Below are 57,671 nucleotides of genomic sequence, written 5' to 3'. Positions count from 1 at the left end.
TGTAAACGTGGTCAATCTTATGGCTATACAATTTCTGGCGGATTTGCAGAATATGCAGTTGTACAAGAAGAAAATATTCACCTTCTTCCTGACAATATGAGCCTAGAGCTAGGCGCACTTGTTGAACCTACAGCAGTCGCGGTTCACGCAGTTCGTCAAAGTCAATTAAAGCTTGGCGATACAGCTGCTATTTTTGGTGCGGGTCCTATTGGTTTATTGGTCTTGCAGGCTGTGAAGGCTGCGGGAGCAAGTGAAATTTTTGTCGTAGAGGTTTCCGATGAACGACGCCAAAAAGCACTTGAATTAGGTGCAACGTATGTCATTAATCCAATTGATACGGATGCAGTAGCGTTTATACGTGAAAAAACAACTGGTGGGGTAGATGTTGCGTATGATGCAGCAGGTGTGCAAGCAACATTTACAAGCGGTGTTAGTGCTGTTCATCCAGGTGGCGAATTTAAAATCGTCAGCGTTTGGGAAAGACCTGTAGAATTTAACCCTAATGCGGTGGTTTCTCCAGAGGTAAAAATCAGTGGCTCGTTTGCCTATGTGAATATTTTCCCTGAAGTGATTCGATTACTTGCTCGTGGTGTAATTGATGGACAAGCTGTTATCACAAGCCAGATTGCAATAGAGGATATCGTGGAAAAAGGTTTTGAAGCTTTAACAAAGGATCGTAGCCAATGTAAAATTCTTGTGAATATGAGCATGTAATTGTCTGAAATCATAGCCGAACTTGAGGTTTGGCTATGATTTTTTTGGCTACCTTAATAATATAATACCAATTGGAATACATTTGTTTGTCATAAAACTGCCTTTAGGACTTCATTCATATTTCACTTTTTACTTATATAATTAATCTGCTATAAATAGAGAGATTGGAGATTAAATATGAAAAATTTGCTTTATTCTAGGTTTTGGCGACTTCATTTTTTCGCAGCACTTTTTATTACGCCTTTATTGCTGTCTCTCACATTAAGTGGGATTGGTTATTTGTTTTTTACAGATGTAGAAAATCGATTATATGACGATTATTTCTTTGGTGAGAGCCATAAGGAAGAGGTCTTAACAATTGATGATGCCGTGGAAAAAGCGGAGTCGGCATTTGCAGGATACTCTACTACGAAAGTGATTATGTTGGAGGAGCCATATAATACGCGTTTAACTTTATCAAATGGCACTAAACAAAAGTACGTATTTTTAGATGATCACAATCAAATGGTTGGTAGTCAGGACGCCGATTATACATTTTCAAATATTATGAGAAATACGCATAGCTCCCTCTTTATTGGTGGTACCTTTGTAAACTATTTAGTAGAGCTAGCAGCTTGTTGGACGATCTTTTTATTACTGTCAGGTCTTTATATGACATTCAAAGGAAATCTCCTAAAGAAGGGCAAGTCGGAGAATAAGAGGCAAAAAAGTAAGAGATTGCATGCACTTGTTGGGACAATCATTACCATTCCAATGGTGATGTTCATTTCGACTGGGCTATTATGGTCTGCTTTTCAAGGTTCCATGCTTGCAGATATAGTGTCAGAAAATCCTACTTTTGGGTATCCATTACTCCAACAAAAGCCACCAACATCTGATGTCTCTGAAATACCATGGGCCACTCGTCAATTAGAGGCACCGACATCAGAAGGAGAACATGCCCAACATCATGGCGGTGGAGCTGTCCGTTATACGAACGATAGCCAAATGACGATTGCTCAGCTTGAAAAAGAAATCAATTCGATGAACATTGCTAAGCCTTACTCTATAATTTATCCGTCAAACGGTGAGGGCGTCTATACAGTGGCGAAGGCTAGTAATTCTGGTGTAACAGGGCTAGATGTAAAACCTACAGCGGAAGCCACAATGTATTTTGATCAGTATAGTGGCAAGTTTATCGATCAAGTAAATTATGACGATTATGGCCCATTAGCTAAATTCTTTACATGGGGAATACCATTACATGAGGGGCATTTATTCGGCTGGCCGAATAAGCTTTTAAACTTAGTGGTTTGTCTAGCCTTTTTAGCCGTAATCGTGTGGGGCATTCGCACTTGGATTTTACGTAGAAAAAAAGGGGAGCTGTCTGCACCACCGCAAATTTCTCATAAAATATCCATGCCATTCATCATTTTCCTTGTCATATTAGGGATTATGATGCCGCTATTTGGTGCGTCATTAATCGCTGTGGTAGTAATTGAATTTATCCTTTTAGGTTGGCAAACAAAGAAGAAGCTAAGAGCACAAGAAACTAAATAAAGCAAAGATGATACGGCACAGCGGGTTTGTGCCGTATCTTTTTTTGTTTATTTCATTTATAGGAACGCAATACTATACTGAAGCGGCAAAAATGTTTATAGATTTTTCAGCATGATTTTATAAAGTTTTAAGATTTGTATGGTACATTGCTAGTAGTTTCAGCTTATGGGGGGTATGTAGATGTCAATAAAAACAAGGTTTTTGCTATCTTATGTGGGTGTCATCATCATTGCCATCACACTATTACTAGCAGCGGTTTTTCTTTTTTCCTTTGCCATTACAGGTGATGTCAAAGCGATTGAGCATTTTTATAAAAAATCTTATGTCCAAAAGCCTTTGACGACAGTAGAGGAAAATGCGTTTCTAGATTTAAAATTACTAGCTAAAAAAAGTCCCCAGCAGCTTTTAGATCTCGAACAGCTTGAACAAATCAATGCGCCTTCGATAGAGATTGTGGTACGAAAAGATCATCAAATCGTGTATTCAACACAAAAAGAGCATAAACAATTATTGCTTCAAAGCTTACCTAGCTTTGAAGCGACCAATATTAATTCTCGTGACACCATCATGATAAATCGAGCCTTTTATACGTATGTTAAATTTGATTTTTATTTTCCAGATCAAACAGAGGGCAGTATTTTCGTATTGAGAGAGGTTAGTTCCCATGCAGAGGTAACGAGGGAACTGCTACCGATTCTTTTAGGTATTTTATTTGTCCTGTTTATGATGATCATTGGCTTTTTAAATTATTTAGTATCAAGAAGTATTATTAAACCGATTTCGGCATTAAAGGAAGGGGCAGAACGAATTAAATCGGGCGACTTGGATTTTGAAATTGCAACCCACTCGAAGGATGAAATTGGTCAGCTGAATCGGTCATTCGAGGAAATGAGAGTCAAATTAAAAGAATCCATCCAGCTTCAGCTTCAATATGAGGAAAATCGAAAGGAGCTCATCTCCAATATCTCCCATGATTTAAAAACGCCGATGACTTCCATTATCGGCTATGTGGAGGGCATTAAAGATGGTGTGGCAAATACAGAGGAAAAGATGGATAAATATTTAACAACTATCTATACAAAGGCAAAGGATATGGATGTATTAATTGATGAGCTATTCTTATTTTCTAAATTGGATTTAAAAAAGATTCCCTTCCAATTGGAAAGCATCAATCTCCACCAATATATGCATGATTATGTAGAGGATGCAAGCTTTGATTTTATTGCACGAGATATTCATTTACAATATCTATCAGCAGGCTCGCCGCTTTTGGCAATGGTGGACCGAGATAAATTAAGACGTGTCCTGACGAACCTTTTAAGTAATAGCGAAAAATATATGGATAAGCCATATAAGCAAATCATTATTTCCTTGCATGAGCGAGCAGAGGATGCGATTATTCAGGTAACAGATAATGGTGCAGGCATTGATCCTGTCGCATTGCCCTATATTTTTGATCGATTTTACCGTGCGGAGCCTTCACGTAATTCGCAAACAGGAGGCAGTGGCTTAGGGTTAGCCATTGCCAAACAAATCGTTGTTGAAATGGGTGGCGATATTTGGGCAAAGAGTGAATTAGCAAAGGGGACAAGCATATTCATTTCATTGAAAAAGGCTGAGGAGAAGGTGAATCATCATGAAAAAAATTCTGCTAATTGAAGACGAAGTGAGCATAGCTGAGCTTCAACGAGATTATTTAGAGATTAATGGCTTTACAGTAGATATCCAACATCATGGAGAGGATGGGCTACAGCAGGCACTTAAAGGTAATTATGATTTAATCATTTTGGATATTATGCTACCAGGGATAAGTGGCTTTGACATTTGTAAACAGATTCGAGCGGTACACAATATTCCCATTTTATTTGTTTCAGCTAAAAAGGAGGATATTGATAAAATTCGTGGTCTTGGACTAGGGGCGGATGATTATATTACAAAACCATTTAGTCCGAGTGAATTAGTGGCAAGGGTCAAGGCCCATTTGTCGAGATATGAGCGTCTGGCGACCCATCAACAAACAAATCATATGATGTCCATTCATGGTATTACAATCGATACTTCGGCTAGAAAGGTGTTTGTTAATGGTGAGGAGATTGCCTTTACAACGAAGGAATTTGATTTACTTGTCTTTTTTGTTAGACACCCCAATCAAGTATTAAGTAAGGAACAGCTATATGAGCGAAACTGGGGCTATGAATCAGCTGCAGACGTTTCGACTGTCACTGTTCATATACGAAAGCTACGTGAAAAAATTGAACGAGAGCCAGCGCATCCCAAGTTTTTGGAAACAGTATGGGGTGCAGGCTATCGCTTCAATGTTTAAGTAAAACTACCTCGTCCTTGTGGCGGGGTAGTTTTTTTAGACTTTTTTAAGAATTCGTTAATGGGCAATTTAGCATTACCGCTTACACTGAGGAGGGAAAGGCGGTGTATTAAAATTGAAAAAAAGGCAGGCAGTTATCATTGCATTAACATTTTTACTTCAAGGGTGTGCCTCAATTGATACAGAAACAATACAGCATGATAAAGGTGGGAGTGAAGTGGTGGGAACAGAATGGGCGAGTGAGTTGCTCAAGGCAGCTGAAAGGGGAGATATCGATGGGCTTCAACATGCTTTGAAACAAAAAGGGGACATCAATGTACAAGATTCAAATAATCGAACAGCTTTGATGATAGCTACCTATAATCAGGATATTGAGGCAGTTAAATTATTAATAGATGCAGGAGCAGATGTTAATATTCAGGATAATCAGCAAAATTCGCCATTTCTCTATGCAGGTGCGGAGGGCTATCTGACTATTTTAAAGATGACCATTCAAGCTGGTGCTGATCCGACTATTTTAAATCGATATGGGGGAACAGCACTCATACCAGCAGCAGAGCATGGTCATGTGGAGGTCATCGAGGAGCTATTGAGCAATACCGATATTGACGTCAATCATGTGAATCATTTAGGCTGGACAGCCCTAATGGAGGCGATTGTCTTAAATAACGGCAATCCAACACAGCAAACCGTAATACAACGACTAATTGAACATGGTGCTGATGTAAATATTCCCGATCAAAATAACGTGACACCTCTGCAACATGCAAAACAACGAGGATTTAAAGCAATCGAACAAATTCTACTTGCAGCAGGCGCAAAGTAACCCAAACTGTAGAGACGGCTCTCTACAGTTTTCTTAGTGTTGAAAAACAAAACAGTCAATTGAAAGGTAGAAATGGATTTCCGTTGCAGGCTACTTGCTTTCCTGTGGGCGAGCGCCGAATCGCTTCCTCCGCTACCGCTCCGTTTAGAGTTTCGCCTGTCTTGCTATCCCACGGGAGTCAAGCAGCCTTCCACTTCAACCCACTAACTTATTAGCAAAGATTTTCAAATAAAGTGAAGGTGTTCACTACTCTTTATGAAGTGTTGTCATGCTTCACTTCTCCACATTGAAAATAAGAACTTATCCCCTCTAAGAATACAGTTAATGGACGATTTGTTACTATAAAAAAGTAAAGACACTTTGCAGAATGGTTGATTGGAGTGGAGCCAGCGTCACTCCTAGGGGATTTAGCGTCAAGAGGAGACCCTGGAGCGAACGTAAGTGAGTGAAGCGGCTCATCGGACGCCCCCTGGAAAGGACGCTGGCGTAACGGAAATCAACCCCTCGACTTGCAAAGTTGCTTTTTCTGGCGTTGACATCATCTTTTTTCAACAACATGCAAACTGTAGAGACAGCTCTCTACAGTTTTTTGTTCTTAAATTATTTTTCCTATTTTTTAATTCTTTTTTAATAGTTTATTTATTAGCAGTTTAGATTTGGACTTTATGATAAATTTTGTAAACCAAATTACACCATAAAGGAGAGTTCAACAAATGAAATTAAGAAAACGTATTGTCCCAGCAGCATTGGCTTTATCCGTAGTATCAGCAGGTCTAGTAACCATAGGCGAGCCATTAAATGCAGATGCGGCAAGCAATAAAGCAGTAGTAGCGGAAAACGAGCAAGTAGCTAAAATTACAAACATCAAGCCATTAAATACAATGACACTACAAATTACATTTAATCAGCCATTAGCAGCAGCTGATGTAGACCTAAATCATTTAGATGCTATAAAAAAACATTTTACGTTTAATGGAGATTTAGAGATTGTCAATGTGCCACGCTTAATGACAGGCTCTAAGAGTACATATATTGTACCAACAACATTCCAAGAAGATGATTTTATCTATACATTGAGCTATAAAGAGCAACGCAATAAAGTTTTTGAGGGCACAGATGAAAAGGTATATGTACGCAATGTGGAGCAAGTCACAAATGATACATTTACATTGGAATCCTTTCAGGAGGATGGCGTAGTAGATTATGCTAATATTATTGAAGCCTATCGCGCAGGCCGTGGAGATTTAGCATTTAGCTTAGATGGTCATAATCGAGATGCTAGCGGCAAACGCTTTGATGTTATTTCTTCCTTACGTGATCGCTATGTGACGGTGAGAACAAGTGAGGGAGAAGAGTTTGTTGCTAATTATGTACCATTTACACAAGCAGCTGATGGCAGACAGGCTCCTCAATTTAGACTCCCTGCTGGCAAGGTTTTAAAACCAGGTGTGACTTACCGTGTGTACGCAMAATGGGCGGAAATAGAKGTAAGGAGCTTTGTAGCGAAAGAAATCGCGCCAATCACTCTGCAAACAGCAAAAGCAATGGAKGAAAAATCCTTTGAATTACAATTAAGAAACGATCCGCAATCTGATTTACTTGCTGGCCGAAGTGTAGCGTTAAAAGGCAGTGATGGGAGTACATTGCAAGCACAATATCGTTATTCATCACGTAAAGGTACTGTGGGCATTTTTGATCTAACGAATGGTGGTACGTTGAAAGCAAATGTCAGCTATACTGTAATCCCATTAAACAACTGGTCTATAGCAACAGATTTAGTTATAAAAGGCAAATAAACGTTCTTTTGCTTAATAAAATAATGAATCTGTCATTTGAAGCTTAATAAATGGAACGTATTTTATTCTAACATTGTAAAAATCTCGTTWCAGCTGTGGSGAGATTTTTTTTATAGCCAGCCTTTTTCACCTGCTACCTGAGCGGCTTGCTGTCTAGATTCAACTTGTAGCTTTTGAATAGAGGTAGATAAATAATTGCGAATCGTGCCCTTCGTTAAAAATAACTGCTTACTGATTTCGTTTGTGGTCAAGCCTTTTTTGACTAGCTGAAGCACCGCAATTTCTCGTTCATTTAAAGGGTTTTGCTCCTTCATAAATAAGGAGGCGGCTAAATCCTTGCTGACCACCTTTTCTCCTTGCATGATTTTTCGAATAGTAGCAATTAAATAATCGATGGGTTCATCTTTCAATAGATAGCCGTGTACCTCGCAATCCATTGCCTTCTGCAAATAACCAGGGCGTGCAAAGGTTGTTACAATCATTACCTTGCAAGGGAGGTTGGCTTGTTTAATTTTTTCAGCAAGCTCAAGCCCTGATAGATGGGGCATTTCAATATCGACTAGGCAAATATCTGGTGGCTCCTGCTGGATCAATTCCCATGCTTGTTGTCCATCTGCCACCTCAGCTATGACCTCAATATCAGGCTCAAACGCTAGTAGCGAAGTTAGGGCACCACGTAACATTTGTTGGTCTTCTGCTAGTAATACACGTATCATCTTAGAGGCTCCTTTCCATCTTGAATTGGTAGAGTGAGGGTGACGCTGGTGCCTACTGGTGTGTCACTTTCAATCAGGGCAAAGCCTTGCAGCATATGCATTCTTTCTTTTATGGAGTGTATGCCATTCCCACGTCCTTGTGACTGTAAACCGATGCCATCGTCTTTCATCACAAGTGTATAGTGTCCAGCACAACATTGAATGGCGAAATGACATTTTTTTGCCTGACTATGCTTGAGAATATTCGTAGTTGTCTCTCGTACACATAGAGCAAGCATCGTTTCCTCCACACTAGAAAGTACGATTTGAGGACATTGATTGTCAAGGGTTGTCGTAATATTCGCGCTTTGTAAAAGCTGTTGGCAATGAATAAGCTCCGTTTGCAAAGAAATAAAATTCATATCAGACACAAGCTCACGTACTTGTTTTAAGGCGGTACGGGTAGTGGCTAATATGTCATGTAGCTCAGGCTTCACGCTTGAAGGATCTCGGTCAATCAGTTTGGTCGTAAGTTCGGTTTTTACTTTAATCATTGTGAGCGTATGGCCAATTGTATCATGAAGGTCTCTAGCGATCCGTTGTCGTTCCTCTTGCTGAACAAGCTGTGTATTTACGTCTGCCAGCTCAGCTTGCAGATTTTTCGACTTTTCCACAAAATAAATGAGAATCGGGAGCACCAGTTGAAACATCATAATCGGTACTAGTACCTGTGATTCCTTTGGTAAAAGGGAATCTGTTGTCATGTACAAAACCGTCAAAAACATGACAGCGATGGCTACAATCCCACAGGCAATATGCCATTTTGATTTTGCACGTCCTAGTAAGTCGGCAAAGGTAAAGCCAAAAATAAGCATAAAAGGATCGACAATTATGCTAAGTAAGGTGATAAGGACAAAGGCTACTAGAGATGCAGTAAGTAGCCTCCAATCTCGATGCCATAAAGCAATGTAGAAGGCTATTAGGTATAAAAGGAGCACTGTTATTTTCATAGCTAAGGGAAGGGAATGAGACCCTAATACTAATGCGAATAGGAAAATGACAGAAGCTGCATCAATGATTAAATAATGCTTAATTTGTTCTCTAGGATATATTTTTATTACTAGCACCATCCTTTGTTGCTGATTACTGTGTCATCGCTTGAAGGGCTTTTTTACGAATCCATTCCATAGGGCCCATTTGAAATTTCTGTAACCAAGCGAACGCTATAACAAGTTGTAAGATTGATAGAGATAGCCAAATACCAATGACAGTGAAGCTATTGACTTGCCCACCTAAGCCAAGCCCCCAGCCATAAAAAATAATCGACGCAAGCACGTTTTGGAGGACATAGCAGCTTAAAGACATTTTACCAACATGAGCAAAGCGCTGCCAAAGCCAGTCTAGCCTCTTATATTCTACCAGTTTACCTAAAATTCCAATATAGCCAATGGATAGAAGAGGGGCACAAAGATAGCGAACAGGTAAATCAAAAAGCCCACCAGGAATAAAAATAAGCAGATTGATAGGAAAGCCAACGAATACACCGATATTAAAGAGCTTTTGTCGAGTTTGACGTCCTTTGTCTGTTGGTGAAAATACCTCATTACGCATGAACTTCACGCCAAGTAAAAATAAAAAGACATTCATCGGGATAATAAATATAGCTTCTGAGCGATAAAATAAAAAATTTGTGAGACGATGCTGCACCTGCGCAAACCATGTGCCATGTTCATAGAGCTCAGAAACGGATGCCATACCATTTAATGAAACACCAGCTCCTTGTAAGGTACTGATAAAAATAAGTAGAATCATTAGAATGTGAAAGCCACCAAAAAAATAAAAGGCTCCTGTCATGACCTTATCACCCAAACGTACAATAAAAGCGACGATGAATGCTGTGACAGCATAGCTCATTAAAATATCATACTCCATCACAAGCGTGTAGTGCAGTAGCCCCTCTAACCCTAAGAAGACGATAGTCCACAAGTACACTCCTGGCCAGACTGTACCTCTCCGTAAGGCTTGCTGATATTTTAATTGCAGGCCTACTCCAAACATAATTGTTAACAACCCAAGCAGCTTGCCATTAACGAAAAATAATACGACCATACGTAAAAAATCATTGAAGGACCACCAACCAGAATAATCACTTGTTGTTATATACGATAAATCACCAAGATAAGCAAAAATCCAAATATTTGTGCCAAGCGTTCCTAAGACGGCAAAGCCTCTTAACATATCGATAAAGGGAAGTCTTTGTTGTGTTTGCATAAGTTCGATCACTCTTTCTTTGTTTTCTTACCTTAAGGATAAGAAAATTTCAAGAGAAAACCTATTCACACCAGTCAAAGAATCTTGATGACAGGTGTCATAAAGTATGCTGTGCCAGCACAAAAACCAGCAACGCTTTTGCTGCCGGCTCATTATTTTGTACAGGTATAGATGCGATAGTCTAAAATGTCTTCGTATTTTTCATTCATGGCAATATGCTGATCCATGATTTTATAGAATTCGGATTCCATATCTGTGGAAACTTGAAATTCAGGCTTGGATGAGATGGATTTGTTTTTTTGTATATGGATATCATAAAAACCAGCCTGTTGCAGTAGTCTTACCCAATCCTTTTTCCTGAGGAGAGACTGAAAGCCGTAAAATTGTTGGAGGTCGTCTGCAAGTTCGGTACGAAGTGTTTGAGGAATGGTAAATTCGATAGCAATGAAGCGGCCACCTTTTTTCAATAAACGATAAATTTCCTGAAAAGCCTGCTGCAAATTAACAAAGGCCAGAACCGACTCAGCTAGAATCAAGTCAAATGTCTCGTTCGCTAACGAGGTTTGTTCAATAGAGCCTTGCAGAAGTTTAACAGGTAGACGCGCTTTATGCATTCGCTGACGAGCCTTTTCTATCATGATGGGCTGAATATCGAGACCTGTGACGTTTGCTTGATAGGAAGATGCTAAATAAGCAGCCGTTTGCCCTGTACCACATCCCACATCTAAAATATGTGTGTTTTGCTCGATATTCTCCGCTTGCAAAACAGCCTTTGATAGATTAATGCCCCCAGGATGTGCGCCTCCGACCCCGAACTTAGCTAAAAAGGTAAGATAATGAGAGTCTTGTATAGTACCACCTTCTTTTCTCTTATAGTATGACAGGGAAACTAGTATGGTTCCCTTATTATTTTTAACCTCTTCTTCAAAAGTCTAATTCGCTATAAAAATTTTTACATATACTAGTTAGAAGCTTTCAGATAGGGGGTGTATAAATGCCATATTTTCAGCCGAATGCTAGAAGAGGTCCATATCCGCCAAACAATAGGCAATATTTTGGCCCACCTTTTCGAGGTAGGATGGTGCAACCATACTATTCTCCCAATCAACAACAGCAAGGTCCTAGATTAGGAAATTTACCAGATCATTTAAATACAATTATGGGGCATGCTGGGACGATTACAAATGGAGTAAATATGTTGAGACAGATGGGAGCGTTATTAAGTTTATTTAGATAAAAACTAGAAACCCTCTTAAGATCAGGCTCTTAAGAGGGTTATATTTAGGTTTAATGGGCTGGTGCAAATTGCTTTTCAATAATAGAGCGATTTTTCTCTTTAAATAGCTCATTATGAGAGGACACCATGCCATGACGATAGGCAGTTGGTTCTAAATACGTTTTAATAGAATTGACTGCATTGGCGGCATCTTGGAATGTGCCAAGTAGCAAATTAATTTTTCCATCAAATGATAAAATATCACCTGCTGCAAAAATACCTGGCTGTGCTGTTTCACCTGTTGCCTTTCCTTCAACATAATAATCATCCTTTTTCGGAATGGCAATGGCCTCATCAAATGCAAGAGACGCCTCACGATTATAGCCATGACTGACGATTACCTCATCGATTTGACGCGTATAACTTTGCTTCGTGATCGTATTCTCACATGTGACTAATTGAATAGCCGTTTTATCAATATTTGCGGAAAGCTTTGTAATCGTTGTATTACACTCAATGCGCACACCTGCATCCAGTGCTTCCTGTACAGTGGCTTCATGTGCTGATAGATTCTCTTTGCGGTAAACAACCGTTACGCTTTTCGCAATCGGACTTAATTCAACAGCCCAATCGATGGCTGCATTACCACCGCCTGAGATCATGATATCCTTATCGACAAAACGTTTATACGATTGCACAGTGTAATGTAGATTGGACATTTCATATTTTTCAGCGCCCTCAAGTGTTATCTTTTGAGGGCTAATAATGCCGCCACCTACAGCTAACAGTACCGTTTTAGAATAATGCTTTTCACCTGCTGCTGTATGAATGACAAAAATATCATTGTGACGTTCAATTAAATCTACTTTTGTACCTGTCAAAATTGTAGGATCAAATGTTTTGGCTTGCTCGATTAATTGTTTAACAAATTGTTCACCCAAAACGGGAGGATGTCCCCCAATATCCCATATCAGCTTTTCAGGATAAAGTAATACTTTACCGCCAAGCTGTGGTTGACTTTCTAATAATTTTGTTTTTAAACCCCGTAAACCACTATAAAAGGCACTATATAAGCCAGCTGGGCCACCGCCAATAATTGTCACATCATACACATGCTGCATTTTTATTGCCACATCCTTAACAAATAGTAAAAAAGTAATTGACAAAATCTTATCAGGTAACTAGACTAATTCTAGTGATAATGATTATCATTTTTAGCTTTGAATATCATAGCATGGAAAGAAGTAAAAAGAAAGTGAGGGTCCGATTTGCGTTTAGAAGTTGAATCGATTCGTGTTGGTTATGAGAATAAAACGATTGTGCATGACTTATCGCTGCAAATTCCTGATGGCAAAATCACCACAATCATTGGTTCAAATGGTTGTGGAAAATCAACCTTGTTAAAAGCTATCACACGGATTTTAAAGCATGAGAGTGGACAGGTCATATTAGATGGTCAAAATATTTCCAAGATGAAAACAAAAGAATTAGCAAAAGAACTGGCAATCTTACCACAGAGTCCAGAAAGTGCACATGGTTTAACAGTGGAAGAGCTTGTATCCTACGGTCGATTTCCTTATCAAAAGGGCTTCGGGAATTTATCACAAAAAGATAAAGAAGTTATTGGCTGGGCTTTACAGGTAACCAAAACAGAAGAATTCCGTTTACAATCTGTAGATGCTTTATCTGGTGGACAACGTCAGCGCGTATGGATTGCGATGGCCTTGGCCCAAGAAACCGACATTATCTTTTTAGATGAACCGACAACTTATTTAGATATGGCTCATCAGCTAGAAGTTTTAGAGCTACTTTACAGGCTGAATGAAGAACAGGGGCGCACGATTGTCATGGTCCTCCATGATTTAAATCAAGCGGCACGTTTTTCAGATTATATTGTAGCGCTTTCACAAGGTGAGCTTGTAAAATTCGGAACGGCTGAAGAAGTGATGGTTCCAGAAGTATTGAAAAAAGTATTTAATATAGATGCAGTTATTGGCAAAGATCCACGAACGAACAAACCAATGTGCATTACATATGACTTATTACAAACCATTTAAAAGGAGAATAACAATGAAAAAGTGGCTATTACCAATGTTTATGATGCTTGTGCTAGTACTTGCAGCATGTGGCAGTAAGGAAGAAAAAACAGAGAAGGCTGATGAAGGCTCAAAAGAGGAAGCTTCAACAGAAACAATCACATATCAATCAGAGTCAGGTCCTGTAGAAGTACCAGCAAATCCGAAACGTGTTGTTGTACTATCTTCTTTTGTAGGAAGCTTATTACAGCTTGATGTAAATGTTGTTGGTGTGGATGCATGGGCAGCAAAAAATCCCAACTTCGAAGATGCGATTAAAGATGCTGTTGTAGTTGAAAATACAGATATTGAAAAAATTCTTGAGCTAGAACCAGATTTAATTATTGGCTTAAATGGTATTGAAAATGCTGATAAATTAGCAGAAATCGCGCCAACTGTATTATTTACGTATGGAAAAGTAGACTATTTACAGCAGTTCATCGAAATCGGTAAAGTGGTGAATAAAGAAAAAGAAGCAACTGCTTGGGTAGAAGATTTTAAAACACGTGCAGCAGAAGCTGGTAAAAAGATTAAAGAAAAAATCGGTGAAGATGCGACTGTAACAGTAGCAGAGAACTTTAATAAACAGTTCTATATTTATGGCGATAACTGGGGTCGTGGAACAGAGATTTTATATCAAGAAATGGGCTTGAAAATGCCTGAGAAAGTAAAAGAAACAGCGTTAGAGCCTGGCTACTATGCTATTTCTCAAGAAGTTTTAGGGGAATATGCAGGTGACTATGTGATCTTCAGTATGTTCCAAGATCAAGATAATTCCTTTACAGATGCAGCATGGTTTAAAGATTTAGAAGCAGTGAAAAATGGTCATTTATTTGAAGTGAATGCAAATGCCTTTTATTTCAATGACCCTATCACATTAGAACATCAACTGAAGTTCTTTGAAGAGAAATTTTTACAATAATTAGTAGAGAGTAGCGAAGGCGAATGACAAAGTTTCGAAAGCTTCCATTTTGGCTTCAGGTATTGCTTGCATTGCTTGTATTAATTGGTACTGCCAGTATCTCGCTGTGCTTAGGGGCAGCGAATACAAGCATTCAAGATGTCTTTCAAGCAATTGTCGGACAAAGTGGAGGTAAACATTACACGATTTTACGTGAAATTCGATTTCCTCGTATCATTGCAGCTATTTTTGTTGGGAGTGCCCTCGCAGTCGCTGGGGCGATTATGCAAGGTGTTACACGGAACCCATTAGCTGATCCAGGGCTGCTTGGTTTAACGGCAGGGGCAAATGCTGCCCTTGCTTTAACAATGGCATTTATCCCTAAATTCTCGTATTATACGTTAATTTTAGCCTGCTTTGTTGGGGCGGGAATCGGTATGATGTTAGTTTATGGGATTGGTGCTTCTACTAAAAAAGGCTTTTCCCCTTTAAAGCTTGTTTTAGCTGGTGCGGCTGTCACAGCATTATTACAGGCAATCGCTGAAGGGACGGGCATTTTATTTCAAATTTCCAAAGATGTTTCGATGTGGACAAGTGGCGGTTTCATTGGCACAACATGGCAGGCATTATTGATCGTACCCGTTATTATTATTGGCTTACTGCTTTCATTTGCTTTTAGTCGTCAATTAACGATTTTAAGCTTAAATGAAGAAGTAGCAGTGGGTGTCGGACAAAATACTACGCTCGTAAAGGGTGTAATGATGTTCGTTGTGGTTATTCTGGCTGGCTCTGCTGTGGCCCTAGTCGGAAATCTAGCTTTCGTTGGCTTAATGGTACCGCATATTGTCCGCGCGTTTGTTGGGACAGACTATCGTTTTGTCTTACCGATGAGTGCCATTGTTGGTGGCTGGTTTATGGTGTTGGCTGATTTCGCAGGGCGCATGATTAACGCACCTTATGAAACGCCAGTTGTCGCTATTATTTCGATTTTAGGTCTTCCATTCTTCCTATTATTAGTGCGGAAGGGAGGACGTCAATTTGTTTAAAGAAGGTCGCAAAAAACAGCGTAAATGGTTACTCATATGGCTTGTGGTAACCTTGTTCATATTTATTTTAGGGATTTCATTAGGTGCTGCTTCGGTTTCTATTGACCGAATTCTTCCAACCTTACTGGGCGATGGTAGTTTTAAAGAGTCCTTTGTACTCTTTTCAGTCCGTTTACCTAGAATGTTTGTGCTAGCGGCTGCGGGTATGGCATTAGCACTGGCAGGGGCCGTATTACAGGGCGTAACCCGCAATGATTTAGCAGACCCAGGAATTATAGGTATCAGTGCTGGCGCAGGTGTTGGGATTACTGTCTTTTATTTGCTAGTAGATGGCGACCTTCCTCACTTTGCCTATATTTTACCGATTGTCGGCTTTTGTAGTGCCTTAGTGACAGCACTGGGTATTTACTTTTTCTCTTATCAGCGTAATAAGGGTGTCCATCCCGTACAATTTATTTTAGTAGGGGTAGGCGTAGCATCAGCCTTATCAGGGGTCATGATGGTATTAATATCCTCGGCTGAGCGGAGCGATGTACAATTTATTGCACAATGGCTAGCCGGAAATGTATGGGGCACAGATTGGCCATTTTTCTGGGCGCTAATGCCTTGGCTTGTACTGGGCATCCCTTACATTTTCTATAAAGCCAACGTTTTAAATGTCTTGGCCATGACGGAGCAAACAGCAGTCGGACTTGGTATGAACATTGGGCGAGAACGTTTCCGATTATTAATTGTTGCGGTTGCACTAGCGGCTGCCGCGGTATCCGTAACAGGGGGAGTAGCCTTCATCGGTTTGATGGCTCCCCCTATTGCAAAACAGCTCGTTGGTCCACGCTACCAATTCTTTTTACCACTGACGCTATTCATTGGCGCAAGCTTGCTAATGCTTGCTGATACCATTGGACGTGTTGCTATTGCAAGTGCAACGGTTCCTGCTGGGATTGTTGTTGCATTTATTGGCGCACCTTATTTTCTATATTTATTACGGAAGAATGTCTAGAAAAGTACTAATTAAAATTGAATGATGCTCGAAAGAAAAGTCTTTTGTTCTAGCGAAAATAGGGGGATTTTTATTTTAGGCATTTTATATGGTAAGTTTTTAGGAACCTCATTCATTGAGGTTCTTTTTTTATATAATCATGGCAGGAGGTGATTAGATGATTTTATTAGAACGTCAAACATCAGAGACGCAAAAGATGCTAGAGGCACTTGTACAAAGACTTCCTATATCCCATAGTAAATACACATTATATTGTGAGCATTTAAGGCGCCTACAAGCAGGATTCGCTGGTGAACAGTTCGTTGATGCAAAATGGCTTGAACTTGATTTACCATTCCCCCACTATTTTCTTCATGACTTTCAAACAATGAATGACTTCGGTTCTACCCATCAAATGGACACCGTCTTTCTCTGTCCTCACTTTGTACTCATCCTAGAAATCAAAAATATTACAGGCAAACTTTCATACGATGCTTCGTTCGCTCAATTAACACGTACGATCGCAGATGATACGGTCGAAGGCATGACGGATCCATTTCTTCAGCTGGAACGGCATGTAGTATGGATGAAGAAGCTATTACAGAAGGAACGCATCGATTTACCAGTTTTGCATGCGGTGGTATTGGCAACGAAAAATGGTATTTTGACAAAGGGATTTGACGGGCTGCCTATCTTTCATGTGGCAGGGTTACGATTTTATTTACAAAAATGGATGGAGCGGCATCAACCTAGAGTAAGAGTAGACCTTTTGCGATTCGCCAACCTTTTATTATCCCTGCAAACTAAGTTGAAAAAAGAGGTAGAGGTACCGTTCAAGGAAATAGTGAAAGGTGTGCTATGTCCACAGTGTGGCTCGGGGCAACGTTTAAAATATCACTATAAGAAATGGATTTGCCCTCGTTGTGGATTGGTGGATCGAGATGCTTTGATACGATCATTGGAAGAGTATCGATTACTAGTCGGGCAGCAGGTAACCAATCGAAGCTTCCGCGAATTCTTTGGCATTGACTCTCCCGATTTAGCGTACAAGTTGATGCAACAACTCCCTTTGAAAGCGGAGGGTGTCAAAAAGCATCGGAAATATTGGATTAAGGAATAGCGAACTAAGCGTTACAATTCAAGCGGTCTGAATTGTAGCTTTTAGTGCTGTAGAGAGAAAGGGCGCTTGAAGTAGGTGGATAGAATGCTGAAAGTGACGGATAAGATAGAGAAAGTAGCGGATAGGCCGCGAGAAGTGATGGATAGAACAGAGAAAGTGGAGGATACGCTTCGTGTAAGTGGATAGAGTGCTGAAAGTGACGGATAGAACAAGGAAAGTAGCGGATAGAACGCGCAAAGTGATGGATAGAACAGAGAAAGTGGAGGATACGCTTCGTGTAAGTGGATAGAATGCTGAAAGTGACGGATAGAACAAGGAAAGTAGCGGATAGAACGCGCAAAGTGATGGATAGAGCAGAGAAAGTGGAGGTTACGCTTCATGTAGGTGGATAGAAAGCTGAAAGTGATGGATAGAACAAGGAAAGTAGCGGATAGAACGCGCAAAGTGATGGATAGAACAGAGAAAGTGGAGGATACGCCTCGTTTAAGTGGATAGAGCAGGATACCACTCACTCCCAAGAGCGATGTTTCGCTTATTTCCTACTAGACAAATAGAGTTTTTAGGTATATAGTTAGCTAGGCTAACTAATATAAAAGGAAGTGATAGTGTGACAATTGAACAGGAATTTTTTAATCAGTACCGCTTAATGTATCGGCCGTTTATTAATCAGCTGAATGTGCAGCTTGAACCCTATCAGTTATATAGCTCACAGTGGGCAGTGCTTCGTTTCTTGAATGATAAGGGTCCACATTCATTTGTAGATATCGCGAATTTCATGTCTATAGAGAAGCCAAGTGTCACGAAGCTTGTACATAAACTTGTGGAGCTAGGCTATGTGGAAACGATGACGGGCAAGGATAAGCGTGAAAAGCTGGTACACCTATCAAAGCATGGGGAAGAGCTTGTGCTGGAAATAAAGTCGCATCTAAATCCATTTTTTGAGCAGGCTTTGGCAGGCGTGCCAAAACAAGATATTGACATTGCGACACAGGTTTTAGCAAGAATTTGTATGAATATTAATCAATAGGAGAGAGCAACGTGGAAGCAACCAGAAAGAAACTATGGACAAAAGATTTTTTAATTGTCTCACTTATTAATTTTACCATTACGTTAATCTTTTATTTATTAATGGTTACGATAGCAGCATATGCGGTGGAGCATTTTAATGCCTCTACAAGTACAGCGGGGCTTGTATCGAGTATTTTTATTATCGGGACACTATTAGGTCGTCTTGGGACAGGGCGTATTATTGGAGACTGGGGTAGCAAAAAAACATTATTTTGTGGACTATTATTATTTATGTTATCAACAATGTCTTATTTTATAGCAGGCAATTTACCGCTGCTGATGATCAATCGTTTAGTACAGGGGATTGCACTAGGGATTGCCAGTACAGCAACAGGTACCATTATTGCACAAATTTTACCAGCTGAGCGTCGTGGAGAAGGGATTGGTTATTATAGCTTAAGCGCTATTCTAGCCACAGCCATTGGCCCATTTATTGGAATATTATTAACACAGCTATTTGCAGATTATCGTATGATTTTTGCAGTAGATTCTGTGTTAGCGATTATTTGTTTCTTTATGTATTACATTGTGACCGTGCCAGATGCACCGAAAAAAGCAAAGGATACAGCTGTAAAGGCTGGGTTTAAAGTGACGAACTTTATTGAAATGCGTGCAGTACCGATTGCCTTTGTGGCACTTGTGATTGGCTTTGCTTATTCAGGTGTGATGTCGTTTATGACGTTTTATGCAAAGGAGTTAGATTTAGTATCAGCAGGTAGCTACTTCTTTATTATCTATGCTATTGTCATTTTGGCTACACGTCCATTTACAGGGAAATTGCTTGATACAAGAGGGGCAAATATCATTATCTATCCATGCTTAGTGTTGTTTGCAATAGGCATGTATGCCTTTAGCTCAGCAACAACTACGATTGCCTTTTTAATCGCTGCCGCTTGTATCGGGATTGGCTATGGAAACTTCAACTCGGTGGCACAGGCAATTGCCATCAAAGTAACACCAAATGAGCGTTTAGGACTTGCGACATCTACGTATTTTATTTTTTATGATTTAGGCTTAGGTGTCGGGCCTTATTTCTTAGGCTTATTTGTACCATCTATGGGCTACAGCTCGATTTTCTTCTCGATGGTCTTTGTTATTTTAGTGTCGATTGTGCTTTATTACCTTTTACATGGAAAACATGAAAATTTGAAACAAGCAAAAATTTTGTAGATTAGAATCATTATATTGTAGAAAAAACGTCTTTTTTCTAGTTGTTCGTAAAGAATAACTGAAAAATGACGTTTTTTTCTATTTACAAAAATAGTTGTTGCAATAGATGATGATAATCATTATCATCACAATATAAAACAAATTCGGAAGTAGGTACGAAGTATGAAAAACAAATCATTTTTGTCGGTATTAGTAGCAGGAGGCATTTTAATGGCTGGCTGTGGCAATACAGAAGAAGTAAAAAAAGAAGATAAGCCAGCAACAGAACAGGCGGAGCAAGCTACAAAAGAGGTGGATTTATCTTCTGAATTATCAGCCTATCAACAATTTGCGTTAGAGCAAATGGATCAATTTTTACTAGATACAGAGAAATTTGTGAACCTATTCAAAGCAGGCGATATTGAAGGGGCAAAGGCAGCGTATGCACCAGCACGTATGTATTTTGAACGCTCTGAGCCAATTGCGGAAAGCTTCGGTGATCTTGACCCTCGCATCGATGGACGTTTAGCAGATATTCAAGAAGAAGGTAAGGGTGAGGAAGAATGGTCAGGCTACCATAAGCTTGAGTATGCGCTTTGGGAAGAAAATACAACAAAAGGTTATGAGGCTGTAGCAGATCAGCTTCTTGCAGATGCGAAGGAATTGCATGCGCTTGTGCAAACAGTGGAAGTGACACCTGACTTAATGATTACAGGTGCAGTAGATTTATTAAATGAAGTATCAACATCTAAAATTACAGGTGAGGAAGAAATTTACTCTCATACAGACCTTTATGATTTTAAAGCAAATATTGAAGGCGCAGAAAAAATCTTTGAGATTTTACGCTCAAAATTAGAAGCAAAAGATTCTACATTAGTGGCAACACTTGATGAAAAATTCAAAGCAGTAGACGATTTATTAGCACAGCATACAACGGCTGATGGTGGCTATATATCTTACGAAGAATTAACGGAGGAAAACACAAAAGCACTGGCAGCAGCGGTGAATCAGCTTGGAGAACCATTAAGTCAAATGGGTATCATTTTGGAGTGAACATAAACAATGACAACGTCAAACGAGGAAAAATTTATAAATAAAAAAATTTCTAGACGTGATATGTTAAAGCTAACAGGTATCGTTGTGGCAGGTGTGGGCATCAGTGCCTCTGGCTTGGGGGGTGTAAGGAAAGCAATGGGCTATGATGTCTTTGAGCCAGTAGCAGATAGCACGACGGCTAGCAATAAGGTCAATTTCTATGGAAAGCATCAGTCAGGTATTGTGACACCTGTACAGACGAATATTTATTTTGCTTCTTTAGATGTATTAGTGACATCAAAGAAGGAACTACAAGCGTTGTTCCAGCAATGGACACCCCTTGTTGTGCGTTTAATGAATGGTGAAGTCATGGTCGATGTATCGACAAATACAAGAGTGCCAACTGGAGATACCGGAGAGGCAGAGGGCTTAGATGCATCTAATCTATCCATTACCATTGGTGTCGGGCCTTCATTATTCGATAAACTGGGCATCCAGCATTTAAAACCAGCGGAGCTAAAGGATTTACCACATTTCCCCAAAGATCAGCTACAGAAAGAATACACAGGTGGTGATTTGTGTATTCAGGCTTGTGCAGATGATCCGCAGGTAGCCTTCCATGCTGTTCGTAATCTAGTACGAGCTGCTTCAGGTAAAGTAGAAATAACATGGTCACAGGCGGGCTTTAACTCGTTTCCAGCTAGTGGAGGGACACCACGAAACCTCTTCGCCTTTAAGGACGGTACTGTAAATCCAGCCATTACGGATGAAAAAGACTTAAATGAGGTCGTGTGGGTGGATAAAGGCTGGTTAAAGGGTGGCTCTTATTTAATTGCGCGTAAAGTTCAAATGCATCTTGAAACTTGGGATCGTACATCATTGAAAGATCAAGAGGCAACATTTGGCCGTTACCGCGACAGTGGGGCACCTTTTGACAAAACAAAGGAATTTGATGATTTTKATGTAGAGGCAAAGGATGATAAGGGCAATTATATTATGCCTGATACATCACATGTCCATTTGGCGCGGAAATCAGGTGCGCGTATTTTGCGACGCTCTTATTCTTATGCGTCAGGCGTGATGTCGAATACAGGGACCCATGATGCGGGGCTAATCTTTATTTCTTTTCAAAAAGACCCAGCCCAATTTACAACCATCCAAAATAGCTTAGGGCGTATGGATAAAATGAATGAGTACATTACCCATCGAGGCAGTGCCGTGTTTGCTTGCTTCCCTGGTGTACAAAAGGGGAGTTATTTAGGTGAAGCACTTTTTAACGCGCTGTAGTATCGTGTTTGCCCTTATGCTGACTTTAGCTTTACCTGTGCAAGCTGCGCAGTCCTATAGTCATCTCTATATTGCGATTAGTGATGCACTGATGAATACAAAGCAGGATAAAGAGGCGGAGGCCAAGCAGGCACTTGAACAATTTGCTATTGATTGGGCTAAAGTATCTTCAGAGCAGAAAGAGGCAAAAGCAAAGGTTGATGAAATCCTTGCACAGGCTACTGAGGCAACGTCTAAGGATGAGCGTTTAGAGGCGCTATCCGCACTATCCAATGCATTGCGTGCATTAGAAAAGCTTGAAAATCCAGTGGATGAAGCGGCACAGCGAGCAGAGTTTGGACAAAAATTTAAGCCGATAATGGCAGACTTTGAAAAAGCTTTAGCAAGTGGTGATATTCAGGCCATTGATGAAGCCTACAAAGATTTTAATAGTAAATGGAATAAAAATGAGCGACCTGTGCGTGAACAAAGTATCGCAATGTACGGGCAAATCGAAACACAAATGGCATTTCTTCGTATCTCTATTTCTGCTGAGGAGCCTGATGTAGCGCTTATGCAATCTCAATTTGCTGCTTTAAAGCAAACGATTGAGGATTTTGTAGCTGGTAAAGAAACAGCCGAAGTGGTAGAGGGGGAGTATTCATTAGCGACATTAATTGCCTATATAGATGAGGCCAATGATTTTGTCAATGCTGGTGATTACCAGGCAGCTTCAAATAAAATACGTGAGTTTATTACCATTTGGCCAAGCGTAGAAATTGAAATCTCCACACGTAATGGTAGTCTTTAMACGAAAATTGAAAGTGATATGCCGATTATMGCGAGTGATTTATTAAAATCCAACGTAGATCAGCAAGAGATTACCAAACAATTAAATACATTCCGTACTGAAATTGAGCTAATTCAAGGGGATACCGATTACACCATTTGGGACGCTGCGTTAATTTTATTACGCGAAGGACTAGAGGCATTACTGATTATTTTAGCCTTAGTGTCATTCCTTAATAAATCAGGACAAAACAAGATGCGCAAATGGATTTATGTCGGAGCGTTTGTCGGCGTTCTATTATCCGCCGTAGCTGCCATCCTTATGTCGACGATTTTAAATTCGGCAACGATTGATACGAATCGCGAGTTAATGGAAGGCTATGTAGGGTTAATTGCTGCAGCGATGATGATCGGTGTGGGTATTTGGCTGCATAGTAAATCAAGCGTGGTCAGTTGGAATCGCTATATTTCCAAACAAATGGGTAATGCCATTTCGAGTGGCTCTATTTTTGCGATGGCTATGATTAGCTTTTTATCGGTCTTCCGTGAAGGTGCAGAAACACTAGTCTTTTATGCGGGGATTGCACCTAAAATGGAAACGTCGCAGTTTATTCTTGGAATTGTGGTGGCACTGCTCATTCTTGCTGTACTTGCAGTTGTGTTATTTAAAGCAAGTGGCAAAATTCCAATTCACAAATTTTTTGCAGTAGCAACTATTTTAATTTATGTGCTAGCCTTTAAAATTATTGGTGTCAGTCTGCATACTTTGCAGCTGACAGATAATCTGTCCACAACGATTGTTGATGGCTTACCTGTTATTAGCTTGATTGGCTTCTATCCAACGGTGGAAACAATCATAGGACAGTCTATTTTACTTGTGTTAGTGGCGGCTACTATGCTTTATAAAAAGAAACAAGCCTAATGAAAAAGGGTAGATGAGCGTACAACGCCATCTACCTTTTTTTATTGCCAATGAGCAGGTCGTTTTATATAGGGAGGTAATTTAGTCGAACGATCCCCCTGTGCGGCGTTGATTTGCATTTGGGTTAAAAACAGACTTGTTGAAAGATCAGCACCGCGTAAATTGGTATCTCGCAAATCAGCCCCGATGAAATCTACTCCCTGTAAATTCGCATCTTGAAGATTAGCTGCGATTAAATAACTCCCCCTTAGATCAGTCGCTCGTAAATCCTTGCCTTTTAAATTTTTGCCCATCCAATCAGCCCCACGCTGATTCAAGTTTCTAGAAGCCTTTCCCTTCACACTGTGCTGGCGAATTTGTTCGCTAGTTTGGAGCAATAGTGCATTGATCGGCATACGAATAGCTACCATATCCAATGCTAATAAGGTATCTGCATCCTGAGCTATTGTCTGCTGTAGGTGCTTCAATTGAGCAAGTAGCTGTTCATAAAGCATATTATCCACCTGATAGGACAAAGCCTCCGCCACATACGCAATCATTTCGTAAAGCTGTTCCATAATAGGAAAAACACGAAACATCTTGTCAGCATRCTCACGAGAAYSWAKMCMMTCCTGTCCATGAAATGTCACCTGTGAAACCTGTTGACCTGCGCCTAGGCAATCAAAAACGGTACAGCCCTTAAAACCTGTTTCTCGTAGCTGACTATGTATGTGACAGCTATAGTTATCCTGCAAATTAGGACATGGCGTACCTGCGGGTTTATTGATCGCAAAATCACTAGAAGCCACAATATTTAAAGCGGTACAGCACAAGCCAAAACAGCTTTGACAATCTGCCTGTAGACTGTGTCGGATTTTTGTACCAATGGTTTTTGTCTGATTAGACATCCTCATTTTCCTCTCTGATCTTATCCATTTAGTTACTATTTTAACACTAACAAGCTACCAGTTAAAATAGAGAGCAAACTGTATTTTGAAAGATAATAGGGGATATGGTATTCTTCTTCAAAAGAGTTGTAAAGAAAAGTGGTGGTGGAACATGGGGTAACGGTCAATGAATTATTACAATTGCCATCTTTTCGAGGGGCAGAGGTGTTAACAGGGCGAGATAATCTGCACCGTACCGTATCATCTCTATCTGTATTAGAGGTATCGAATGTTGATTTTTATTCGAAAATTATTAACCGTGTACAGGAGGAATGGTATGCAGAGGAGCTTGTCATTAGCTCCTTTTACTCCATTCGAGATAGTGTGGAGCAGCAATGTGAAACGATTCAGCATTTACATGATTTAGGAGAGCTGGGGCTTATTTTATATTATGTCGGCATTGTATTGCCTGATATTCCAGAAGAAGTGCTTGCGTTAGCGGAGGCACAAGGCTTTATTATCATTTGTATGCCGCGAAATGATTATTCACTGCGCTATAACGAGGTTATCTATGAGGTTATGGAAGCGATTGTTAGTAATCAAGGCGTTAATGATCATTTTGTCAAAGAGACATTAGAAAAGGTATCGTTACTACCTGAGCATTTAAGAAGTGTTGAAATTACACTGAAAATGCTTTCAGATCGTTTAAAGGCGAATATTGTGCTCACCAATAGTCATTTTGACATTGTGAACCAAGTGATGTGGCCACGAAATTCATCATTAGATGTAGCGAATGTCATCGAAGAATGCTCCCAATCCAATTTTCAGAGGGAAGCAGGCAAGCTCGAGCTGCTAAGAAGTGATGTCGCCTGTGTCGTAGACTATAAAAGAGTACATCAAAAAAATGGCGAGCCGCTATTTTTATTTCTGATTAAAGAAAATACTAAATTACCTGCTAAGACAATTGAAAAAGTAAGTGAGGTTGTGCAAGTAGCCATAAATTTATGGGGAGACAAGCATGATGAGGTTAGTGAATATGCCTTAGTTAAAGCTATTATCAATGACGAAGGGGAGAAAATGAGAAGATTAGCCAATCTTCTTCATATTGATGTTTCCGCCATTCAAATGATGTGGCTTGTCTACATGCATGATTTAGCAGACGAAAAAAGAATTCGCGATGAATTAGAAGAGCAACTGTCCAAATATTATCAAACAAGAGTCATCCAATGCATTGACCATTGTATGATTGTACTGGTWVKCAATTGCTTTTATAAGCATCATGAGTTTGAAATTGCCATTGAATATAGTGAAACTACTCAGTATGATGCCCAAATCGCAGAAATTGTTTATGCACCTAAAATGAGAAATACAAAGTCTGTTCGTCAAATGTATCAATTGGTCAATCAGGTGGGGGACAAAGCCCATACGATTTATCCGATGCGAAAATTGTTTACTGCTGCGGAAGTGCGCTCCATGAAAAGGGCAATTGATGTCAGTAAGCAGGGCGAGGAAATGATTGAAGAATATTTGTCTGTAATTGAACCCATTTTACGTGACCATGATGCCTTGCAAACATTGATAACCTTTTTATTAGATGCAAATGCTAGTGTGGAGCGCTGTGCAGAGCTCCTCTATATCCATAAAAACACGGTGAAATACCGCATCAAAAAAATTAGTGAGCTGATTGGCACAGATGTTACCGTATAYTTRKAATTTTATGAYGCCTACATGGCTTGCATGCTATATCGATTGATTAATGATTAGAATAATCTGAAATTTTGTCATTTTGAACAAAATTTCAGATTATTTTTTTCATTTGCGCAAAAGACTCGACTCCTACCTTTCTTCTATAATTAAAAACATTAATCCATCACCAAATAAGGAGGGAGTCACATGCAAAATGAAAATAAAGATCAATCTTGGTATAGCTTAGGCATTATTTGGGCTGGTGCCATGATTTGTATTCCTAGTTTATTAGTCGGTAACGCACTGATTGCCAATATGRGTTTATCAAAGGCACTGGCTGTTGCTTTTGTAGGCTATGCTATTGTCGTGATCATCATGATTTTGCAAGGCATGCAAAGCAGTGATTTAGGAAAGCCCACTGTCCATATAGCAGGACAAGTGTTTGGAAAAAAGGGCTCTCGTACAATATTATCCATTATCTTAGCTATTGCTTGCTTAGGGTGGTTTGGCATTCAGGCCAATGTGTGTGGCGTAGCCTTAGCAAATTTATTAGCAATCTATCATTTGAATATACCTATTCCAATCGCTTCATTCATTAGTGGTATGGTCATGGTCGTATCCGCACTTTATGGGATGAAGGTGTTGCGTATTTTAAGCTATATCGCCGTACCATTGCTCGTCATCATTTGTCTGTATGGTTTAGGTCAAATATTAACTGGTGAGCAACTACAGCTCGTTCGGGATTATCAGCCACAGGGCAATATGAGCTTTATGGATGGTTTAGCTGTAACGATTGGGTCCTTTGCATTAGGGGCTGTTATCGCGGGTGATTATTCGCAATTTTCAAAAAATCGTTCAGACGTTTTCAAAGCCGCTACATTAGGGATTATTCCTGCAGGGGTGCTAATGATTGCTGTGGGAGCTGTCTTAACGATTGCCTATCAAACAAGTGATATTACAGCAGTCTTTCTGCATATCGCAACACCCTTTATTGGTGGAGTGGGTCTGATTTTAGCAACATGGAAAACCAATTTGGTCAATGCAATTTCAGGTGGAATTGCCTTAATTAATGTATTTGATGTTGCTAAAAACAAAGAACGATTAGCCATAGGTGTGGCGGGTACAATTRGCACAATCTTAGCCGTTGTAGGGATTTTAAATTATTTTACACCTATCATGTCAATTTTATCGGCGATGATTCCGCCTGTTGCAGGGGTGATGATTGCTTCCTACTGGGTCATTCATAAAGGCAAAACAGATAGCTGGCAGGAAGTTGAAGGGGTCAATCGATTAGGTGTATTTTCTTGGCTAGTAGGTGCTGTAATTGCCTGTATGCCAGTGGTATTTTCCTTATTCCCTGCATTGCCAGCACTACCAAACCAACCGATGATTGGCATCATTATTTCATTCGTGATTTATTATGTTGGGTATCGTGTATCTGTACAAAAAACGGTCATATTGGAGGAACATAGATGAGATATTTAGATCAGGCAGCTATTGAACATATTGCCATAGGGGCAGCATTTTTAGGAACAGGTGGGGGAGGAGATCCCTATATTGGAAAATTAATGGCGCTTTCTGCTATCGAAAAAAATGGCCCTGTAAAGTTGTATTCAGTGGATGAAATTGCGGATGATGATTTTTTCATTCCAGCCGCAATGATGGGGGCACCATCAGTTTTAGTAGAAAAATTCCCACGTGGCGATGAGTTTGTTAAGGTCTTCCAAAAACTCGCCCAATATTTGGGGAAAGAAAAAATTGCAGGCACCTATCCAATGGAAGCAGGTGGGGTCAATTCGATGATTCCTATTGTAGTAGCAGCACAGCTTGGCTTACCATTGATTGATTGTGATGGCATGGGGCGTGCATTTCCGGAATTACAAATGGTGACATTCCACTTAGATGGGTTTTCGGCAACGCCAATGGCCATCACTGATGAAAAAGGGAATATAGGTATTTTTGAAACGATTGATAATAAATGGACCGAGCGTATCGCCCGAACAGCAACAGTAGAAATGGGCGYTAGTTCTTTAGTGAGCCTCTACCCAACAACGGGTGCACAAATTAAACAAAGCGGTGTTCATCATATAGTGACGCTTTCTGAAAAAATCGGTGAAATTATTGCCTCGAAAGATCAAGAGGTGAACGATAAGCTACAAAGCCTTTTAAAGCTTGCGGATGGATATGAGCTTTTCCAAGGAAAAATAGTGGATGTTATTCGTGAAACGAAGGGTGGCTTTAACCTAGGTAAAATGAATCTTGAAGGTATTGAATCTTATAAAAATGATCAAATGAAGGTTCATTTCCAAAATGAAAACTTATTAGCTGAGAAAAACGGGCAGGTTATAGCGATGACACCAGACTTAATTTGTTTGGTGGATTATGAAACTTTATTGCCTGTTACAACAGAGAGCTTAAAATATGGTAAACGTGTGCGTGTGATTGGCTTACCAGCACATGAAAAATGGCGTACAGCAAAAGGTATTGAAACAGCTGGACCCAAATACTTTGGCTATGAATATGAGTATACGCCAATTGAGGAATTGGTGAAAAAGGAGGTAGCAGAGCATGTATAAAATTGGAATCGATGTAGGTGGAACAAACACAGATGCCATCCTTTTAGACCATAATAGCCAGCTTATTTACAGTGTGAAATCACCAACAAGCTTAGATATTAAAACAGGGATTGAAAAGTCACTGCAACAATTACTAGAGGGCGCAAATATTGATAAAACAAAAATTACCCATGCGATGTTAGGGACAACACAATGCACCAATGCCATTGTTGAACGTAAAAAGCTAGCAAAGGTTGGTGTCATTCGACTAGGTTATCCAGCGACGGCTTCCGTACTCCCTTATACAGCTTGGCCAGCAGATATGATTGATAAATTATCTGGTAATTATGCCATTGCCCATGGTGGTTATGAATATGACGGCCAATTATTGAGTGCGCTTGATCAACAGGAAATTACAAAACTACTAGAAGAATGGCGTGGTCAAGTAGAATCTATTGCGATTGTTGGTGTCTTTTCCTCTATTAAAAATGATCAAGAATTGCAGGTTCGTGAATGGATTCAAGAAGTCTATGGCGAGGAATTCCCAATTTCCTGCTCCTCATTAATAGGTTCAGTCGGGTTAATAGAACGTGAAAATGCTACGATTCTAAATGCTGCATTATGTAAGGTGATTGAGACAATAACACAGGGCTTTGTACAGGCGTTACAAGCGGAAGGCATTTTTGATGTAGAGGTTTATCTATGCCAGAATGACGGTACATTAATGTCTATCGACTACGCCAAGCAATTCCCAATTTTAACAATTGCCTGTGGACCAACAAATAGTATCCGTGGAGCATCTTATTTATCCCAAATTCAAAACACAATGGTATTGGATGTTGGGGGTACCACTTCAGATATCGGTGTATTACAGGATGGTTTCCCGCGAGAATCCTCGGTCGCAGTTGAAGTGGGAGACATTCGGACAAACTTTAGGATGCCAGATATTATTTCAGTCGGACTTGGCGGGGGAAGTATTGTTCGTGTGAACGGCAACAAAATTACAGTTGGGCCGGATAGTGTAGGCTATAAAATCAGTGAGGAGGCCCTTGTTTTCGGTGGCTCGACCTTAACGACAACAGATATCGCTGTCCGTTTAGGCTTAGCAGATGTAGGTGATTCCACGTTAGTGGCACATATTGATGAAGCCTTTGCCAAAGCCGTTCAAGAAGAAATTTCTTCGTTACTAGAACAGGCGATTGATAAGATGAAAACTTCCTCAGAGGATGTGTCATTAGTCTTAGTAGSGGGTKCTGRTATMATTGTGCCAGAAAATATTCGGGGCGTTTCCACAATTGTAAAATCTGAATACGGTGGTGTTGCGAATGCCATCGGAGCCTCGATTGCACAAATTAGTGGTCAATATGAGCAAATTTATATTTATTCCAAAGAACCGCGTGAGGAATCCTTGAAGGATGCACAAAACAAGGCTGTGAAACAAGCCGTATTAGCAGGTGCTCTTGAAGATACCATTGAGCTAGTGGAAGTAGAAGAGACACCTCTCGCGTATCATCCAGAAAATGCAACAAGATTGAAGGTAAAAGTAGTAGGGAAAATKGTGTAACAGTCAAAGGAAGAGTCCTAGTTAAACAGGGCTCTTCCTTTTATTAATTGCTCAAATGAATGAATCACTGCATCAGGTTTAATGTCAGTAGGATTCGTGAGCCGAGGAGGATTGTACCATATGCCCTTCATCCTTGCTTGCTGACAACCAGCAATATCTTTTGCTAAGTCATCCCCAACGAATAAGGCTTCATTTGGCTGAACTTGGAGCTGATGTAGAGCTAATTCAAATATGCGTTTGTCAGGCTTAGTTAAGCCTACTTCCTCAGAAATAAGAATAACATCAAAATAGCTAGCTAAACCTGTATGTGTGATTTTAGCCTTTTGTCGCAGTGTAGAGCCGTTTGTGATAATGCCAACTTGTACTTGCTTCTTAATCGTTTGGAGAACCTTCAACATATGTTGATCGATAGAAAAGCAATATGGAAACTGCTGATCCCAAAAATCTTGCATGTCATGGCGAGGTAATTGAAAGGTTGATGGAAACGCATCAAAAAACGATGATAAAACATTGGTTTTATCGGCAATCCCATAGTCTCTTTTATCGTATTCCTTAAATTTTTCCAGCATGTCCTTTTTGAGCATACCCTGAATAGCACCATAGTATTTTTCCAAAATAATATAAAACAGGTTATCGACAGCATGATCTCGATTAAGTAAGGTATCATCTAAATCAAATAGTATCGCTTTCAACGAGCTTCATGTCCTTTCTTGCTCATCAAGAGGTTTTCGTTTATGTTTTTCATTAATAATTTTTTTGTTTAGGATCGTAACCTTGCCAACCATGAGCAACCTCATATCTTCCACAATATACTTAGCTAGCTCTTCGTCCGATATGTCATCTCCATCAATATCAAGGCGAAAATCCTGCCCTTGTATGCCACCACCATTGGTAAATTCAATTTCAAAATCAAAGACAACTCTTTTATCCATTCAAGTACCACCTTACGCTTAGTGTTAGAGTGCTATCCATATATTCTGTGTTTAATAGGTGAATACCTTCTTTGAGCATAAGCGTAATTGTTGAGTAAACAAAATTTCCTTTTTCTTGTATTTACCACTTGCCAACAAAAAAGTCATAGTGTAATATGTGACTAGTACACTATGACACGAGGTGTTGTGATTGAAAAGCTTTACAGGACTTTTAAAAAAAGAATGGGTACTTTATCGCTCATGGTTTCTAGTAGGGATATTTATGGGACTTATGCTATCTTGGATCGTTCCATATATCTTACATCAGTATGTCGATCTCTTTGCACATGAGCATCAACTAGCATTTGCATTTACGATGCTCGTCCTTTTTCTAGGTGGATTCTATTCTATCTTACAATTTTTAGCATCGATGCGTTTGGATATTAAAGCAAAGGAGAGCTGGCTCCATTCAACAAGCTCTATCACAAAGCTTATCGGAGCAAAATTGGTTTGCTCATTAGTAGGTTATGTCCTCTTCACTATCCTTTTCACGAGTATAGCCATTTTCAATATTAAGGATGAGCTAATCGCGAGCGCTGGACAAATTTTATTAGTTTTGGTAATAATTGTTATTATATTGGCAATTTTACAATTAATGCTATTTATCGTTCTTTTATTCTTTTTAGCTTTTTATTTGCAATTGAAGCGCATAATAGGTCGTTTTTCAATTGTGCTGACAATGATTGTGTTTTATGTAACCACAGCTAGTTGGGCGCGGGTAACGGAGAGTCAGCTGTATCGAGCGATCTTCCTCCATGGAGAAGTTTCACTTCAAAACATCGAACACTATCTACCAAAAGCGAAAGAAATGACGATGGAATGGATGCTTGGCTCGATATATGTCGTTGAGGAAATAGCCATTACGTTATTATTACTACTGCTGTTTTTAGCAGCATCGAAGTGGCTTGAAAGGGTGGTTTTACGATGACGATGGATTTTTCGCGTGACAAACCCATTTATAGCCAACTTGTCGATCGAATTTGTGGAGACATTTTGAAGGGGAAGTTGGAGCTAGGTGATCGACTTCCCTCCGTTCGAGAATATGCAGTAGAAACAGGTGTCAATGTCAATACGGTGCAACGTGTATACAAGGAGTTAGAGGCAATGAATATAACGGAAACCAAACGAGGACAGGGTACATTTATTACGAGCAATGAGGAGCGCATTGAGTTATTGCGGGAAGAGATGAAAAATCAGCTGGCTGAAAATTTTTTAACATCGATTGAGGCATTAGGCTTTTCGAAGGAAGAGATGCTTGTGGTTTTGAAAAATAAAGCGTGAGGTGAAGGGATGTTACATCTATCAAATGTATCTTTTCAATATAAGAAAAAGCCAGTTTTACAGGATCTATCCTTCTCCTTTCCGATTGGACAAATCATTGGACTAGTTGGAGAAAATGGTAGTGGTAAATCTACGCTTATGAAAGTTTTAGCTGGTTTACTGAGACCCACTGCTGGTGAGATCACACTAGAGGGTAAGCCAGTCACACGTAGAAGTGCTGACAAAATTGCTTATTTACCAGATACAGATTTGTTTTTTGAGTACTACACAGGTGAACAGCTTTTCCAGCATTATGCTTCGCAATTTGAAGATTTTTCCTATGACAAAGCCTGTATCGTCGCACAATTTTTACAGGTAGATACGCGCACAAAGCTACGCCAATTATCAAAGGGTAATCGTGGTCGTATGAAAATGGCTGCCACCCTTGGACGAGAGGTTCCTTATTATGTCATGGACGAACCATTTGCTGGGCTAGACCCAATTGTGAGAGAACAGTTGATTAAAGGCTTAATTCAATTTACGGACATCGAAAATCAAACGATTTTGCTATCCACACATGAATTATATGAGGTAGAGCCTATTTTAGATCAAATTATTTTATTGCAGGCAGGATCAATCATGGCCTACGAGAATGTGGAAACATTACGCGATGTGGCTAATAAGGATGCAGTTGAGTGGATGAAAGGGTTTTATCGTCCTTCAGTAAAAAATATTGACAGCTAAAGGTGAAGAAAGAATCGTCAATAAAGCAATGTTGTCGTGCCAGACTGCATAATGCTCAGGCGAAAAAGATTAGAAAGGGTGAAAAATATGACAGAACCGATTGTACAATTGCAAAATTTATCGAAAACTATTCGAGGAAAGCAATTAATTCAACAGTTAAACATTGATTTATATCCAGGCCAAATTACAGGATTTTTAGGACCGAATGGAGCGGGGAAAACAACAACAATCCGAATGATGACAGGGCTTATGCATCCAACAGATGGCAATGTCATCATCGACGGGCTTTCACTGAAGGAGCATTATGAGGAAGCCATTAGTAAGGTAGGTGTGATTGTTGAAAATCCAGAAATGTATAAATTTATGTCAGGCTATAAAAATTTACTACATTTTGCACGTATGCATAAAAATGTAACAAAGGAACGAATTCAGGAGGTCATTCAACAAGTTGGGCTCGAAAATCGTATACATGAAAAGGTCTCTACGTATTCACTTGGTATGAGACAACGACTAGGATTAGCCCAGGCGTTATTGCACAGACCGAAATTTTTGATTTTAGATGAGCCGACGAATGGCTTAGACCCTGCTGGTATTCGTGAGTTTCGTATGTACCTACGTAAGATTGCTTCAGAAGAGGGCGTATCCGTCTTTGTCTCAAGTCACTTATTATCAGAAATTGAATTGATGTGTGATCGAGTGGCCGTGATTCAAAATGGGCAGCTAATTGATCTGCGCGATATTCACAATGAAAGCTCATCATTTTATTATGTGGAGGCACAGCCAAAAGAGCAGGTGTCTGCTTATCTAGAACAGTGTGACTTTAACTTTGTAGCAGAGAATCAAGGCTATGTGGTGGAAATGAAGAAAGAGGATGTCCCAGCTATGACTACACAACTAGTCCAAGCGGGTATTCAATTATTTGCTGTACAGCCACATCAAAAAACATTAGAGGATCAATTCTTAGAAATGACTGGAGGCGGACAAATTGCTGAAGCTAATTCAAAATGAGTGGATGAAATTATGGCATAAAAAAGGAACATGGGCAATGGTGGCCATGCTGATTCTTGTCATTCTTGTTCCTGCTGGAATCACCAAATATTATGAAGTAAAATCCCCGACGGAAGGCTCTTGGCAGGACATAGAGCAGGATGCCATTCAATCTTATAAAGAGACGCTAGCAGGTGAAGATTTAACGGAGGAAGATAAGGCATACTTTCAAGAGCAGATGGCTATTTCTGAATATCGTTTAGCGAATGATGCACCAAGTCAAAAAGATAGTAGTCTTGCAAGCTTTATGTCCTTTACAAGCGGTATGCTTACGCTTGTTACTTTATTTACAGTCATTACCGCAGCTAGTATTGTATCGAGCGAATTTTCAACAGGGACGATTAAAATGCTCTTAACGCGCCCAATGTCCCGTGCCAAAGTGTTAACGTCTAAATTACTGACAACATTCCTTTTTGGTTTGTTATTGTATGTGGTCAATGTTGTGGTAAGTGCCCTTATCGGCTTAGTCTTGTTCGGCATGGGAACAGGTGTGGAATTAGAAATGGTCAATGGACAGGTCGTTGAAAAGGCTGTATGGAGCGATTTAGCCTATCATTACCTATTATCTGGTGGCGATTTTGTGATGTCTACATTATTTGCCTTTTTGATTGGCTCAGTATTCCGTTCAAGCTCATTAGCAATCGGTTTAACGATGTTCCTTTCTTTTACAGGCGGCATGATAGTTATGTTCTTAAGCCGATACGACATCGTCAAATATATTTGGCTCACACATTCTGATTTAACACAGTATGAGCATGGTGGTGGCTCCATGATTGCTGATGTGACGTTGCCCTTCTCATTAACAGTACTTGCTATATACGCAGTAGTTTTCCTTGTCATTAGTTATTCAACCTTTATGAAACGTGATGTCACGGCATAAACTAAAGAAGAACTGTGCCCTAATTTTGGATTAGGGTGCGGTTTTTTTGTTTAACATCACGAAATATTAAAAAAGTATTTATTTTTTTTTGAATTGCGCCTATAATAATAGCAACTTAGTGAAAACGCTTTTTTTTTACTAAAGTGGTCTAGACAACTATACCAAAGGGGGATAATGAATGTTTGCTTTCTTACAAAAAATCGGTAAGTCGCTCATGTTTCCAATCGCAACATTACCAGCAGCAGCATTACTATTGCGTTTAGGTTCAGCGGATATGCTTGGGGCCGTACCGAATGAAGCCATCCAGTACATTGCTAGTATTATGGCCGCTTCTGGTAATGCTATACTAGGGAATTTACCAATTATTTTTGCTATCGGTATTGCGATGGGGTTTGCACATGATAGTAGTGGTGGCGCAGCTCTAGCAGGTGCGATTGCGCATCTTGTTTTAGTCGCCGTTTTAGGGACTGTTAACGAAGAATTAAATATGGGTGTGTTTGGTGGTATTATTGCCGGTATTACGGCAGGCTTATTATATAACAAATATTATAATGTGAAATTTCCAGAATGGTTATCATTCTTCGGTGGACGGCGCTTWGTACCGATTATTACGTCCATCACCATGGCAATTTTAGGTAGTATTTTAGCAATTGTTTGGGGACCAATTCAAGGTGGTATTGATGCTGTCGGTAATTGGATGATCGGTGCAGGATCACTTGGCGTAGGGATGTATGGCTTCTTCAACCGTCTATTAATTCCAGTGGGTCTCCACCATGTAATCAATACAATTATTTGGTTTGATTTCGGTGAATTTACAAATGCTGCAGGCGAAATCGTGAAAGGGGATATCAACCGCTTCCTAGCAGGAGACACAACAGCTGGACATTTCCAAGCTGGTTTCTTCCCAATCATGATGTTTGGCTTACCAGCAGCCTGTCTAGCAATGTATTTTGCAGCGAAAAAAGAAAAGCGTCCAATCGTTGGAGGGATGTTCGTTTCCATCGCTTTAACAGCCTTTTTAACGGGTGTTACAGAGCCTATTGAATTTTCCTTTATGTTCTTATCACCAGTTCTTTATGGTATTCATGCTGTATTAACAGGTATTTCATTGGCGGTGGCCTATCTCGTTGGATTCCGTGACGGCTTTGGGTTCTCTGCAGGCTTAATTGACTACTTACTCAACCTTGGTCTGGCAGATAAACCATGGCTCTTACTACCTTTAGGTTTAGGCTTTGGGGCGATTTACTTTGTGGTATTCTATTTCTTAATCAAAAAATTAGACTTAAAAACACCAGGACGTGAAGACGATGAGGATGAGGATGGCGAAGTAAATGCTATTGCTGATGATGTCGATTTACGTGCATATTATACAATTGAAGCATTAGGTGGAAAAGACAATATTAAGCAAGTGGATTATTGTACAACTCGCCTACGATTATTAGTACAGGATTCTGCTAGCGTCGATGAAAAAACATTGAAGCAAACAGGTGCAAGAGGAGTTATGCGTATTAGTAAAACCAATGTCCAAGTAATCATTGGGACATCTGTGGAGTTTTTAGCTGAAGCCATAAAAGAACGTTTGAAAAAAGGCAATCCAGCACCAGCCAATGTAGGACTTTCATCAGCTCAGCCTGTCATGGAAGAAACGGTGAAGAATGACACGATGACATTCCGTGATTTCGAAATGCCAATGACGGGTGATTTATTGCCTTTAACAGAAGTGCCTGATGAGGCATTTTCAGCAGGCTTGATGGGCCCAGGTTTCGGGATACGTCCGACAGATGGAGCAGTCTATGCACCATTTGATGGTCAAGTAGTGATGGTGTTCCCAACAAAGCATGCAATTGGCTTAAAATCTGATACGGGCATTGAAGTATTAATTCATGTTGGCTTAGATACGGTCAAACTAAATGGTGATGGTTTTGATCTGTTCGTTACAGATGGTCAAAAAGTTAAGCGTGGGGATGCGTTATTAAAAGCAGACCTTGTACAGATTGAAGGGCAAGTACCTTCTGTCATCACACCAGTTGTCTTTACAAGCTTAATGGGGCAAGAGATTACACTTGAAAAGACTGGCTATCAACGAGCAGGCTCAACGAATATTATTACAATGAAGAAGTAACAACTAATGGGGCTGTTAGCGAAGGTATACAGAGGCAATGAGCTATTGCACAAGGATGCCTTTTCGACAGCCCTTGTTCAAGAAGGAGATGTTTTTCTTGAGTTTACTCATTCGAAATATCACAGTAGTGAATGGCAATGGACGAGATGAACAAGTAGATGTATGGATGAAGGATGGTAAAATTGCGCAAATTGCTCCTCAGCTTGATATCCACGATGTAGAACAGCTTGATGGTTCAGGGAAATTTTTATTGCCAGGATTTATTGATATGCACATTCATGGATCCGCTCAAATGGATACGATGGATGCTTCTGATGAAGGGCTTCATACGATGGCTCAATCCCTTTTAAAAGAAGGAACGACAAGCTTTTTAGCTACAACGATGACACAAAGCTATGACAACATTGAACGAGCTATTGAAAATGTAGCACAGTTCCAGCCACAGCCAGATGAAGCAGAGGTACTAGGTATTCATATCGAAGGGCCATTTGTTTCAAAGCAGCGAGCAGGGGCACAGCCTCTTGAATATATTGTCGAGCTAGATTTAGATATATGGACAAAATGGCAGCAACTAAGTGGCCATAAAATTAAGCAAATTACGCTAGCACCAGAAGAGCCGAATGGCATGGCAGCTGTGCAAAGTATTTCTGCTAGCGGTGTCATTGTTTCAATTGGTCATTCGGATGCTACCKTTGAGCAAATGCAACAAGCGGCTCAATTAGGTGCCACACAGGTGACACACTTATACAACCAGATGCGTCCATTCCACCATCGAGATCCAGGTGTAGTTGGCGGTGTCCTGCTGCTAGATGCGATTAAGGCAGAACTGATTGTTGATTTTATCCATATGCATGAAGGCGCGGTGGAAATGGCCTATCGCTTAAAGGGAGCAGACGGGCTTATTTTAATTACCGATGCCATGCGCGCAAAGGGAATGCCCTACGGAGCATATGATTTAGGTGGTCAAACAGTTCATGTGACAGAAGCAGGTGCCCATTTGTCAAATGGATCGTTAGCAGGCAGTATTTTAAAAATGGATCAGGCTGTACGGAATATGCATCACATTACGAATTGTACGCTGGAGGAGCTTGTCAAAATGTCCAGCTTGAATGCTGCTGAGCAATTGAAGCTAGGTAATAAGGGTCAGCTTATACAAGGCTTTGATGCGGATGCAGTGATTTTAGATGAACAATTAAAGCTCCACCAAACGATTAAGGCGGGCAAGGTCTTATATGATGCAAATTCAAGTGGACAATAGTTACTAATATGCAGCAGGTATACAAACATCTTGCATGAAACGATGGAAATGAAAAGGTGATAGAACATGAATACCTATTTTCAACAAGTAAATCGATATTTAACAATGGTGGCACAGCAGGAAAGCAACCAACTTATGCATATTGCCAAGCAAATTGTTAAACGTCTCACAAAGGGAGGCATCATCCAGCTCTTTGGCTCTGGTCATTCCATGCTATTAGCACAGGAATGTTACTATAGAGCAGGTGGCTTAGTGCCTGTCAAACCGATACACATAGAATCGTTAATGCTACATCAGGGTGCACGGCAATCCTCACAAAATGAAAAAAAACAGGCTTTTTTAGCCACCTATAAGGATCAGCTGCAATTTGATGACCAAGATGTTTGTATCATCATTTCAACCTCTGCCAATAATCCAGTGCCCATTGATATGGCTATCTATGCAAAGGAAGCGGGCGCTTTGACTATTTCACTCCAATCATTGGAATATCAGCACCAGCCGTCGCGCCATCCGTCAGGCAAGCGTTTAGAGCAAGTAGTAGATGAAGTATTGAATACGCATGTGCCATTAGGTGATGGTGTGTTAACCGTTGACCAATTGCAATATGCCCCTGTATCAACGGTGTTAGGTGCGACTTTATTAAATGCTTTATTCGCTCAAATCATTGAACTTATGCATGCACAGGGCGCTAGTGTACCAGTGTTTGGTAGCAGTAATTTAGGGGAAAATAATAACGATGCGCTCATTGATCAGTATGGTCAGCGTATTCATTTCTAGGATACAAAGGAGGATATGTGGTGAAAGTAAAAAGATTTTCCTCAATGGATGATTTATATTCACATGCAGTAGCGACCATCGTTGAAGCCAAAAATAATGGCGCCACAACGTTCGGGTTAGCTACTGGTGGAACAATGGAACCACTATATGCTAAAATCTGTAAAACAGATATTGATTTTTCACATTGTATTAGCTTTAATTTGGATGAGTATGTTGGACTTGAGGCAACTCATCAGCAAAGCTACGCCTATTATATGAACAAACATTTATTTAACCAAAAACCATTTTTAGCATCGTATTTACCAGATGGATTAGCAGTAGATCCTTTAGTGGAAACAGCTCGCTATGAAGGATTACTGCAACAATATCCCTTAGATTTCCAACTGCTTGGTATCGGTCAAAATGGTCATATCGGCTTCAATGAGCCTGGTACGTCATTTGCTTCTTTAACACATCTTGTAACACTCGAAGAATCTACTCGTCAAGCTAACGCGCGTTTCTTTTCATCCATTGACGAAGTGCCAACACAGGCATACACGATGGGTATTCAATCGATTATGCGGGCAAAATGCATTTTGTTACTCGCAGTGGGAGAAGCTAAGCGTGAGGTGTTAGAGCGTTTACTGGCATCTGATTATACAGAAGACGTACCTGCAACTGCTTTATCGAAACATCCAAATGTAATGGTTTTAACAGACTTACAAGAAGAGGAGAATAAATTATGAAAACACAACAATTTACAGTAGTCGATCCTTTAGGTATTCATGCACGACCAGCGAGCCAGCTTGTGGCAAAAGCAACACCATTTGCTTCATCTATAGAAATACGTACAGAAGAAAAAGCAGCTAACTTGAAATCAATCTTAGGTGTGATGGGATTAGCCTTAAAGCAAGGTTCACAATTTACACTTGTTGTAGAGGGGGAAGACGAAGAGCAAGCATTAGCAGCACTAACGACACTCATCACGGAAATGGGGCTTGCACAATGACACGACTCACTGGTATTGCCGCTTCAGACGGCATTGCCATTGCGAAAGCATATCGTTTCGTCCAACCAGATTTAACATTCGCTAAAACAACTGTTCATGATATCGAGGCAGAGCAGAAACGTTTAGCAGCCGCTCTTGCCAAAGCAGAGCAAGAACTGATTGTCATTCGACAGCAAACATTAGAAAAATTTAGTGCAGAAGAAGCCGCAATTTTTGAGGCACATTTATTAGTGGTTCATGATCCCGAATTAATTGGGCCTATCAATCAAAAAATTGCCGACGAAGCGGTAAATGCGGAGTATGCATTGCATGAAGTAACCTCTATGTTTGTGGCATTATTTGAAGGTATGGATGACGAATACATGAGTGCCCGTGCATCAGATATTAAAGATGTGACAAATCGCATATTAGCACATTTACTCGGAGTACATATTCCAAATCCAAGCAATATTAACGAACAGGTAATTATCGTAGCGAATGATTTGACACCTTCAGAGACAGCCCAATTAGATCGCAACTATGTTCTCGGTTTTATTACCGATATTGGTGGGCGTACATCCCATTCAGCCATCATGGCTCGTAGCTTAGAAATCCCAGCAGTCGTAGGGGCAGGGGTTGCTACGACAACAATTCAGGATGGCGATACTATAATTGTTGACGGTTTGACGGGTCAAGTCCTAGTGAATCCAAGTGCCGATGTGATTGCAGACTATCAGGAGAAGGCACAAAAATATCGGGTACAGCAGGCGGAATGGTCTACTTTAGTGAATGAGCAAACCGTTTCTAAAGATGGCGTGCATGTTGAGCTGGCGGCTAATATTGGATCGCCAAATGATTTGGATGGTGTATTGCGTCATGGAGCAGAGGGAATTGGCTTATATCGAACAGAGTTTTTATATATGGGCAGAGAAAATTTACCCTCTGAGGAAGAACAATTTACAGCGTATAAAACAGTCTTGGAAGGAATGAAGGGCAAGCCAGTTGTTATTCGAACACTGGATATTGGTGGCGACAAGCATCTGCCATATTTACCTTTGCAAGAAGAAATGAATCCATTCCTTGGTCACCGTGCCATTCGTCTATGTCTTGACCAGCAGGAGTTATTCCGCACACAATTGCGAGCACTACTGCGAGCATCTGTCTACGGAAACTTAAAAATTATGTTCCCCATGATAGCGACCATTCAAGAATTCCGTGCGGCTAAAGCCATTTTGCTTGAGGAAAAGGAAAAGCTGATAGCTGGAGGGATTGCAGTAGGCTCTTCCATCGAGGTCGGGATGATGGTTGAAATTCCCTCGACAGCCGTAATGGCAGATATTTTTGCCAAAGAAGTGGATTTCTTCTCCATCGGTACAAATGATTTAATTCAATATACGATGGCGGCAGATCGGATGAATGAAAAAGTTTCTTATTTATATCAACCATATAACCCAGCCATATTACGTTTAATTCAAATGGTCATTAAAGCTGCCCATCAAGAACAGAAATGGGTAGGAATGTGTGGAGAAATGGCTGGCGATGAGCATGCTGTTCCACTATTGCTAGGCTTAGGCTTAGATGAGTTCTCCATGAGTGCTACGTCTATATTAAAAACGAGGGCCTTGCTAAAGCAATTATCTGTCCCAGAGATGCAGACTTTAGCAACAGAGGCATTACAGCTAGCAACAGCTGAAGAAGTGCTGGAAAAAGTAAAGCAAGCTGTGAAATAGGATAAAACAAAAACCCATCTACCAACAAGTAGATGGGTTATTTATTATTGGCTGAAAGAGTCAATGAATATCGGTATTTCTAATAAATCCTCCACGATGGCATCCGCTTGAACATGTTGCCATTGTTTATCTTTTTTCCAAATGCCCTTCATTCCCACATGTTGAGCACCTTTGACATCATTCACAGGATGGTCGCCGATAAAAACACATTCATGAGGAAGGACATTCAGCTTTTCGATGGCATTTAAAAACAGTTGAGGATCGGGTTTTTTCATTCCTGCCCATTCAGAAACTAAAATGACATCAAAATAATGTTCAATTGCTAATGCCTTTATATTGTCCATCTGAAAATGCCCATAGCCATTCGTAATCATGCCTAAAGCCAACTGATCCCTTTTCAATTGTTCTAGCATAGGGATAAGGTTAGGAAAAGGGACACAGCTATATTTAAATTCGTTTAGGTAATCTTGAAGAAGTTCTTTCCACGTAATATGAACAAGGTGAAATTCTTCTACCAATTGCTGATAGACATGGTCCTTCCAAACGTAGCCCCGCGTATCTAATTGGATAAAACGAGCTATATATTGTTCTTTTGGAATGGAACCTAGTACTCCCTTTAATCGCTCATATTGCTGCTTAATGAAGAGTTCGACAGATGCATCTCTATTTAATAATGTTCCGTCTAAATCAAATAATGCCGCTTTCATCATCATCCTTTTCGCCCTCCTATTTGATCATAAAAAAAGTAGCTGAAGTTAGGCTTCAACTACTTTTTAGTTCATTAGGCATGTTTTGAAATGATTTGCTGAAGCTTTGCTTGTAGTGTCGGTAGGTCATGCATCGTAATCGTTGTGCGAACATAGCTTTCATCCATATCTAATGCTTCAGCAAAAAAGCTACCAATGCCTTTTACTTTGCGATCAATTTGCATGAAAATCTCTGCAGAATGGTTGGATTGAGAAAGGAAAACTAATTCAAGCTCATCTAAATGGCCTCTATATTGTCCAGTGGGTACAAATTCAAATTCCTGGACAAATGGATAGTAGCCGCGGAAGCGTGAAGGAGCTTGTTCACATTCAGCTTCACGTAAACGGAAACCTAATCCACGAATTGCATCTAATATATGACCTGCTAGTGCTGTTGGCTCGACACGAATATAATCCTTATCACTCGGATCGACCGCATTTTTAATATCAAGACCCGTTTGAATCCATACCTGTGTTTTACCTGCACTAATCGGTGTTTCAAATGGCAATGTTAATGAAATAGGGAAGATTTTTTCCTCGCCGGCGCCCAGTGTGAAAGGCTCTGTTACTTTGACCTTCTGCAGTGCGGCAACCTCTGTATGTTTGTGATCATTCGACTCACGGATATAGGTCGTATTGACGGATAGGTAAATCGTGTCGACCTGTTGCTCAACTTGACCGCCACGCACAATGATTTCACCCTGCATGACCTCTCCAGCACGATAAGTATCCTTCTCCAATCTTGTATCCACTGTCGCTGAACCTATACCAATACTTGCTAATGCTTTATGAAAAAAAGACATCTTTCATTCCTCCTACTGACATCGTTAGCTATACATACGCTTATGTTGAAAAAAGGTTTCAAGACTTACAAATTTTTCGTTATACTAGTTGAAAACGAAAGAGGGATGGCGATGGAGACAGAGTGGCTACGCACATTTATAGTGGCAGCACAAACTGAAAACTTTCGAGAAACAGCTGAAAAACGATTTATTACACAATCGACTGTAACGAAGCATATCCAGCATTTAGAAAGGACATTGCAAACCCCATTATTTAATCGACAGAGCAAACAGGTGACGTTAAATCAGCAGGGTGCTTATTTTCGTCTGCAGGCACAAAAAATCCTGTCCGCTTTAGATGAAGGGCTACAACAAATGGATTCCTTCGTAAAAGGCTACACCGCTAAGCTTACGATTGGCGTTGCTCCGCAAATAGCGAATTCAACATTACCAGCTATTATTACAGCATTCCAGCATCGAAAGCCCTCTACTCAGGTAGTGATAGAACTTTTAAAATCCAATGAAATTGGGGAAGCGGTATTTACTGGTGTAATCGATATGGGCTTATCCAAATTAACCTCAACTCGTGAGCTTCACACGGTAATGCTTGCACAAGAACCATTGCATTTAATTGCTCCTATTGCTAAAAAGGAATATGATGCTTTCACCCTTTTACAGCAGGAAACGCTTTTCACACATGAATATGCGCCCTATTGGCAGGAAGTACAACAGGTGCTACAGCAATTTACTAGCCATCAAACAATGCATATTAATCAAACAGAGGTAATCAAGCATTTCGTCAAGCATGGTCTTGGTATTGCCTTGCTGCCTAAGAGTGTAATTGAACCAGATTGTCAGCAAAATCTTTTACATAGCTATTCAGTAAAAGAATTTTCTCATATTGTATCGGATACTTACTTGCTTACAAAGTATGTCTCGGCTGATTATGATGATTTTTTAGTAGCGTGTAATAGCGTGTATGGGTAAAGCCGTTTTCTGCACTGTTTATTCATAATGTACCTTTATACTATTTTAGTATAAATAATAGATAGAGGGTGTTTAGATGTATAGTATATTGTCCACCATTAGTCAGTTGATTAGTGAACCGCTTACGCAATTTGTACAGGGCTATGAGCATTCTGCCCTGATGATGGCCATTCTTCTTGGCTTGATAGGCGCCTTTGCTCCATGTCAGTTAACAGGTAATATGAGTGCCATTACATTTTACGGCAATCGAACACTTCAAAAGAGCAGTAATTGGCAAGAAATTATGTTTTTTATAGTGGGGAAAGTGGTTGTTTTTAGTGTGCTTGGCTTTTGTGCTTGGCTTTTTGGACAATCATTTGAAACAAAGATGACCGTTTATTTTCCAATCTTTCGTCAGGCTATTGGGCCGATGATGCTGCTAACAGGGCTGGTGCTAATCGGTTTATTCAAATTAACCTTTCTACAACGTTTAACATCGCTGCTGCCGCCTGTAGTAAAAGAGGGGAAATTTGGCTCGTTCTTAATGGGCGCTAGTTTTTCTATTGCCTTTTGTCCCACTATGTTTGTTCTATTTTTTGTATGGTTAATGCCCCTTGTGGCGAGCACTTCCTATGGGTTGCTTCTACCTAGTATTTTTGGCGTAGCGACCGCTGTACCGCTCATCATCATGCTTCTGTTGATCTATGTCTTTGATGCCAAGCGTATTATCCTACGAAAAAGTATGAAAATGGGAAGAGCTATTCAAATGACAGCAGGTATCCTATTAATTTTAATCGGAATAACGGACACCATTACATATTGGAGTATGTAAGACATGTATAATAGAGTGAAAATGAGAAAGAGAGATACAGTATGATCGCTATATTATTATTTATTCTTGCGGGAATTGGTGAAATAGGTGGGGGCTATTTAATTTGGCTTTGGTTACGAGAGGGTAAACCTTTTTATTGGGGCATTATTGGCGGTATTGCACTTGCTCTGTACGGCGTTGTTGCAACATTCCAGTCCTTCCCTACCTTTGGCAGAGTTTATGCAGCCTATGGTGGGGTATTCATCGTGTTGTCTATTTTATGGGGGTGGGGCATTGATGGCAAAAAGCCCGATCATTTAGACTTTATTGGCGCAGGGATATGCTTAATAGGCGTCATTGTAATATTGCTGCCTCGCTCTTAGCATTGAAAAAAGGTTACTACAACAGAATAGTAACCTTTTGTAATCTATTTTTTACGAGCAATAAAGCGCAGACGATAATAATCAATGACCCATTCATTCTGTTGGAAACAAGTTGGCTTTAATAATTCCTCACATGTCGCATAAACCTGCTCTTTCTCATCAGCCTTTAAGTGCTGTAGAAGATTTTCACTAAACATGACCAACCAGTTGCGAAGCCCATCCTGCCCTTGAAGTGGTGTAGGGCGTTTATAGAGTGTGATATTCTCGACCTGAAAGCCAGCCTTTTCTAATTTTGATTGATATTCCTCGACGCTTGGAAAATACCAAGGGAAATAGTGGTCGATATAGGGAAATTGTAAAGATTCCATACTTTTTTGCAGAGCCCAAATGATAGATGCAATATTGCCTTGTCCACCCATTTCAGCAACAAAGCGTCCACCGTTCTTCAGTGCACCATAGACATTTTCGATAACTACATCAGGTTCCTTCATCCAATGAAGTGCGGCATTGGAGAAAACGGCATCAAATTGCTGAGAAAAGTGCATCGCTGTAGCTTCCATCGTTTGAAAGTTAATGGCAGGATATTTTTGCTGAGCAGCTAAAATCATTGTAGCCGACGCATCTACTCCGAGCACAGAAGCTCCAAGTGCTGATATGTCATTAGCCAAATCTCCTGTACCACAACCCACATCTAAAATATGTTCATTTTTTTGCGGCGCTAGTAGATTGACTAAGCTTGTACCCAATTTTGACACGAAATCATGCTTTTCATCATATAAATGAGCATTCCATTTTGTTTTTGTTGTCATCCTATTTCATCTCCTTTAGTAGAGCATAGCAAAGGAGGTCATCCAACAGAAATGCGAAAAATCATGAATTTTGATTCCAAATTGGAATGATTGCTTTCTCTACAACAGCTAGCTTTACACGCTATCAAATTTCCTATCCGANCACATAGTCAAGGTATGTAAGAAATGTGTTTCTCAAGATTGGAAAAAATGATGTTTCCACAAAAATTTTGAGTAAAATAAAAAGGTAGCTGATGTTGTTTTCAGCTACCTTTTGTTATGGTTAAAGCTTTGTTAATGTTTTGCCACTCCAGCCAAACAAGATCGTAAGAATTGGTCCAAGTAAACAGAAGAAGGTGAATGGTAGGTAATCCAGTGTGGAAATACCGAGAACACTTGCGATAAAAATACCACAAACACTCCAAGGCACAAGAGGGTTGACAACCGTACCAGCATCCTCCATGACGCGTGAAAGGTTTTTTGGTGCAAGCCCAACCTTTGCAAATTGTGCCTTAAAGGCCTCCCCAGTTAATAGAATGGATAAGTACTGTTCACCGATCAATGTATTAACACCGATGCCCGTGATGGCAGCACCCGTAATAACAGAACCAGCACTTTTAAATAAGCTTTCGACCTTCGTTAAAATGCTTTGAATAATGCCTAGTGTGAATAAAAGTCCACCCATTGTTAAAGCAAGTAAGACAAGCGCGATTGTAAATAGCATACTATTCATCCCACCACGAGTGAGCAAGGCATCTACCTCTTTATTACCAGTTTGAGAGACATAGCCATCAAACAGAATTTTGAAGACATCTGAAGCGGGAACTGGGTCAAGTAAAGAGCCAAGACCTACTCCAATAATGGACACAACAGCCAATGTAATGACTGCAGGTGCCTTGTAAAAAGTCATGATTACGAGAACAACAATTGGCAATAATGTATACCAATGAATAAGTCCTGTAGACAGTAAACCCCCTTTAAATTGCTCCACTGTCTCAAAGGATGTAGCAGCTCCTGTTGGGGAGATAAAAGCATAGAGCACAAAGGAGATAAGAAAAGCAGGGATGGTTGTCCAGCCCATATTTTTAATATGCTCAAAAAGGTCTACACCAACTGTACCAGAAGCAAGATTGGTTGTATCGGATAATGGAGACATTTTATCACCAAAGAAGGCCCCAGAAACAATCGCTCCAGCTGTAATGGTTAGCGAGATATCCATAGCTCCGGCAATGCCCATAAATGCTACACCAACCGTTGCGACAGTTGTCAGAGAGCTTCCAATTGAAATACCAACGATACTACAAATTAAAAACACGATAGCAAAGAAAAAGTTTGGCGACACAGTTAAAAAGCCATAATAGATAAGGGTTGGGATCGTTCCACCCATAATCCAGCTGGAAATTAAAATGCCAATAAAAAAGAAAATAAAAACGGCGCCAAGTCCAGCGCTAGCACCAGCAATCATACCACCCTCAAGATCGCGAAAGGGTACTTTTTTCAGTAATCCATAAGCCAGTAAAATGGCAATCACAAGAAAAATCGGGATATGCGGCGTAGCCTTTAAATAGCCAATACTATAAGCCATTATGGCGATAATTAAAATAGTGATAAAGCTTGCCTCAAGAAATCGAGGGTTACTCTTTGCTTCTATTCGAAACATGTGAATCCTCCTAATAAATACTTCTGCGCTTCAATGCGGTGAAGCCCAAAAGTATTATAGCACGCTAATATTTTTTGTCAATTGACTGAAAATTGGCGGTCTCAATGAAAGAAATAATCCAAGGCATTTTTCAAAATCAATAAACATGTCATGACAATAAAGATGACACGCATCATGCTCGTTCCACGCTTCAGCGCAAATTTGGATCCAAGGATTGCCCCAAAGATCATGACAAAGCMCATCGAAAAACCATAGAGAAAATGAACTTCTCCTAAAACTAAAAACATGATTAATGCCGCTAAATTTGAGGTGAAATTAAAAGCTTTCGCATTACCAGCAGCTTGGAGAAAATCATAGCCCATCATTAATAGAATAAAAATAAAAAATGAACCCGTACCTGGTCCAAAAAAGCCATCGTAAAAGCCAATAGCCGCAAATGCACCTATATAGGCTAAATGTTTGGCTGTACTAAGTACACGCTCTTGATATTGCTGTCCCCAATCTTTTTTAAACATTGTATAAGCAGCTACAAGGACGAGCATAACAAGCATAAGTGGTTTTAAAATAGCAGGGGACACAAGATGGACAGTAAAGGCACCGAGTAAAGACCCTACAAAGATAAAGGGGAGGATTTTCCGATTTTCTTGATATCAACTTTACCTGCACGTAAAAAAGTTAGCATACTTGTACCATTACTAATGGTATTGGCCAGTTTATTTGTGGCAATGGCTGTACTTGGAGGTAAACCAACAGCCATTAATGCAGGTAAGGAGATGAGCCCACCACCTCCAACAATCGCATTTAAAAAAGATGCGATAAAAGCAAGTAGTAATAATATCGTGAGTGAAAGTAAATCAATATCCATAAATATACTCCCATCTTTCCTCATTGCGTTTTAACATAGCGTACTGCGGAAGTCAAAAAATAACAATGAAATTCCAGCATTTTCATGTAAATTTCGTTTACAATTCCTTAACATTTCACAAGACAAACAAATAAGCAGAAAAAAGTTTAWWTCAAGTATTTTTATAAAAATAAAATAAAAAATGGTCATTTTTAAAGAAAAAATAGTGAGTTTTAATATTTGATTTCCAACGTTTACAACTTGCGAAATAGATTAAAAATAAATGTGGCAAATTTTATATTACAGTTTTGTAAAATCAACATCTTAGTGTTTAAAATTTTGTAGAATTGTGTAAATGTTTTGTTATGATGGTTCAGAAATTGACAATATTTTTTCAACAGGAGGAACAGGATGTTCAACTCAAATAAGCAAGATCCATTTTTTCAGTCACTATTAAAAATCGCGAAAAACGTGAATGAGGGTATCTATTATGCTCATAATGCCCGTATTCAAGATATAGATGCGCTAAAAGAAATTGCAGATACAATGAAGCAATACGAAACAAGTGGCGATAAATTAATCCATGAGCTAATTGTTATGCTGAATAAATCCTTTATGACGCCAATTGAGCGTGAAGATATTTTAGCATTAGCCAATAAATTAGATGATGTGATTGATGGAATGGAAGGCTGTATTGCGCACTTCAATATGTACAACCTAACAGAAGTAACAGAGCCAATGCGTCAATTCCTCACATATATTGCGAAAAGCACGGACGAAATGGTACAAGCCATGGAACTGTTAAATAGTAAAAAGCTTGTGGAAATGCGTAAACATGCTATTCAAATTAAGGATAATGAACGTGAATGTGATGAAATTTTCCGTTCTTCGATGAAGCAATTATTCATCCAAGAAAAAGACCCAATGCGTTTGATTGTTTTCAAGGATATTTATGAGCAATTTGAAGACATTGCGGACAGCTGTCAAACAGTAGCAAACACAATTGAAACAATAATTATGCGTAATGCATAAGATGGAGTGTACGAAATGGATACGATCTTATTAATCACCATATTAGTCGTTATTTTCGCACTTGTGTTCGACTTTATTAACGGCTTCCATGATACAGCCAATGCGATTGCTACCTCTGTATCGACCCGTGCCTTAAAGCCACGTACTGCGGTTTATATGGCAGCAGTAATGAACTTCGTCGGAGCGATTACATTCGTTGGGGTAGCCAAAGCCTTAACAAAAGATATTGTGGACCCATTTTCTTTAAATGCCTATGATGGCGATATTACAGGTTCTGTTGTGATTTTAGCAGCCTTATTATCTGCCATTACATGGAATTTATTAACATGGTATTTTGGGATTCCATCAAGTTCTTCTCATACATTAATAGGTTCTGTTGCAGGGGCAGCTATTGCCGCAGCAGGATTTGATATTTTGAACTATGCTGGGTTTATTAAAATTCTTCAAGCACTTATTTTTTCACCATTACTAGCGTTCGCAGCTGGTTTCCTGATGATGACATTATTAAAAGTCATCTTCAAAGATATGAATTTATATCGAACGAATAAAGGCTTCCGTACAATGCAAATTGGGACAGCAGCCTTACAATCCTTTACACACGGGACAAATGATGCGCAGAAGGCAATGGGTATTATTACCTTGGCGCTAATCGCCGGCGGCCTACACCAAGGAGATGATATTCCTTTCTGGGTACGTTTTGCTGCAGCAACTGCGATGGGTCTTGGTACATCTGTCGGAGGCTATAAAATTATCAAAACGGTTGGCGGTAAAATCATGAAAATCCGCCCAGTAAATGGGGTAGCAGCAGACTTAGCTTCTGCATCGATTATCTTTGGTGCCACATTAATCCATTTACCAGTTTCTACAACACATGTTATTTCTTCATCCATCATGGGTGTCGGAACAGCACACCGTGTTAAAGGCGTTAAATGGGGGATGGCACGTAAAATCGTTACAACATGGGTCATCACGATGCCAATCTCTGCTGTCATGGCAGCATTGATTTACTATATTCTAAGTTTATTTTTCTAGTTCGCTAAGGAATGCACAATCACAGTGCATTCCTTTTTTAATGGGATAAAAATGAAGGATGTAGCGGATAGAACCGGCAAAGTGGCGGATAAGCCGGTTAAAGTAGTGGATAGAACGGCAAAAGTGGCGGATAACCCGGTTAAAGTAGTGGATAGAACCGGCAAAATTGGCGGATAGCCCGGTTAAAGTAGTGGATAGAACCGGCAAAGTACCGGATAGACCGGTAAAAGTGAAGGATAGCCCGGGCAGGAAGAAAACTGCGTCGATGAAATCGGTAGCCTCCTCCCCTTGTATAAAGTGCGGATACGCTCTAAGGTAATTATAAAGAAAGTGTAAAGTTCGGAGAAAATCGTTTTTTCCGTAGTAAGGTGAATGCAGGAGGAAAATGATGAAGGAAAAATTACTACTGATTGAGGATGATACAGCGATTGGGCGCATTGTGAAGGATACGCTAGAACAGGAGGGCTATTGTGTGACATGGGCTACTACGGGCCTTGAGGGACTGGAAGATTTTCAAACGCAACCTTTCGATTTAGTGCTAGTGGATTGGATGCTGCCAGAAATGGATGGGTTAACGGTTTGTCAAAATATCCGTTGGGAGAGTGATGTGCCAATCCTAATGATGAGTGCCCGCAAGGAAGATGCGGATAAGGTGGAGGGCTTGCAGGGGGCAGACGATTATATCGCTAAACCATTTAGCTTAGAAGAATTAAAGGCACGAGTTGCCTCTCATCTTAGACGCTGGCGACGCTACCACAAGCAAGACGTGATAGAAGAGCATACTGCCTATGCGAATGGATTAACAATAGATTGGCAACGACAAATAGTATGTGTTTATCAGCAAGAAATTGCATTAACTCAAAAGGAGTTTGCCCTTGTTAGGCTGCTAGCTAAAAATCCGAGTCAAACCTTTACAAAAGAAGAACTGTATCAGCATATTTGGCAGCAAGCAACGTTAGAGGACACTCATACTGTCACAGTGCATATCAAGGCACTGCGCGAAAAGCTCAAGGATTCTGTGAAAAACCCAAATTTCATTCAAACTGTGTGGGGTAAGGGCTACCGTTTTATTGGTGAACCATTATGAAAATAAAAGCGTGGTTACTAATTATGTTTTTTATTGTAATGGTCATACCCATAGTAGGAGCTTATAGCCTTTATGTGTGGATTAATGCTTATTACCAAGATAAAAATGTGGCGGAGTACTTTGACAAGTGGACAGAGCTAAATCAGGTAAAAGATGTCGTTGACAATCCAGTGCTTTATCAAAAAAATGCCGATTTTGAGGAGATAGAGGAACTTACCAATGAGAAGCTGGCGATTACCCTCTATACGAAATCTGGCTATGTTTTATATTCCTCCAACCCTTTGCTAACGGGCTATGTAGGGAAAGAGCGTATGTTAAATGGTTTATATGATTTACAGCAAGCATACAACGCCTTTACATACAAGGAGCCTGTATATCTAAAAGGTGATTTGCTTGGCATCTATGAAATTCAATTAATACGAACAGATTGGGTAAAGGGTGTAGAAAAGCGTTCATGGCTTGTCATCGCAAGCACGATCCTGTTGTTTCTTATCATTTATTTAACTGTCATCTTGTTGCTTCATCGGAAACTGAATCGGCCATTAGGTGAACTGATGCAGCACATGCGTAATTTTGCGAAAGGTCAGCATGTTAAATCAACTCTAAGCGTAAGAAAAGATGAGATTGGGGCACTCGCCAAAACATTTGAGGCGATGCAGGTTGAAATTGAAAAGACTCGGGCTTCCTTAAAAGCGGAACAACAGCAAAAAGAAATGATGATTGCAAGTATTTCCCATGATTTGAAAACACCCCTTACAGCCATCCAAGCCTATGCGGAATCTTTACAAAATAAAGGCTTATCAGAACAGCAGGTGGCAGAATATCAGCAGGTCATCGTTACGAAGGCAGATCGGATGAAGCATATGTTAGAGGATTTAATGATGTTTACCTTACTTCAATCAACGAACTATACATTAGAGCTCATTGCTGTGGATGGAGAAGAATTTTTTGACATGGCCTTGTCTGACTATGAACCGTTATGTGAGGAAGAAGGATTTACATTAAAAGTCTTCTGTTCCGTGGATGGACTCTATGCTGTGCATCCTAAACAACTTCAGCGTGTCATTGATAATTTATTGAGCAACGCCTGGCGTTATGGGGAAAAGGGGACAACAATAGGCTTAGCGGCAGTCAATGCTGGAAATGATCCCGAATGGGGCTTTGATTTCTTGAAGTCTGCTTTAAACAAGCAAGAAGGCATGTATATAATTGTGCAAAATCACGGAAGAGGCATACCACAACAGGACATTGTAAAATTATTCGAGCCAATGTATCAAGCAGATTATGCGAGATCAAAGGCTGGTGAACGAGGAACAGGACTAGGCTTAAATATTACAAAACAAATTATTGAAAAACATGGGGGTACTGTCGAACTGCTTTCTAGAGAGAACATTGGAACAGCGGTAATTTGCTGGCTACCACCTTATAAAGGAGTAAATGAATGATGAATTGGAAAAGATCTTGCCGAGCAGCAGGCTTAATTGCTGTTATGACATTTAGCTTGGTGGGCTGTAATTCAGAGGCAACTTATACACCTCAGGAAATTATCGACCAAGCCCTTCAAGAATCGAAAGAGCCACTCACTTATTATGGCGAATATACGTTAGATATGGGAGAGCTAGGTGGTAAAGCTCAAGTGAAGGAATGGGTAAAGGATAGCAATAGACGGATAGAAATGACAGGCGATAATGGTGAACATGTTATCACAGTCAAAAATGATGCTAAAGTGATTAGCTATGATGTCACTGAAAAGACAGCCTACACAATGGATTATTCACAACCTGAATTAGACAGCTTGCAATCACCTAAAGATCAGGTACAGCTTATTTTTAATATGGTTAAAGATACGCATGATATTAAGATAGCAGGAGAAGAGAAGGTTGTAGGTAGAGATACCTATAAAATCGTCGCAAAAACGAAGAATACGGAATCGTTATTCGGCGATATTGAAGCTTGGATTGATAAAAAGACTTGGCTGACATTAAAAATGAAGACAGATAGTGCAGGGACTCATATGCTCACTGAATATTCTAAGATTAATTTTGGTGAAAAAATAGATGCTCAACAATTTACACTAGATCTACCAAAGGATGTAACGATTCAGGAAATTAGCGGACAGGATACTTCTGAATCCGTTTCATTGGACGACGTAAAGCAGCAGCTTGAAAAGTTTTTATTAGTACCAGAAGTAAATGGTCTAACGTTAGACAACATATCCATGGTTAAAGGGATAGAGGAACGACCAGAATACTCTTTCGATTATGTTTTAGATGGAGAGCTAGCCTTTTTCGTCACGATTTTTAAAGCAGATGCTAGTGTTGCAGATATTGGTCCCATTTTAAATGAAAAAGAAATAGATATTCGAGGACAAAAAGGCACTGTTATGGATGGTGAAAATTTCCGTTCCCTTGCTTGGCAAGAAAACGGCTACCAATATAGTATGGTTGGGCAAAATCCAGAATTAACAGTTGAGGATCTTTTAAGCTATGCGCAACAAATGACCGTTGTACAATGAGGTGATACTATGAAAAAAGCGCAAGGACTAAAATGTCTAGCATTGTTTTTATTTACCACTATTTTCTTATATGGGGTAGGGGAAACATATGAGGTGTCTTGGCTACAATTTCACTTTACGGGACAATATCAGGATGTAGGCTTTTATTTCAGTTTTACATCCCTCATTCCAATATTAATTGGATTGTTAATGGTGGGTCTATATGAATCATTGTTAAAAAGATTCATCTAAATAATTTGGAGCAGGATCAGAGTGGAGGATCCTGCTTTTTTTATGGTAGAAATAGAGTTGGTATATTACAATATTTATGTAAAGAGGATATTAATAGGAGGTTTCTTCAATGGCTACATTTCTACATGGCTTTGCTCAACAACTCATTTTCCCCTTGTTTATGATTTTATGCTTTTATTTCACATTAACTTATTTTCATCATCTAAAGACAGGCGATGATCGTGGTATTAAGAACACAAAATGGGCTGCAGTGGTATGTTTAGCTTTCGCTTTGGTTGCACCAGCGCTTTATAATGTGATTACGTTTATGGTCATGATGAGGTAAAGTGATAATTTTGGCACAATACGTACATAATGTAAGGTAACAGGTTTAGTCCTTCTAAAATGAGGGAATATACATTCATCCTAGGATATTGTAGGTGGTACATATGTTTGACAATTTACTATTTCAGTTACCTTTTATTATTTTTATCGGTTTATTTTCACAGTGGTTAGCATGGCGTTTTCGCATGCCTGCCATTGTCATTATGAGTATCGCTGGGCTAATTATTGGTCCGTTTACAGGGTTAGTGTCTCCAAAAGAGACATTTGGCCCTATTTTTCATACCATTATTTCTCTGGCAGTTGCCGTTATATTATTTGAAGGAAGTTTAAGCCTTGATTTTCGAGAAATACGTGGCTTTAAGAAGTCCATATTGCGTATTTCCACAGTAGGGGCAGCCATCGCTTGGATTGCAGGCTCTACTGCCGCGCATTTTGTTGCAGGGCTATCATGGCCAGTCTCTTTTGTCATTGGTGGATTATTTATTGTGACAGGTCCAACCGTTATTTTGCCTTTATTGAGACAAGCAAAATTGAAGGAGCGACCAGCAGCTATCTTAAAGTGGGAAGGCATCGTTGTAGATCCTTTTGGCGCATTGTTAGCGCTATTTGCGTATCAGATCGTTTTGGGTATATATCATTTAGAAGGTGGGACATCTCTAACCATTTTCTTTGTTTCCGCCTTTTTAGCCGCCCTGTTAGGAGGGGTCGTCGGTTATGTAATGGGGCAATGCTTGGAGCGTGGTTTGATTCCAGAGTTTTTGAAATCACCTCTGTTACTTGCTACTATTTTACTTGTTTTTGCCCTAAGCGATGCCATCATGCATGAGACGGGCTTATTGGCTGTGACAGTGATGGGGCTTGTGATGGCAAATATGCATTTAACAAGTCATCATGAGCTGTTGCATTTTAAAGAAAATATTTCGGTTATTTTAATTTCAAGTGTCTTTATTATGCTGACGTCGTCTTTAACCATCGATACGTTATGGCAAATCGTTGATTGGCGTATGCTACTATTCGTGCTAGCAATGATGTTTATTGTTCGACCGTTATCAATTTGGATTGCAACCATTAATACGGGCTTAACATTGGAAGAACGGGCCTTAATTGGGTGGATTGCACCGAGAGGGATTGTAGCATTAACCGTTTCAGGTTACTTTACAACGGCACTACAAGACGTAGGTTTTCAAAGTGCACAATTATTAACAGCGCTCACATTAGCACTTGTTTTTGCGACAGTGGTTGCCCATGGCTTTAGCATTGGCTGGCTTGCGAAAAAATTAGATCTACAAGCTTCCACTGGGAAAGGTATTGTGATTGTAGGCGCTTCTCCATTTACAACACAGCTCGCAACGTCCCTGCAAAATAACGGAATTGATGTGTTGATGATGGATCGTGCATGGGAAGATTTATCTGCTGCTCGACAAAATGGTATTAAGACGGAAACAGGTGATATTTTAAGCGAGCATACTGAGTTTTATGTTGATTTAACCCCATATGATCAATTAATTGTAGCAACAAAGCAGGACGCCTATAATGTCCTTGTTTGTGCAGACTTTGTTCCAGAATTAGGGCGTCTCAATATTTTTCAAACGGCTTTACATTCTACAGACCCCAAAAATTACTCACGGAAGTACGGGGGACAGCTTCTTGTCGATGCACAGCATGATATTCATCAGCTCAATGAACTGATAGAGCAAGGTGCACAACTTCGTCAAACGAAAATTACAGAAGTATTTACATGGAAGGATTATGTAGAACAAAATCCTCATGCCGTCTGGGTGTATGCTATAACACAGGATGGAGCTATCGTGTTGGATATGGTCAATAAATATGACGATATAAAACATGAACCACATACTATTATTAGTTTAATTCGCTAAAACCAGCCACCTGTTTGTGCAGGGCGGCTGGTTTTTTGATGCAAGAGAAAGGAGACTAGTTGACTGAAAATGACCATGCTTGTAATTAGTGTTCTGCCTGTTTCATACAAAACAAGAACAGCTAGCTTAAAGAGAGCAACTCCATATTCCAATGATGAATAATGGTAATCCCACCCCAAGAGAGCATTTAATTAGGAGATTTTTCTACCCCATTTCTACTAAAAATCGCAGTGTTAAATGGCTAGCCATACTTTCCTCCTCATTACGCAATCTGCTGTAAATGTGTCTTCTTAAAAGCGTCATCATATTTTAAACCATAGCCAAGTGCGCGATCTAAGAAAATATGTGCGAGCCAAATCAGGGCAGCCATCAGAGGTATTGATGTAGTCGTTAGTAAACCAATCACCATCAACACGGCAGGTAGCACAAAACT

56 protein-coding genes and 1 pseudogene (2 of these 57 only partly in view) are annotated in these 57,671 nt (G+C 39.9%); 43 read left to right on the top strand and 14 right to left on the bottom strand.

The window, feature by feature from the left end; all coding sequences use genetic code 11:
- From ACHZEU_RS05000 to ACHZEU_RS04975, 6 genes are all read left to right on the top strand, one after another.
- Positions 1-714 carry the 3' portion of a 2,3-butanediol dehydrogenase gene (locus tag ACHZEU_RS05000; protein WP_054550874.1) on the top strand. It extends 306 nt beyond the left edge of the window, so the window shows 714 of its 1,020 coding nt (coding positions 307-1,020); its start codon lies off the left edge, out of view; its stop codon occupies positions 712-714.
- 177 nt (positions 715-891) lie between these two features.
- On the top strand, positions 892-2,253 hold the full coding sequence (locus tag ACHZEU_RS04995; protein WP_404804115.1) for a PepSY-associated TM helix domain-containing protein: 1,362 nt from the start codon (positions 892-894) through the stop codon (positions 2,251-2,253).
- 180 nt (positions 2,254-2,433) lie between these two features.
- Positions 2,434-3,912 carry a cell wall metabolism sensor histidine kinase WalK gene (locus ACHZEU_RS04990; RefSeq protein WP_048390284.1) on the top strand — a complete coding sequence of 493 codons (1,479 nt, stop codon included), beginning with the start codon at positions 2,434-2,436 and terminating at the stop codon, positions 3,910-3,912.
- Positions 3,890-4,576: a response regulator transcription factor gene (locus ACHZEU_RS04985; RefSeq protein WP_048390285.1), complete on the top strand. Its 687-nt coding sequence runs from the start codon at positions 3,890-3,892 to the stop codon at positions 4,574-4,576. The genes ACHZEU_RS04990 and ACHZEU_RS04985 overlap by 23 nt, the downstream gene beginning before the upstream one ends.
- Positions 4,577-4,691: 115 nt before the next feature.
- Complete coding sequence (locus ACHZEU_RS04980) at positions 4,692-5,402, top strand: ankyrin repeat domain-containing protein (RefSeq protein WP_404804114.1); 711 nt, start codon at positions 4,692-4,694, stop codon at positions 5,400-5,402.
- A 713-nt stretch (positions 5,403-6,115) separates the two neighbouring features.
- Positions 6,116-7,198: a hypothetical protein gene (locus tag ACHZEU_RS04975; RefSeq protein WP_404804113.1), complete on the top strand. Its 1,083-nt coding sequence runs from the start codon at positions 6,116-6,118 to the stop codon at positions 7,196-7,198.
- 110 nt (positions 7,199-7,308) lie between these two features.
- On the opposite strand, the gene ACHZEU_RS04970 is transcribed toward ACHZEU_RS04975, so the two are convergent.
- The 4 genes from ACHZEU_RS04970 to ACHZEU_RS04955 all read right to left on the bottom strand — a co-directional run bounded on the left by ACHZEU_RS04970 (position 7,309) and on the right by ACHZEU_RS04955 (position 10,928).
- Positions 7,309-7,914, bottom strand: coding sequence for a response regulator transcription factor (locus tag ACHZEU_RS04970; protein WP_004229368.1), 606 nt, complete (start codon positions 7,912-7,914; stop codon positions 7,309-7,311).
- Positions 7,911-9,023 (bottom strand): sensor histidine kinase, encoded by a 1,113-nt coding sequence (locus tag ACHZEU_RS04965; protein ID WP_404804112.1) that lies wholly within the window; start codon positions 9,021-9,023, stop codon positions 7,911-7,913. Before ACHZEU_RS04965 ends, ACHZEU_RS04970 begins: the two co-directional genes overlap by 4 nt.
- Positions 9,024-9,036: 13 nt before the next feature.
- Positions 9,037-10,164 carry a DUF418 domain-containing protein gene (locus ACHZEU_RS04960; protein ID WP_404804111.1) on the bottom strand — a complete coding sequence of 376 codons (1,128 nt, stop codon included), beginning with the start codon at positions 10,162-10,164 and terminating at the stop codon, positions 9,037-9,039.
- A 152-nt stretch (positions 10,165-10,316) separates the two neighbouring features.
- Positions 10,317-10,928: a class I SAM-dependent methyltransferase gene (locus tag ACHZEU_RS04955; RefSeq protein WP_404804110.1), complete on the bottom strand. Its 612-nt coding sequence runs from the start codon at positions 10,926-10,928 to the stop codon at positions 10,317-10,319.
- 230 nt (positions 10,929-11,158) lie between these two features.
- Here ACHZEU_RS04955 and ACHZEU_RS04950 point away from each other — a divergent pair, with 230 nt between their 5' ends.
- A complete protein-coding gene (locus tag ACHZEU_RS04950; protein ID WP_004229360.1) occupies positions 11,159-11,401 on the top strand; it encodes a hypothetical protein in 243 nt (80 codons plus the stop codon).
- A 50-nt stretch (positions 11,402-11,451) separates the two neighbouring features.
- Here the strand turns inward: ACHZEU_RS04950 and ACHZEU_RS04945 are convergent, their stop codons facing one another.
- Positions 11,452-12,501, bottom strand: coding sequence for an NAD(P)/FAD-dependent oxidoreductase (locus tag ACHZEU_RS04945; protein WP_404804109.1), 1,050 nt, complete (start codon positions 12,499-12,501; stop codon positions 11,452-11,454).
- Between the two features lie 147 nt (positions 12,502-12,648).
- Here ACHZEU_RS04945 and ACHZEU_RS04940 point away from each other — a divergent pair, with 147 nt between their 5' ends.
- From ACHZEU_RS04940 to ACHZEU_RS04895, 10 genes are all read left to right on the top strand, one after another.
- Positions 12,649-13,437, top strand: a complete 789-nt coding sequence (locus tag ACHZEU_RS04940) for an ABC transporter ATP-binding protein (protein ID WP_404804108.1) — start codon at positions 12,649-12,651, stop codon at positions 13,435-13,437.
- A 13-nt stretch (positions 13,438-13,450) separates the two neighbouring features.
- Positions 13,451-14,377, top strand: coding sequence for an iron-hydroxamate ABC transporter substrate-binding protein (locus ACHZEU_RS04935; RefSeq protein ID WP_048390303.1), 927 nt, complete (start codon positions 13,451-13,453; stop codon positions 14,375-14,377).
- Positions 14,378-14,400: 23 nt separating this feature from the next.
- Positions 14,401-15,402, top strand: a complete 1,002-nt coding sequence (locus ACHZEU_RS04930; RefSeq protein ID WP_048390305.1) for an iron ABC transporter permease — start codon at positions 14,401-14,403, stop codon at positions 15,400-15,402.
- Positions 15,395-16,402, top strand: a complete 1,008-nt coding sequence (locus ACHZEU_RS04925; RefSeq protein WP_404804107.1) for a FecCD family ABC transporter permease — start codon at positions 15,395-15,397, stop codon at positions 16,400-16,402. The genes ACHZEU_RS04930 and ACHZEU_RS04925 overlap by 8 nt, the downstream gene beginning before the upstream one ends.
- A gap of 157 nt (positions 16,403-16,559) precedes the next feature.
- On the top strand, positions 16,560-17,501 hold the full coding sequence (locus ACHZEU_RS04920; RefSeq protein WP_279494625.1) for an NERD domain-containing protein: 942 nt from the start codon (positions 16,560-16,562) through the stop codon (positions 17,499-17,501).
- A 607-nt stretch (positions 17,502-18,108) separates the two neighbouring features.
- Positions 18,109-18,528, top strand: a complete 420-nt coding sequence (locus ACHZEU_RS04915) for a MarR family winged helix-turn-helix transcriptional regulator (protein ID WP_054550884.1) — start codon at positions 18,109-18,111, stop codon at positions 18,526-18,528.
- Positions 18,529-18,539: 11 nt separating this feature from the next.
- Positions 18,540-19,739: an MFS transporter gene (locus ACHZEU_RS04910; protein ID WP_054550885.1), complete on the top strand. Its 1,200-nt coding sequence runs from the start codon at positions 18,540-18,542 to the stop codon at positions 19,737-19,739.
- Between the two features lie 162 nt (positions 19,740-19,901).
- Positions 19,902-20,771, top strand: a complete 870-nt coding sequence (gene efeO, locus ACHZEU_RS04905) for an iron uptake system protein EfeO (RefSeq protein WP_048390316.1) — start codon at positions 19,902-19,904, stop codon at positions 20,769-20,771.
- A 9-nt stretch (positions 20,772-20,780) separates the two neighbouring features.
- Positions 20,781-22,040: an iron uptake transporter deferrochelatase/peroxidase subunit gene (gene efeB / locus ACHZEU_RS04900; protein ID WP_404804106.1), complete on the top strand. Its 1,260-nt coding sequence runs from the start codon at positions 20,781-20,783 to the stop codon at positions 22,038-22,040.
- On the top strand, positions 22,015-23,730 hold the full coding sequence (locus ACHZEU_RS04895; protein WP_404804105.1) for an FTR1 family protein: 1,716 nt from the start codon (positions 22,015-22,017) through the stop codon (positions 23,728-23,730). The genes efeB and ACHZEU_RS04895 overlap by 26 nt, the downstream gene beginning before the upstream one ends.
- Positions 23,731-23,771: 41 nt before the next feature.
- On the opposite strand, the gene ACHZEU_RS04890 is transcribed toward ACHZEU_RS04895, so the two are convergent.
- Entirely contained in the window at positions 23,772-24,617 is an 846-nt protein-coding gene (locus tag ACHZEU_RS04890) for a pentapeptide repeat-containing protein (RefSeq protein ID WP_404804104.1), read from the bottom strand.
- A gap of 138 nt (positions 24,618-24,755) precedes the next feature.
- Between ACHZEU_RS04890 and ACHZEU_RS04885 the strand changes: the two genes are divergently transcribed.
- The 4 genes from ACHZEU_RS04885 (at position 24,756) to ACHZEU_RS04870 (ending at position 30,401) form a co-directional block, all read left to right on the top strand.
- On the top strand, positions 24,756-26,360 hold the full coding sequence (locus tag ACHZEU_RS04885) for a PucR family transcriptional regulator (RefSeq protein ID WP_404804103.1): 1,605 nt from the start codon (positions 24,756-24,758) through the stop codon (positions 26,358-26,360).
- A 129-nt stretch (positions 26,361-26,489) separates the two neighbouring features.
- Complete coding sequence (locus ACHZEU_RS04880; protein ID WP_404804102.1) at positions 26,490-27,758, top strand: cytosine permease; 1,269 nt, start codon at positions 26,490-26,492, stop codon at positions 27,756-27,758.
- Complete coding sequence (locus ACHZEU_RS04875) at positions 27,755-28,858, top strand: DUF917 domain-containing protein (RefSeq protein WP_404804101.1); 1,104 nt, start codon at positions 27,755-27,757, stop codon at positions 28,856-28,858. The genes ACHZEU_RS04880 and ACHZEU_RS04875 overlap by 4 nt, the downstream gene beginning before the upstream one ends.
- Positions 28,851-30,401, top strand: a complete 1,551-nt coding sequence (locus tag ACHZEU_RS04870) for a hydantoinase/oxoprolinase N-terminal domain-containing protein (RefSeq protein ID WP_404804100.1) — start codon at positions 28,851-28,853, stop codon at positions 30,399-30,401. The genes ACHZEU_RS04875 and ACHZEU_RS04870 overlap by 8 nt, the downstream gene beginning before the upstream one ends.
- A gap of 17 nt (positions 30,402-30,418) precedes the next feature.
- On the opposite strand, the gene ACHZEU_RS04865 is transcribed toward ACHZEU_RS04870, so the two are convergent.
- The gene (locus tag ACHZEU_RS04865; RefSeq protein ID WP_404804099.1) at positions 30,419-31,093 is read right to left on the bottom strand and encodes an HAD family hydrolase; all 675 of its coding nucleotides are present in this window, start codon (positions 31,091-31,093) and stop codon (positions 30,419-30,421) included.
- A 6-nt stretch (positions 31,094-31,099) separates the two neighbouring features.
- Positions 31,100-31,333, bottom strand: a complete 234-nt coding sequence (locus ACHZEU_RS04860) for a hypothetical protein (protein WP_016994653.1) — start codon at positions 31,331-31,333, stop codon at positions 31,100-31,102.
- A gap of 190 nt (positions 31,334-31,523) precedes the next feature.
- Here ACHZEU_RS04860 and ACHZEU_RS04855 point away from each other — a divergent pair, with 190 nt between their 5' ends.
- From ACHZEU_RS04855 to ptsP, 11 genes are all read left to right on the top strand, one after another.
- On the top strand, positions 31,524-32,300 hold the full coding sequence (locus ACHZEU_RS04855; RefSeq protein WP_404804098.1) for a hypothetical protein: 777 nt from the start codon (positions 31,524-31,526) through the stop codon (positions 32,298-32,300).
- Entirely contained in the window at positions 32,297-32,653 is a 357-nt protein-coding gene (locus ACHZEU_RS04850; RefSeq protein ID WP_048390347.1) for a GntR family transcriptional regulator, read from the top strand. Before ACHZEU_RS04855 ends, ACHZEU_RS04850 begins: the two co-directional genes overlap by 4 nt.
- A gap of 9 nt (positions 32,654-32,662) precedes the next feature.
- Entirely contained in the window at positions 32,663-33,376 is a 714-nt protein-coding gene (locus tag ACHZEU_RS04845; RefSeq protein WP_333004444.1) for an ABC transporter ATP-binding protein, read from the top strand.
- An 87-nt stretch (positions 33,377-33,463) separates the two neighbouring features.
- Complete coding sequence (locus ACHZEU_RS04840; protein ID WP_404804097.1) at positions 33,464-34,384, top strand: ABC transporter ATP-binding protein; 921 nt, start codon at positions 33,464-33,466, stop codon at positions 34,382-34,384.
- Complete coding sequence (locus ACHZEU_RS04835) at positions 34,362-35,303, top strand: ABC transporter permease (protein ID WP_009370929.1); 942 nt, start codon at positions 34,362-34,364, stop codon at positions 35,301-35,303. The genes ACHZEU_RS04840 and ACHZEU_RS04835 overlap by 23 nt, the downstream gene beginning before the upstream one ends.
- A gap of 178 nt (positions 35,304-35,481) precedes the next feature.
- Positions 35,482-37,425 carry an N-acetylglucosamine-specific PTS transporter subunit IIBC gene (gene nagE, locus ACHZEU_RS04830; RefSeq protein WP_404804096.1) on the top strand — a complete coding sequence of 648 codons (1,944 nt, stop codon included), beginning with the start codon at positions 35,482-35,484 and terminating at the stop codon, positions 37,423-37,425.
- A gap of 97 nt (positions 37,426-37,522) precedes the next feature.
- Positions 37,523-38,683, top strand: a complete 1,161-nt coding sequence (gene nagA, locus ACHZEU_RS04825; RefSeq protein WP_404804095.1) for an N-acetylglucosamine-6-phosphate deacetylase — start codon at positions 37,523-37,525, stop codon at positions 38,681-38,683.
- Between the two features lie 66 nt (positions 38,684-38,749).
- Positions 38,750-39,460, top strand: a complete 711-nt coding sequence (locus tag ACHZEU_RS04820) for a sugar isomerase domain-containing protein (protein ID WP_066037443.1) — start codon at positions 38,750-38,752, stop codon at positions 39,458-39,460.
- Positions 39,461-39,480: 20 nt separating this feature from the next.
- A complete protein-coding gene (locus ACHZEU_RS04815; RefSeq protein ID WP_103117861.1) occupies positions 39,481-40,185 on the top strand; it encodes a glucosamine-6-phosphate deaminase in 705 nt (234 codons plus the stop codon).
- A complete protein-coding gene (locus tag ACHZEU_RS04810; protein ID WP_004229305.1) occupies positions 40,182-40,448 on the top strand; it encodes an HPr family phosphocarrier protein in 267 nt (88 codons plus the stop codon). The genes ACHZEU_RS04815 and ACHZEU_RS04810 overlap by 4 nt, the downstream gene beginning before the upstream one ends.
- Positions 40,445-42,157 (top strand): phosphoenolpyruvate--protein phosphotransferase, encoded by a 1,713-nt coding sequence (gene ptsP / locus ACHZEU_RS04805; protein WP_131519857.1) that lies wholly within the window; start codon positions 40,445-40,447, stop codon positions 42,155-42,157. The genes ACHZEU_RS04810 and ptsP overlap by 4 nt, the downstream gene beginning before the upstream one ends.
- Before the next feature lie 44 nt (positions 42,158-42,201).
- Here the strand turns inward: ptsP and ACHZEU_RS04800 are convergent, their stop codons facing one another.
- Both ACHZEU_RS04800 and ACHZEU_RS04795 read right to left on the bottom strand, forming a co-directional pair.
- Entirely contained in the window at positions 42,202-42,867 is a 666-nt protein-coding gene (locus tag ACHZEU_RS04800; protein ID WP_404804571.1) for an HAD family hydrolase, read from the bottom strand.
- Positions 42,868-42,938: 71 nt separating this feature from the next.
- Entirely contained in the window at positions 42,939-43,706 is a 768-nt protein-coding gene (locus ACHZEU_RS04795; RefSeq protein WP_319840212.1) for a sporulation protein, read from the bottom strand.
- Positions 43,707-43,817: 111 nt separating this feature from the next.
- Between ACHZEU_RS04795 and ACHZEU_RS04790 the strand changes: the two genes are divergently transcribed.
- From ACHZEU_RS04790 to ACHZEU_RS04780, 3 genes are all read left to right on the top strand, one after another.
- Positions 43,818-44,672 carry a LysR family transcriptional regulator gene (locus ACHZEU_RS04790; protein WP_115673975.1) on the top strand — a complete coding sequence of 285 codons (855 nt, stop codon included), beginning with the start codon at positions 43,818-43,820 and terminating at the stop codon, positions 44,670-44,672.
- A gap of 76 nt (positions 44,673-44,748) precedes the next feature.
- Positions 44,749-45,483, top strand: coding sequence for a sulfite exporter TauE/SafE family protein (locus ACHZEU_RS04785; RefSeq protein WP_259948839.1), 735 nt, complete (start codon positions 44,749-44,751; stop codon positions 45,481-45,483).
- 41 nt (positions 45,484-45,524) lie between these two features.
- Complete coding sequence (locus tag ACHZEU_RS04780; RefSeq protein WP_004229297.1) at positions 45,525-45,845, top strand: YnfA family protein; 321 nt, start codon at positions 45,525-45,527, stop codon at positions 45,843-45,845.
- A 44-nt stretch (positions 45,846-45,889) separates the two neighbouring features.
- Here the strand turns inward: ACHZEU_RS04780 and ACHZEU_RS04775 are convergent, their stop codons facing one another.
- The 3 genes and pseudogenes from ACHZEU_RS04775 to ACHZEU_RS04765 all read right to left on the bottom strand — a co-directional run bounded on the left by ACHZEU_RS04775 (position 45,890) and on the right by ACHZEU_RS04765 (position 49,158).
- The gene (locus ACHZEU_RS04775; RefSeq protein ID WP_066037450.1) at positions 45,890-46,654 is read right to left on the bottom strand and encodes a trans-aconitate 2-methyltransferase; all 765 of its coding nucleotides are present in this window, start codon (positions 46,652-46,654) and stop codon (positions 45,890-45,892) included.
- A gap of 262 nt (positions 46,655-46,916) precedes the next feature.
- On the bottom strand, positions 46,917-48,293 hold the full coding sequence (gene nhaC / locus ACHZEU_RS04770) for a Na+/H+ antiporter NhaC (protein WP_404804094.1): 1,377 nt from the start codon (positions 48,291-48,293) through the stop codon (positions 46,917-46,919).
- A 101-nt stretch (positions 48,294-48,394) separates the two neighbouring features.
- Positions 48,395-49,158 (bottom strand): annotated as a pseudogene (locus tag ACHZEU_RS04765) (sulfite exporter TauE/SafE family protein).
- A 390-nt stretch (positions 49,159-49,548) separates the two neighbouring features.
- Between ACHZEU_RS04765 and ACHZEU_RS04760 the strand changes: the two are divergent.
- The 8 genes from ACHZEU_RS04760 (at position 49,549) to ACHZEU_RS04725 (ending at position 57,238) form a co-directional block, all read left to right on the top strand.
- A complete protein-coding gene (locus ACHZEU_RS04760; protein WP_004229078.1) occupies positions 49,549-50,169 on the top strand; it encodes a DUF47 domain-containing protein in 621 nt (206 codons plus the stop codon).
- Between the two features lie 15 nt (positions 50,170-50,184).
- Positions 50,185-51,201: an inorganic phosphate transporter gene (locus ACHZEU_RS04755; protein ID WP_004229076.1), complete on the top strand. Its 1,017-nt coding sequence runs from the start codon at positions 50,185-50,187 to the stop codon at positions 51,199-51,201.
- A 388-nt stretch (positions 51,202-51,589) separates the two neighbouring features.
- Entirely contained in the window at positions 51,590-52,288 is a 699-nt protein-coding gene (locus tag ACHZEU_RS04750) for a response regulator transcription factor (RefSeq protein ID WP_054550906.1), read from the top strand.
- Positions 52,285-53,733 carry a HAMP domain-containing sensor histidine kinase gene (locus tag ACHZEU_RS04745; protein WP_281216619.1) on the top strand — a complete coding sequence of 483 codons (1,449 nt, stop codon included), beginning with the start codon at positions 52,285-52,287 and terminating at the stop codon, positions 53,731-53,733. Before ACHZEU_RS04750 ends, ACHZEU_RS04745 begins: the two co-directional genes overlap by 4 nt.
- Positions 53,733-54,803, top strand: coding sequence for a sigma-E factor regulatory protein RseB domain-containing protein (locus tag ACHZEU_RS04740; protein WP_112118043.1), 1,071 nt, complete (start codon positions 53,733-53,735; stop codon positions 54,801-54,803). The genes ACHZEU_RS04745 and ACHZEU_RS04740 overlap by 1 nt, the downstream gene beginning before the upstream one ends.
- 9 nt (positions 54,804-54,812) lie before the next feature.
- Entirely contained in the window at positions 54,813-55,034 is a 222-nt protein-coding gene (locus ACHZEU_RS04735; RefSeq protein WP_004229062.1) for a hypothetical protein, read from the top strand.
- A 109-nt stretch (positions 55,035-55,143) separates the two neighbouring features.
- Complete coding sequence (locus tag ACHZEU_RS04730) at positions 55,144-55,359, top strand: hypothetical protein (RefSeq protein WP_048390387.1); 216 nt, start codon at positions 55,144-55,146, stop codon at positions 55,357-55,359.
- A 103-nt stretch (positions 55,360-55,462) separates the two neighbouring features.
- Complete coding sequence (locus ACHZEU_RS04725) at positions 55,463-57,238, top strand: sodium:proton antiporter (protein WP_202341844.1); 1,776 nt, start codon at positions 55,463-55,465, stop codon at positions 57,236-57,238.
- A 262-nt stretch (positions 57,239-57,500) separates the two neighbouring features.
- Here ACHZEU_RS04725 and ACHZEU_RS04720 read toward each other — a convergent pair whose 3' ends face one another.
- On the bottom strand, positions 57,501-57,671 hold the final stretch of the coding sequence (locus ACHZEU_RS04720; RefSeq protein ID WP_404804093.1) for a DUF4260 domain-containing protein. It continues 183 nt past the right edge of the window; the window shows 171 of its 354 coding nt (coding positions 184-354); the start codon falls outside the window, past its right edge; its stop codon occupies positions 57,501-57,503.

Origin of the sequence: Lysinibacillus sp. S1, from assembly GCF_044986265.1 — a bacterium.
GTDB lineage: Bacteria > Bacillota > Bacilli > Bacillales_A > Planococcaceae > Lysinibacillus > Lysinibacillus capsici.
This window is presented reverse-complemented; position numbering and strand designations above follow the sequence as displayed.

Excerpts from the sequence above, each read along its gene's own strand:
- ACHZEU_RS04995 (WP_404804115.1), top strand. The coding sequence starts at position 892 with ATGAAAAATTTGCTTTATTCTAGGTTTTGGCGACTTCATTTTTTCGCA.
- ACHZEU_RS04990 (WP_048390284.1), top strand. The coding sequence starts at position 2,434 with ATGTCAATAAAAACAAGGTTTTTGCTATCTTATGTGGGTGTCATCATC.
- ACHZEU_RS04985 (WP_048390285.1), top strand. The coding sequence starts at position 3,890 with ATGAAAAAAATTCTGCTAATTGAAGACGAAGTGAGCATAGCTGAGCTT.
- ACHZEU_RS04970 (WP_004229368.1), bottom strand. The coding sequence starts at position 7,914 with ATGATACGTGTATTACTAGCAGAAGACCAACAAATGTTACGTGGTGCC.
- ACHZEU_RS04965 (WP_404804112.1), bottom strand. The coding sequence starts at position 9,023 with ATGGTGCTAGTAATAAAAATATATCCTAGAGAACAAATTAAGCATTAT.
- ACHZEU_RS04960 (WP_404804111.1), bottom strand. The coding sequence starts at position 10,164 with ATGCAAACACAACAAAGACTTCCCTTTATCGATATGTTAAGAGGCTTT.
- ACHZEU_RS04950 (WP_004229360.1), top strand. The coding sequence starts at position 11,159 with ATGCCATATTTTCAGCCGAATGCTAGAAGAGGTCCATATCCGCCAAAC.
- ACHZEU_RS04945 (WP_404804109.1), bottom strand. The coding sequence starts at position 12,501 with ATGCAGCATGTGTATGATGTGACAATTATTGGCGGTGGCCCAGCTGGC.
- ACHZEU_RS04935 (WP_048390303.1), top strand. The coding sequence starts at position 13,451 with ATGAAAAAGTGGCTATTACCAATGTTTATGATGCTTGTGCTAGTACTT.
- ACHZEU_RS04930 (WP_048390305.1), top strand. The coding sequence starts at position 14,401 with ATGACAAAGTTTCGAAAGCTTCCATTTTGGCTTCAGGTATTGCTTGCA.
- ACHZEU_RS04920 (WP_279494625.1), top strand. The coding sequence starts at position 16,560 with ATGATTTTATTAGAACGTCAAACATCAGAGACGCAAAAGATGCTAGAG.
- efeO (WP_048390316.1), top strand. The coding sequence starts at position 19,902 with ATGAAAAACAAATCATTTTTGTCGGTATTAGTAGCAGGAGGCATTTTA.
- ACHZEU_RS04860 (WP_016994653.1), bottom strand. The coding sequence starts at position 31,333 with ATGGATAAAAGAGTTGTCTTTGATTTTGAAATTGAATTTACCAATGGT.
- ACHZEU_RS04850 (WP_048390347.1), top strand. The coding sequence starts at position 32,297 with ATGACGATGGATTTTTCGCGTGACAAACCCATTTATAGCCAACTTGTC.
- ACHZEU_RS04845 (WP_333004444.1), top strand. The coding sequence starts at position 32,663 with ATGTTACATCTATCAAATGTATCTTTTCAATATAAGAAAAAGCCAGTT.
- ACHZEU_RS04840 (WP_404804097.1), top strand. The coding sequence starts at position 33,464 with ATGACAGAACCGATTGTACAATTGCAAAATTTATCGAAAACTATTCGA.
- ACHZEU_RS04820 (WP_066037443.1), top strand. The coding sequence starts at position 38,750 with ATGAATACCTATTTTCAACAAGTAAATCGATATTTAACAATGGTGGCA.
- ACHZEU_RS04810 (WP_004229305.1), top strand. The coding sequence starts at position 40,182 with ATGAAAACACAACAATTTACAGTAGTCGATCCTTTAGGTATTCATGCA.
- ptsP (WP_131519857.1), top strand. The coding sequence starts at position 40,445 with ATGACACGACTCACTGGTATTGCCGCTTCAGACGGCATTGCCATTGCG.
- ACHZEU_RS04800 (WP_404804571.1), bottom strand. The coding sequence starts at position 42,867 with ATGATGAAAGCGGCATTATTTGATTTAGACGGAACATTATTAAATAGA.
- ACHZEU_RS04795 (WP_319840212.1), bottom strand. The coding sequence starts at position 43,706 with ATGTCTTTTTTTCATAAAGCATTAGCAAGTATTGGTATAGGTTCAGCG.
- ACHZEU_RS04790 (WP_115673975.1), top strand. The coding sequence starts at position 43,818 with ATGGAGACAGAGTGGCTACGCACATTTATAGTGGCAGCACAAACTGAA.
- ACHZEU_RS04785 (WP_259948839.1), top strand. The coding sequence starts at position 44,749 with ATGTATAGTATATTGTCCACCATTAGTCAGTTGATTAGTGAACCGCTT.
- ACHZEU_RS04780 (WP_004229297.1), top strand. The coding sequence starts at position 45,525 with ATGATCGCTATATTATTATTTATTCTTGCGGGAATTGGTGAAATAGGT.
- ACHZEU_RS04775 (WP_066037450.1), bottom strand. The coding sequence starts at position 46,654 with ATGACAACAAAAACAAAATGGAATGCTCATTTATATGATGAAAAGCAT.
- nhaC (WP_404804094.1), bottom strand. The coding sequence starts at position 48,293 with ATGTTTCGAATAGAAGCAAAGAGTAACCCTCGATTTCTTGAGGCAAGC.
- ACHZEU_RS04760 (WP_004229078.1), top strand. The coding sequence starts at position 49,549 with ATGTTCAACTCAAATAAGCAAGATCCATTTTTTCAGTCACTATTAAAA.
- ACHZEU_RS04755 (WP_004229076.1), top strand. The coding sequence starts at position 50,185 with ATGGATACGATCTTATTAATCACCATATTAGTCGTTATTTTCGCACTT.
- ACHZEU_RS04750 (WP_054550906.1), top strand. The coding sequence starts at position 51,590 with ATGAAGGAAAAATTACTACTGATTGAGGATGATACAGCGATTGGGCGC.
- ACHZEU_RS04745 (WP_281216619.1), top strand. The coding sequence starts at position 52,285 with ATGAAAATAAAAGCGTGGTTACTAATTATGTTTTTTATTGTAATGGTC.
- ACHZEU_RS04740 (WP_112118043.1), top strand. The coding sequence starts at position 53,733 with ATGAATTGGAAAAGATCTTGCCGAGCAGCAGGCTTAATTGCTGTTATG.
- ACHZEU_RS04735 (WP_004229062.1), top strand. The coding sequence starts at position 54,813 with ATGAAAAAAGCGCAAGGACTAAAATGTCTAGCATTGTTTTTATTTACC.
- ACHZEU_RS04730 (WP_048390387.1), top strand. The coding sequence starts at position 55,144 with ATGGCTACATTTCTACATGGCTTTGCTCAACAACTCATTTTCCCCTTG.
- ACHZEU_RS04725 (WP_202341844.1), top strand. The coding sequence starts at position 55,463 with ATGTTTGACAATTTACTATTTCAGTTACCTTTTATTATTTTTATCGGT.